Here is a 56,427-nt window from a genome sequence, read left to right on the forward strand (position 1 = left end):
GCATCGGGCCATCCCGCTCGCCGCGGCGGTCGCGGTCGGGTGCACCGCCGCCCTGTGGGCGGTCGTCGAGAAGTGGTGGCGGCCGTTCCCCGATCCGATCGAGACCGAGATCTACGTCTGGATCGGCCTGGGCATCTTCGCGCTGGCGCTGCTGGTGGCGCGCCTGCTGCTCGACCGACGGGTGTGGCGGGCTGCGGTCTCCGTGCTCGCGGTCGTGGCCGTGGTTGCGGCGGCGGGCGCGCAGATCAACCTGGTCTTCGCCGCGTACCCGACGGTGCGCGATGTCCTCGGCCTCCCGAATCCGAACGAGATCGCCTTCGCAGAGGTGCCGCCGCCCGTGCCCGACCCGATCACCGGTGTCCCGCTCGATTCGGTGTGGCGGCCGCCGGCCGACCTGCCAACCGAGGGCAGGGTGACCACCGTGCCGATCCCCGGCGTCGCGTCGAGCTTCGGGGCGCGGGACGCGCAGATCTATCTCCCACCCGCCTACTTCGCCGACCCCCGGCCCGAGCTGCCGGTTCTCGTCCTGCTGGCCGGGCAGCCGGGTTCCCCGGTCGACTGGTTCAACGGCGGAAAGCTCGCGCAGACGATGGATGCCTTCGCCGCCCAGCACGGCGGCCTGGCTCCGGTGGTGGTCGTCGCCGATGCCACGGGGTCGCAGTTCGGCAACCCCCTCTGCCTCGACTCGAAGCTCGGCAACGTCGCGACCTACCTCGCCGAGGATGTGCCCGATTGGGTGAAGTCGCACCTACAGGTGAACCGTGCCCCGCGGGCCTGGGCGATCGGTGGGCTGTCCTACGGCGGCACCTGCTCGCTGCAGATGGCCACCAATCGTCCGGACGTGTATCCGACGTTCCTCGACCTGTCCGGGCAGGAGGAGCCGACGCTCGGGGACCGGGCCCGCACGGTCGACGAGGCGTTCGGCGGTGATGCAGCGAAGTTCGCGGCGGTGAACCCGATGGACCTGATGGCGGCGCGGAAGTTCCCGGGCTCGGCCGGGGTGATTGTCGCCGGCAGCGACGACGCCGAGTACCGGCCGGGGGCCCAGCGGGTGTATCAGGCGGCCAAGGCCGCGGGGATGGACGTGCAGTACGTGGAACTGCCAGGGGGACACAGCTTTGCTGTGTGGTCGGCCGGGCTCGAACGCGAGCTCGGCTGGTTGGCGACGAGGATGGGGCTGATTTCATGACTCAGGCGACGGCGACTGCGGCCACCAGGCAGACCCGAAGGCTCCTTGAGCTGGCCAGGTTCGGGGTGACCGGCGCGCCGGTGAGTATCGGACTGCTGGTCCTGATCTGGGTCCTCGGCGCGGCGACCGGCAGCCTGCCGTCCGGCCCGTCGCGGTACGCAAGCCGTCATTTCGCGGTGGGGATCGGGGCCTTCGAGGACGGCCGGGTGTGGACGGCGCTCACCGCCGGACTCTGGGCGCCTGGCCTGGCCGGGTATCTGGTTGCGACAGCGCTGGTCCTGCTGGTGGCCGCACCGATCGAGCACCGGATCGGATCGGGCCGCTTCGCGGTGGCGGCGGCCAGCACCCAGGTGCTGGGCGCGCTCCTGGGGATCGGGGTGGCCGCGCTGGTGAATCTGGTCGACGACTGGTGGGGCTTCTGGTTGCACATCGGTGCCGCGGTCGGCCCGACGACGTGGATCGTCGGCGTGGCGATGGTGGCGAGCTCACGGATGGACACGCTGTGGCGGCGCCGGACCCGGGTGGGGCTGCTCGCGCTGCTGATCACCCTTGCGCTTTTCGGCGGGCATCTCCAGGACATCATCCGGCTCGCCGCGGCGGTGGTCGGGCTGGTCCTCGGCCCCTGGATCGTCGGCCGGTCGGCACGCGGGGCGCGGCTCGCGGGGACCCGCCGCGAGGGCAGGGTGCTCGTCGCGATCGTGGTCGCGGCCGGCGCGCTCGGTCCGGCACTGGCGGCCCTCTCGGCCGACGCGATCGGGCCGCTGGCCGTGCTGCGCGATCTGTTCTTTGGGGTGCCGTGGACGCCGGACGAGGTACGGGAGATTTGTGCGGACTCGCCGAGCGGCGAGGAGTGCAGGCACGGGCTGCTGGGACTGCGACTCGGTGGGGTCGGGCCGACGGTGCAGAGTCTGATGCCCTCGGTCTTCCTGTTGGTGCTCGCGGACGGCCTGCGCAGGGGCAGGCGGTTCGCGTGGATCGCGGCGGTGGTCGTGCACGCGATCCTGCTCGCGCTGTGCGTGGCGGACTACGTCCGGTTCATGAGGACGGTCGGTGAGGAATCGCTGTTCTACGGCCTCGACTCGCCGAATCTGTACGGGACCATCACGCCGTTCCTGACGCCGCTCGCGATCCTCGTGGTGCTGCTGCTGACCCGACGGTTCTTCGATGTCGCCGCGCCGAAGGGCACGTATCGCCGGATGTGGTCGATCCTGCTCGCCGTCGCCGCGGGGCTCGGCATCGTGTATGTCCTCGGTGGGCTGCTGGCGCGCCACGGTTTCGACCGGGATCCGGGGTTGGTCGGGTTGCTCGCCGACTACCCGCAGCGCCTGATCCCACCGGTCTACCTGGAGTGGCTTTACCCGCGTCTGCTGCCCGACAGTGCCGTCACGACGGTGCTCTTCGAGTGGACCGGGGTGGTGTTCTGGGTGGTCGCCTGCGTGGCGGTGCTGGCCACGTTCCTCAAGCCGGCCTACGGGGCCGAGACCGAGGACACGGAACGGGCCAGGAAGCTGTTGTGCGCCACCGGTGGCAGCCCGCTGTCCTGGATGACGACCTGGCGCGGCAACAAGTTCTGGTTCAGTCCGGACGGGACGAGCTACGTCGCCTACCGGGTGATCGGGGGAGTCGCGCTGACCACGGGGGACCCCGTCGGCCCGCCGGACCGGTTGCGGGTCAACGTGACCGACTTCGCGGAGTTCGCATCCGGCAGCGGGTGGATTCCGTGCTTCTACTCGGTGACAGGAGAGCTGCGTGAGGTGACCGACTCGATGGGGTGGTCGGGCATCCAGGTCGCGGAGGAGACGGTGCTCCGGCTCGACGACCTCGCGTTCACCGGCAAGAAGTTCCAGGACGTGCGCACCGCGGTGAACCGGGCCAAGAAGGACGGGATCAGCGCCGAGTGGATCTCGTTCCCCGATGCCCCACTGGCGATCACCGATCAGATCACCGCCATCTCGGAGGAGTGGGTGGCGGACAAGGGCATGCCGGAGATGGGTTTCACGCTCGGCGGCCTCGAGGAGATCGACGATCCACAGGTTCGGTGCCTGGTCGCAGTGGATTCCGAGCGCACCGTGCACGGGGTCACCTCGTGGATGCCCGTCTACCGGGACGGCCGGGTGGTCGGCTGGACCCTCGACTTCATGCGTCGACGCTCCGAGGGCTTCCGGCCGGCGATGGAGTTCCTGATCGCCTCCGCGGCGATGCTCCTCAAGGAGGAGGGCGCCGAGTTCGTCAGCCTGTCCGGCGCGCCGCTGGCGAAGGTCTCCTCGCCGGAGGCCGCTGCCGACACCGAGGAGGACCTCGAGCGATCCACCCTGTCGACCGTGCTGGACCGTCTCCTCGACGTGCTCGGCAAGACGCTGGAGCCGGTGTACGGGTTCCGGTCCCTGCTGGCCTTCAAGTCGAAGTTCCAGCCCGAGTACGTGCCGATGCACATGACGTTCGCCGATCCCGCGGCGCTGCCGAGCATCGGCAACGCCATCGGGCGGGCCTACCTGCCGGAGGTCTCGATCGGCCAGGGAGTTCGCCTGGTGCGCACGATGATCGGCGGGGGCAACCGCTAGCGACTGCTTGCAGGTCGCTCGAAAGCGCCCACCGCTAGCGACTGCTTGCAGGTCGCTCGAAAGTGCCTGCCGCTAGCGACTGCTTGCAGGTCGCTCGAAAACAACCGACCTCAGGCCGAGCCCACGCCCACCGCGTCGGCCTCGGCCACCGGTCCACCGATCGACCCGTACACGTGCCGGGTCCCGATGGGCACGATCAGCGGTCGGTCCGAGACGGGGTCCTCGATGACGCGAGCCTCGAGCCCGAACACCTTCAACAGCAGCTCCTCCGAGATGACCTCGCTCGGGGTGCCGGACGCGACGACCGCGCCCTCGGACATGACGATCAGGCGGTCGCTGTAGCGGATGGCGAGGTTCAGGTCGTGCAGCACCATCACCACCGTGCGTCCGAGCTCCTCGTGCATCCGGTCCACCAGGTCGAGGACCTCGACCGAATGCGCCAGGTCCAGGTACGTGGTCGGCTCGTCGAGCAGCAGGATGTCGGTGCCCTGGGCGAGCGCCATCGAGATCCAGGCGCGCTGGCGCTGACCGCCGGAGAGCTGGTCGACCGGCCGGTCCGCGAGCTCGGAAACCCCGGTCAGGGCCAGCGCCCTGGCCACCTCGCCCTCGTCGTCGGCGGACCACTGCCGGATCCAGGACTGGTGCGGGTGCCGTCCGCGGGCGACGAGGTCGGCCACGGTCAATCCCTCGGGCGCGACGGGTGCCTGCGGCAGCATCCCGAGGGTGCGCGCGACGTCCTTGGTCTTGAGACTGGAGATGGCCTTGCCGTCGAGCAGCACCTGGCCGGACTTCGGCTTGAGCAGTCGGCCGAGCGAGCGGAGCAGGGTGGACTTGCCGCAGCCGTTCGGCCCGATCACCGTCGTCACCACGCCGGTCGGGATCTCGAGGTCGAGCCCGTCGACGATGATGCGGTCGCCGTAGCCGACCGTGAGGGCCTCGGCCGCGAGCCGGGGCACGGTGTGCTCGGTGGTGAGCTCGCTCATCAGACCGACACCTTTCGATTGTTGCGGACGAGCAAGTACAGCAGGAACGGTCCGCCGAGGGCGGAGGTCACGATGCCGACGGGGAGCTCGACGGGAAGGATGGTGCGTGCGATGACGTCGCTGCCGATCACAAGAACGGCTCCGACCAGGCCGGAGGCCAGGATCGGCGGCCCCGCGGTCCGCAGCATCCGGAGTGCGAGCTGCGGCGCGCACAGTGCGACGAACCCGATCGGGCCGACGGCTGCTGTCGCGATGGAGGCGAGGGCCACCGCGGCAAGCAGCAGGGTGGCCTGACCGGCCTGGAGTCGGACGCCGAGCGCGCGCGCGTTGTCGTCGCCGAGACGCAGCGCGCCCAGGGTGAACGAGGAGATCAGCGCGATCGTGCCGACCACCGCGACGCCGATCGCGACCGGCCAGACCTGCGCCCAGTCGCTCCCGTTGAGGGAGCCGTTGAGCCAGACCTGCGCGCGTGCGACGTCGTTGATGTCGGCGGAGATCAGCATCCACTGGATCGCGGCGATCAGCATGGCGTTGAACCCGATGCCGATCAGCACCACCCGGTAGCCCTGGACTCCGCCGCGCCACGCGAGCGCGTAGATGATGACGGCGGTCGCGATGCCGCCGATCAACGCCGCGATCGGGATGCCGAGCACCGCGAGCAGTCCCACGAAGCTGCCGCCGCCCGCCAGCACGATGAGGGCCACGGCGGCCGCGCTGGCCCCTGCGGTGATGCCCAACAGGTCCGGGCTGGCCAGGGGATTGCGCAGGATGGACTGGGTGATCGCGCCGGAGATGCCCAGCGCGAGCCCGGTGAGCAGTGCGGTGAGGGCGCGAGGCAGGCGCAGGTCCATCACGATGAACCGCTCGACCTTGGTGCCGCCGCCGAAGAGGATCTCGGCGACGGTCGGCACCGAGATCGCGAAGTCGCCGCGGCCGATGTTGATGCACAGCAGCAGGAACGCGGCGAGCAGCAGGCCTGCGGTGATCGCAACCATGCTGGTGCGGCGGACCAGCGAGACCGGCCCGACCCGGAACCCCGGGCGCGACGGCACGGTGGTGGGGAGTTCGACCTTGTCGTCGATAAGGCTCACAGCGACACCAGCTTTCTGCGCCGGACGAGCGCGACGAAGAACGGTGCGCCGAAGAGCGCCAACACGATGCCCACCTGGAGTTCGCCGGGGCGGACCACGACGCGGCCGATCACGTCAGCGAGCAGGACCATGATCGCGCCGATGATGCCGGCGTAGGGCACCAGCCAGCGATAGTCCGGGCCGGTGATCGACCGGGCGACATGGGGTACCACCAGTCCGACGAAGGCGATCGGGCCACAGGCTGCGGTGGCGGCTCCGGTGAGCAGGGTGATCGCGATGATGCCGATCGTCCGGCTCAACACGATGTTGGTGCCGAGGCCCCGGGCGACGTCGTCGCCGAGGCTGAGCACGTTCAGGCTCGGGGTGCTCGCCATCGCGATCAGCGCGCCGATCACCAGGAACGGCAGCACCTGCCAGAGCACCTCGGGTCCGCGACCGGCGATGGAGCCGACGACCCAGAACCGGTAGCCGTCGAGGCTGGTCTGGTCGAGCAGGATGACGGTGTTCGTCATGGCGCTGAGGAACATCGCCACCGCGGCACCGGCGAGCGCGAGGCTCAACGGGCTCGATCTGCCGTTGCCGATCGACGAGATACCGAACACGACGATGCTCGCGGCGAGGGATCCGGCGAAGGCGAACCACAGGTACTCGTTCGGTCCGGCCAGCCCGAACAGGTAGATCGAGAGCACCACGAAGAACGCGGCGCCGCCGTTGAGTCCGAGCAGGCCGGCGTCGGCGAGCGGGTTGCGGGTGTGGCCCTGGATCAGCGCGCCCGCGATGCCGAGTGCGATGCCGACGGCGATCCCGAGGGCGGTGCGCGGCACCCGCAGGGTCCGTACCACCAGGTCGGTGTCGAGGCCGGTCGGGGTGAACAGCGCGTGGAAGATCTCGGCGAAGGTCATCGGCCGGGCGCCGACGGCGACGCTGGCGAGGGCGGCCGCGGCGAGCAGCAGCACGAGGAGTGCGAGTCCGAGCAGTCGGCGCTTGCGGATCGCGGCCATCGAGGTGTCGCGGCGGATCGGGGCGAAGCCCTCCGCGACCGCGGTCTTGAGCCGGACGACCTCGGCGCCGGTGCGGGGGAGCAGGGCCCGGCGGGTGCCCAGTGGCCGGCCGGACTTGGCATCCCGGGTCACCAGGCCCAGCCAGCCCTTGCCGATGCTCTGGCCCGTGGCGCCCTCCCTGCTGCCGCGGTTCCAGACGAGCAGGGCGGCGGCGGTGATCAGCGCGACGCCGCCGAAGACCGCGCGATCCATCTGGCCGCCGCCGTTGTCGTCGCGCAAGGAGTCGACGATGAACCAGCCGATGACAAGGGGAAGGGCGACCACGCCGAGGTCCGCGAGGGCGGCGAGCAGCCGGCGTTGCAGCGGTGCGGGCCCGCTCGGGATCTCCAGCGAACCGTAGATCTCGGTCGGGTGGGTCCCCCGGGTCTCAGTCGGCCCGGGGCCAGCGGCGACCGAACCGGGTGTGGGGGTGGACGTCACGGTCGGGGGCTCCTGATCGGCGAGGCGCAAGCTTGCGAGATTAGGTTACGGAACCCTATCCCCGCCCGGGGGTTCGGCTCCCGCTCGCCCGCAAGTGATGGTTAGGCTAACCTACATTCGCGGTCGACCCGCAAGCGGTCGTCCTGTGCTGAAGGGGCGACCCGCAAGCGGTCGTCCTGTCGAGTTGTCCGAATGTCGCCGACCCAGGAGTGAGCAGTGTCATCCATCGCAGCGCCCCCGTTCGCAGTGTCATCGACCGCCGTTTCGGTGAAACCGGTGGGGAACGACCCGGCCGCCGCGCTCGACGACTCCTGTCTCCGGCTTCGGAGCATCTATCCGGAGTATCCGCGGGTGTACGCCGTCGCGCTGATGGCCGACCAGGGCAAGCGTCGCTGGTGGTCCGCCGTCGAGGGGATTCACGGCGACCGCCTCGAGCGGATGGTCGAGCGGGCGCTGGCGGACCTCTGCGATCCGGAGGCGGCCGCCGCCTCGGTGGCGACCGCGCTCATCCATGCGGTGATCGGCCGGGTGGCGTCGCTGGTGGTGCTGGAGGGGCGGGCCTGGGATCCGGGCCTGGAGAACCTGTGGTTGCACATGGACAGCGACGGCTGCATCGACTGGGCAGGTGTGAGTGATCCGGTCCTCCGGGTGCTGCCCGGTGACCGCTGGGCCGGGACGCGCGCCGCGGTGACGTTGCCGTGCGAGGGTGCCCTGCTGGTGTGGACCGCGCACCGCTGCCACACCGCGCTGGTCGCGTTCTTCGATGCGCTCGACCTGATCGTGCCGCTCGATCGATCGCGCCTGTGGGCCATGGTCGGTGAGGCGATCCTCGGCGCCGCCACGCTGGTCCCGATCCTCGGCGGGGTGGGTGAGTCCGCGGCGATGCGCAGGGGGCAGGGCCTTCTCGACGCCTTCGAGGGTGCCGGGGTGCCGGTCCGGGCACGTGCCGACCGGTCGGCGCTTCGCCGCGGCGTCGTAGCGGCGCTTGCAAGTTAGGCCAGGCTTGCCTATAGTCATTTCCGGAACGTGAATGATCGGACCGCGCCGGAGTCCTGAGGGCTGCAGAGACTCCCGGTCCTTCCCCGCGACGGGCCCCACATCTTCGGGTGTGGGGCCCGTCGGCATTTCGGGCGAAAGGTACATTCACTCGACCGGCCGCAACCATGGAGTGTGAAGATGAGCAACGTGTCCTCGATGAGCGATCTGTCCGGAATGGACCCCGCGGCCGCAACCCCGTTCCTCAACAAGGGATTCGGTGAGGTGCTCGGGCTCGAGTACACCGAACTCAGTGGCGACCGGGTCCGTGCCAAGTGGACGGTCCGTCCCGAGCTGTACCAGCCGGCGGGCATCATGAACGGTGGCGTGCACTGCGCCGTCGTGGAGACGCTCGCCAGCATCGCGGGCAGCATCTGGCTGGGTGACCGGGGGCATGTGGTCGGCGTCAACAACAACACCGACTTCCTGCGGGCCACCCGCGACGGCGTGCTCTTCGCCGAGGCGACGCCGGTGCACCGCGGCCGCACGCAGCAGCTGTGGCAGGTCGCCGTGGTGGACGAGCGGGACCGCCTGGTCGCCAAGGGGCAGGTGCGGCTCGCGAACGTCACCGACACGGACCGTCTCGGGAGCTAGTAGCCCGGCGCTTCGCGTCAGCGGAGGAACTCCGCCGCCCGGTCCGCCAGGTCGAGCACAGGCTGCGGCAGTATCCCGAGCATCAGCGTGACGACGGCGCACAGGCAGATCGCGGCCGCGGTCGCGGTGCTGGGCACGACGACCGTCGTCGCCTCGGATTCCGGCGTCGGGTCGGAGAAGTACATCAGCACGATGACCCGCACGTAGAAGAACGCGGCGATCGCGCTGCTGATCACGCCGACGATGACGAGGGGTACGGCCCCGCCCTCGGCGGCGGCCCGGAACACCGCGAACTTTCCGACGAACCCACTGGTCAACGGGATTCCCGCGAAGGAGAGCAGGAACAGGGCGAAGACCGCGGCGAACAGCGGTGAACGCCGGCCGAGGCCGGCCCAGCAGGCCATGTCGGTGGCTTCCTGGTGCCCGTCCCGGACCAACATCACGCAGGCGAAGGCGCCGAGCGTGCTGAAGCCATAGGCGAGCAGATAGAACATCGTCGCCGAGAGTCCCGCGTCGTTCCCGGCGATCAGGCCGGTGAGGATGAATCCGGTGTGGGCGATTGCCGAATACGCGAGCATGCGTTTGACGTCGGTCTGGGTGATCGCAAGCACGGCACCGATCAGCATGGTCGCGATGGCGACGGCCCACAGCATCGGGCGCCAGTCCGCCCGCAGGTCCGGCAGCGCGACGTAGAAGATGCGGAGCATGGCGCCGAACGCGGCGACCTTGACGGCAGCCGCCATGAACGCGGTGATCGGGGTGGGGGCGCCCTGATACACATCGGGCACCCACGAATGGAACGGCACCGCACCGACTTTGAACAGCAGGCCCACGCTCAGCAGCCCGGCACCGAGCAGCGCCAGCACCGGCCGCTGCTCGCCGCCGTCGGCGATCGCGTCGGCGATGCCCGCGAGCCGCACCGTGCCCGCGTAGCCGTACAGCAACGCCACGCCGTAGAGAAAGAACGCCGAGGAGAACGCGCCGAGCAGGAAGTACTTCAGCGCTGCCTCCTGGGAGAGCAGGCGCCGGTGCCGGGCCAGTCCGCAGAGCAGGTACAGGGGCAGCGACAGCACCTCGAGCGCGACGAACATGGTGAGCAGGTCACCCGCCGCGGGGAACAGCAACATCCCACCGATCGCGAAGAGCGTGAGCGGGAACACCTCGGTCTGCATCACCCCCGCCTTGGTCGCCTCCAGCTCGTCGACGCTGCCGGGCACCGCGGCCGCCTGCGGAGCGAAGGCATCGATGCCGCCGACCCCGGCCGCCGGATTCGGGACCGAGGCGCGCGCCGACCGTCCGGCCCCGACCGCGGACCGCAGTCCACTGCGTTCGGCGATCAGCAACACCGCGAGGATCGAGACCAGCAGGATCGTGCCCTGCAGAAACAGGGTGGGGCCGTCGACGACGACCGCGCCCATCACGGCGGTGCCGTGATCTCCCCTCAGCAGCACGACCGCGACGAACGCAGCGCCGAGACCGCCGAGACTGAGCACCAGGTGGCTGGTGAGGCGGCCCCGGGTCGGCGCGAACGCCTCGACGATCACCGCCACGACAGCAACCCCGAACACGATCAACATCGGTGCGAGCCTGCCGTATTCGATGTCCGGCGCGGGCAGTGCCGCCTGGGCGAGGGCTGCGTGGGACCTCATCGGGGCGCACCTCCGTGGTTGTCCTGATCGGCGACGAGGCCGGTGAGGGCCGGGCCGGTCGGTGCGGGGTCATGCTGACCGATCGTGGTCATGATCTGACTGACCGCGGGGTTGACGATGTCGAGGACCGGTTTCGGGTAGAAGCCGAGGACGAGGAGCAGCGCGATCAGCGGGGCCACGACCGCGAGTTCGCGGGGCACCAGGTCGCGGATGCGCTTGTTGTCCTCGGTCACCGGACCGGTCATCACGCGTTGGTACAGCCACAGCACGTAGATCGCGGCGAGAACCAGCGCGCTGGTCGCGATCAGGGCGGCGGCCGGGTAGCGGGTGAAAGTGCCGACCAGGACCAGGAACTCGCTCACGAACGGGGCCAGCCCGGGCAGGGACAGGGTGGCGAGGCCCGCGACGAGGAAGGTGCCTGCCATCACAGGGGCTACCTTCTGCACGCCGCCGTACGCGGCGATGGCCCTGGTGCCGCGGCGGGAGACCAGGAATCCGGCCACCAGGAACAGGGCCGCGGTCGAGATGCCGTGGTTGACCATGTACAGCGTCGAGCCCGCCTGTCCCTGACTGGTCATCGCGAAGATGCCGAGAATGATGAACCCGAAGTGCGAGATCGACGTGTACGCGATCAGCCGCATCACGTCGGTCTGGCCGATCGCCAGCAGCGCGCCGTAGACGATGCCGATCACCGCCAGCGTTACGACGAGCGGCGCGAAGTACGCGGAGGACTCGGGGAACAGCTGCAGGCAGTAGCGGAGCATCGCGAAGGTGCCGACCTTGTCGACGACGGCCATCATGAGCACGGCGGTGGCCGGGGTGGCGGCGGTGGCCGCGCCCGGCAGCCAGGTGTGGAACGGCCACAGCGGTGCCTTCACCGCGAAGGCGAACATGAAGCCGAGGAACAGCGCGTTGAGAACGCCGGGATCGACGCCGAGCCCGCCCGTGGAGGCGGCCGCGACGATCTCGCGGAAGTCGAAGGTCCCTCCCGGTAGCTGGCTGCCCTCGCGCACGGTCACCACATACAGACCGATCACCGCGGCAAGCATGATCAGGCCGCCGAACAGGTTGTACAGCAGGAACTTCACCGCCGCGCGGGACCGGTGCACGCCTGCCCGCCTGGTCACCGCGACGGCCTCGGTCCCGCCGAATCCGCCGATGAGGAAATACATCGGGAGCAGCATCGCCTCGAAGAACACGTAAAACAGCAGGATGTCGAGGGCGGTGAACGACACCAGCACCATCGACTCGACCACCAGGATGAGCGCCACGTAGAAGTGGATCCTGCGCCTGCCGATCGGCTCCGGCTCGGGGACGTCGTTCCAGCCCGCCAGCAGCAGCAGCGGCACCAGCACGGTCGTCAGCAGCACCATCATCAGCGCGATGCCGTCGACCCCGAGGGTGTACCGGGTGCCGAAGGCCGGGATCCAGGCGTGTGACTCGACGTACTGGTACTGCGAGCCCGCCGGATCGAAACCGATCGCGACCGACACGGCCAGCGCGAGCACCACGAGCGCGGTGCCGAGCGCGAAGGACCGGGCGAGCCGGTGCTTGTCTGCGGGCAGCGCCAGGACGGCGGCGGCGCCGACGAGCGGTGCCACCCAGATCGCGGTCAACCAGGGCATGCTCATCGCAGACCCACCAGCACCATCGTCGCGGCCACCGCGCCCGCGCCCGCGAACATGTACAGGGCGTAGGTCCGGACAAACCCGGTCTGCAGCCGTCGGATTCGCGCCGAGGCGCCACCGATCGCCGCGGCCAACCCGCTCACCGCGCCGTCGATGCCCCTGCCGTCGAAGTACCCGAGCCACCGCGTCAGATGTTGGCCAGGACGCATGAACACCGCCTCGTTGACTGCGTCGCCGTACAGATCCCTGCGAGCCGCGACGGTGAGTGGGGAGACCGCGGCGGGCGCGACCTCGGGGATCTTCTGCCCCGCGTATTGCCGATAGGCCACCGCGACACCGGCCAGCACCACGACCAGGGTGGTCACGGTGATCACCCACACGGGGACGGCGAGATCGGGGTGGTGGGCGCCGACCACCGGTTCGAGCCAATGCTGGAGCGCCCCACCGAAGGCCAGGATCGCGCCGGAGGTGACCGAACCGATCGCGATGAGGATCATCGGCCACGTCATCACGCCCGGCGACTCGTGCGGGTGGGCGACTGTGCCTTCTGGGCGCTCCGCAGGCTCCGCTCGCCATCGGGGCGTGCCGAAGAACGTCAGCAGCATCACCCGGGTCATGTAGAAGGCGGTGATGCCGGCCCCGAGCAGGGCGGCGGACCCGGCGGCGACGCCCTCGAGGCCGCCCGCGCCGAACGCCGCCTCGATGATCTTGTCCTTCGAGAAGTAGCCGGAGAACGGGGGGATACCGAGGATCGCCAGATAGCCGAATCCGAACGTGACGAAGGTGATCGGCATGAATGCCCGCAATCCGCCGTAGCGGCGCATGTCGGTCTCGTCGTTCATGCCGTGCATCACCGACCCGGCGCCGAGGAACAGTCCCGCCTTGAAGAAGCCGTGGGTGAGGAGGTGCATGATCGCGAATGCGTAGCCCGCGGGGCCGAGGCCCGCGGCGAGCACCATGTAGCCGATCTGGCTCATCGTCGACGCCGCCAGCGCCTTCTTGATGTCGTCCTTGGCGCAGCCGATTATCGCGCCGAACAGCAGGGTGACCGCGCCGACCACCACGACGGCGAGCTGCGCGCCCGGTGCCAGATCGAAGATCACATTGGACCGGACTATGAGATAGACGCCCGCCGTGACCATGGTGGCGGCGTGGATCAGCGCCGACACCGGCGTCGGGCCCTCCATCGCGTCGCCGAGCCAGGACTGCAGCGGCACCTGGGCCGACTTGCCGCACGCCGCGAGCAGCAGCGCCAATCCGATTGCCGTGACAGCGGATTCGCTTGCCCCGTCCGCGGCGGCGAAGACGCCACTGAAATTGATCGAACCGAACGTCGCGAACATCATCATGATCGCGACGACCAGGCCGATGTCGCCGACGCGGTTGACCACGAAGGCCTTCTTTGCCGCGGTCGCCGCCGACGGCTTGAACTGCCAGAAGCCGATCAGCAGGTAGGAGGCCAGGCCGACGCCCTCCCACCCGACATACAGACCGAGGTAGTTGTCGGCGAGCACCAGGAACAGCATCGCCGCCAGGAACAGGTTGAGGTAGGCGAAGAAACGGCGCTTGGCCACATCGTCTTTCATGTAGCCGACCGAATAGATGTGGATCAGTGAGCCCACTCCGGTGATGAGCAGCACGAAGCAGATCGACAGCTGGTCCAGCAGGAGCCCGAAGTCCACCTGCAGTCCGGCGGCGGGCAGCCAACTGAAGAGGTCCTCGGACAGGGCACGATCGGCGGTGTCGCGGCCCAGCATCTGGGCGAAGAACACGACACCGACCGCGAAAGACGCCAACGCCATCCCGCATGCGAACAGATGGCCCCATTTGTCGGTTCGCCTGCCGCCGAGCAGCAGCACCGTGGCGCCGAGCAGCGGCAGGGCGGGCAGCAGCCAGATCCCCCCGGTCACGTCAGTACCTAAGGAGGTTCGCGCCGTCGACCGAGGCCGAACGTCGGGTGCGGAAGATGGTCATGATGATCGCCAGGCCGACAACGACTTCGGCAGCGGCGACCACCATGGTGAAGAACGCGAAGACCTGGCCGTCGAGGTTGTGGTGCATCCGGGCGAACGTCACGAACGCCAGGTTGCTCGCGTTCAGCATCAGTTCGATGCACATGAACACGACGATGGCGTTGCGGCGGACGAGGACGCCTGCCGCACCGATGGTGAACAGCAGGGCGGACAGGTACAGGTAGTTCTCGGGGTTCACCGCGTGCCCTCCTCTCCTGGTGTATCCGATTCGGGTGCCGAGATGTCTCGCTGCTGGAGGATGCGGCTGACCGACGACGGGGCGAACGACCCGTCCGGTAGCAGCGCTGGCATGTCGACCGCGTTGCTGCGGGCGTAGACGCCGGGACTCGGCAACGGGGTCACCCGATCGCCGCCCGTGGCCCCCTCGCCCCACCGGCGAACCCGGTCACGCGAGAGCTCCCGCTGATCCGCACGCGGCCACAACCGCTCGCGGTGAGCCAGCACCATGGCGCCGATGGTCGCGGTGATCAGCAGCGCGCCGGTCAGTTCGAACGCCCATACGTAGCGGATGAAGATGAGTTCCGCGAGGGCCTCGACGTTGCCCGCAGGCAGTTCGCCCGGCTCGGCGATGCCGCCGCCCAGGTAGACAGACGCGGTGCCGATGGCCGCGATCAGCAGCACCCCGAAACCGAGCCCCGCCACGATCGCGGCGACCCGTTGGCCGCGAAGCGTTTCCACCAGCGAGTCGGAGGAGTCGACGCCGATGAGCATCAGGACGAACAGGAACAGCATCATCACCGCGCCGGTGTAGACGACGACCTGCACGACGCCGAGAAAGAGTGCGTCCTGGGCGATGTAGAACACCGCGAGAATGATCATGGTCAGCGCAAGGAAGATCGCCGAATAGACGGCCTTGGTCGCGCATACGACGCCAAGGGCGCCGATCACGGCCACCACGGCGAGGACCCAGAACTGGACCGCCTCGCCCGTGGACGTGCGGGCGAGGGGCTCGGCGGCGAAGTGCGCCGCGGCGGAAACCGCGTTCACGGGTGCGACCCTCCTTCCGCGCCTTTGCCGTCGGGGGGCTCCGCGGGCTCCGTGCCTGTGTCGTCGGGGCGCTTCGCGGGCTCCGCGCCCGTGTCGTCCGCGTCCGGCACCACGGTGCCGAGGTAGTAGTCCTTGTCCGTGCTCCCCGGCTGCATCGGGTGTGGCGGCGGGGTCATGCCGGGATCGAGCGGCGCCAGCAGGCGATCCTTCTCATAGATCAATCCCGCCCGGTTGTCGTCGACCATCTCGTAGTCGTCGGTCATGGTCAGCGCCCGGGTCGGGCACGCCTCGATGCACAGTCCGCATCCGATGCACCGCAGGTAGTTGATCTGGTACACGCGGCCGTATCGCTCACCGGGCGAATAGCGTTCGGCCTCGGTGTTGTCCGCGCCCTCCACATAGATGGCGTCGGCGGGGCAGGCCCAGGCGCACAGCTCACACCCGATGCACTTCTCCAGCCCGTCCGGGTAGCGGTTGAGCTGATGCCTGCCGTGGAAGCCGGGGGCGGTCGGCGTCTTCTCTTCCGGATAGAACTCGGTGTTGGGCTTCGCGAACATCGTTCGGAAGGTCACGCCGAATCCCGCTAGGGGAGTCAGGAACCGACCCTTCTGGCCGCTTCGTGGGCTACGTTCCTGTGCCATCGTTGCCCTCCTGGGTGGTGGCGCCCGTGGATACCGGGGTGCGGCGGAACGCGGGCAGGCTCTGGCCGGGTAGCGGCGGAACAGGGAAACCGCCTGCCATCGGGTCGAACGGCTCCTCGGCCGGGGGTGCGGTCGGGCCCCCTGTCGCCGGCGGCACCGGCTCGGCCGCGTGCTTCGGTGCGGACCGGATCCGTCGCCACACCAATCCGAGCGCGACCAGTGCGACGACTGTCCCCGCGCCGAAGAGGAAGACCTGCAGGGAGCCGTACCCCTCGTTCCGCAGGGTCCGCATCGCGGCGACCACCAGGACCCAGACCAGTGCGGCGGGGATCAAGACCTTCCAGCCGAGGTTCATGAACTGGTCGTAACGCAGCCGGGGCAGCGTCCCGCGCAACCAGATGAACACGAACAGGAAGCCCCAGACCTTGGCCGTGAACCACAGCAGGGGAAGCCATCCGGAATTCGCGCCGTCCCACATGTTCAGTGGCCACGGGGCGTGCCAGCCGCCGAGGAACAGCGTGGTGGCGAGTGCCGAGACGGTCGCCATGTTGATGTACTCGGCGAGCATGAACATCGCGAAGCGGAGCGAGGAGTACTCGGTGTGGAAGCCGCCGACCAGCTCGCCCTCGGCCTCCGGGAGGTCGAACGGCGCGCGGTTGGTCTCGCCGACCATCGAGGTGGCGTAGATGAGGAACGAGGGCAGGAGCAGGAAGACGTACCAGGTGCCCTCTTGCGCGGCGACGATGCCGGAGGTGGCCATGGTGCCCGCCCACAGGAAGACCGCGGCGAACGCCAATCCCATCGCGACCTCGTACGAGATGACCTGTGCCGTCGAGCGCAACCCGCCCAGCAGCGGGTAGGTGGAGCCCGACGCCCACCCGGCGAGCACGATGCCGTACACGCCGACCGAGGTGACCGCGAGGATGTACAGGACGGCGACCGGCAGATCGGTGAGTTGCAGCGGAGTCCGGTGGCCGAGGATCGACACCTCGGGACCGAACGGGATCACGGCGAAGGCCATGAAGGCAGGCACCACCGCGATGATCGGAGCCAGCAGGTAGACCGGCCTGTCCACGCCGCTCGGGACGATGCCCTCCTTGAGCGCCAGCTTGATGCCGTCGGCCAGGCTCTGCAGCGTTCCCTTCGGACCGACCCGGTTGGGACCCACCCGCATCTGCATCCAGGCCAGCACCTTGCGTTCGGCGAGGATCGCCAGCAACGGGGTCAGGACGAGGAAGACGAAGACCGCCAGGGCCTTGCCGAGCACGAGCCACCACGGATCGTGGCCGAACGCCGACAGGTCTGTATATCCCGTGTCCACTACCGCTCCGTTCCGGTTGTCGCGGAATGGATGCGGACGAGGCCGCCGGGGAGGGTGGCGAGCTCACGGAACACCGCGGACCCGGGGGAGTTCAGCGGCAGCCACACCACCCGGTCCGGCAGGTCCGTGACGGCCAACGGCAGGGTGATCGATCCCCTGTCGGTGCTCACGGTCACCGGATCCCCTTCGGCGGAGTCGATCTCGGCGGCGGTGGCGGCCGACAGACGCAGGACCGGTGTGCGCGCGGTGCCCGCGAGGTGCGGCTCCCCGTCCTGCATGCGGCCGGAGTCCAGCAGCATTCGCCAGCCGGCCAGGACCGCCTCGCCGGGGCCAGGCCGCGTCGGCTCCGCGACTGCGATGTCCGGCGGGGCGGGGGACGCACCGTCCCACGGGCCGAGCCGCGCGAGTTCGGCGCGCGCGGCCGCGGCGTCGGGAAGGCCGAGCGGCGTGCCCATCCGATCGGCGATCGCGTCCAGCACCCGCTGGTCGGGCATGGCGCCGGTGCCCGGAAGCGCGGCGCCGAACACGCGGGGGCGGCCCTCCCAGTTGAGGAAGGTGCCCGGCTTCTCCGTCACCGGGGCGACGGGGAACACCACGTCGGCGCGTTCGGTGACCTCACTGTGGCGCAGCTCCAGGCTAACCACGAAACCGGCCGCCTCGATGGCGGCAAGGGCAGCCCGCGGGTCGGCCAGGTCGCCCGGCTCGACCCCGCCGACCACCAGCGCCCCGAGCCGGCCGTCGCGCGCGGCGGCGAGGATGTCCGCGGAGTCGCGCCCCCGCATCGCAGGCAGATCCGTGAGGCCCCACGCCTGTGCCACCTGCCTGCGGGCGGCGTCATCGGCGACCGGCCTGCCGCCGGGCAGCAGTTGGGGGAGGGCGCCCGCCTCCAGTGCGCCCCTGTCGCCGGCCCGGCGGGGTACCCACACCAGCCGGGCCCCTGTCCGGTCGGCGAGCCGGATCGCGGCGGACAGCGCGCCCGGGAGGGCCGCAAGGCGCTCGCCGACCATGATCACGGCGCCCGCCGCCCGCAGCAGCTCCGACTCCCACAGCGAGTCGAGCGCCGCCGCCTCGGCGCCAGGAGCGGTCCGCAGCAGCCGCCCCGACATCTTCTCCAGGCCGCGGCTGGCGTACGGCGCGATCGACTGCACCACGAGCGCGCCCAGCCGCGCGGCCTTCCGCAGTCGCAGGTAGACGATCGGTGACTCCTCCTCGGGCTCGAACCCGACGAGCAGCACGGTCGGCGCGTTCTCCAGGTCGCGGTATGTCACGGCAGTGTTGTTTCGAGCGACCTGCAAGCAATCGCTACGGCCGCGGTTGTTTCGAGCGACCTGCAACCAGTCGCTACGGCCGCGGTTGTTTCGGGCGACCTGCAACCAGTCGCTACGGCCGGCGACCCAGGCGGCCAGGAAGTCGGCCTCTTCCGCGGAGTGCGGCCTGCTGCGGAAGTCGATGTCATTGGTGCCGAGCACCATCCGCGCGAACTTCGCGTAGGCGTAGGCGTCCTCCAGGGTGGACCGCCCGCCCACCAGTACGCCGGTACCCGTAGCGACTGCAGAGCTCAAACCGCGCGCAGCCCTGGCCAGTGCCTCCGGCCAGGAGGCGGGCGCCAGCGTGCCGTCGTCGGCGCGGACCATCGGTGTGGTGATGCGATCGGGGGCGCTGGCGTAGGTGAACGCCCACCTGCCCTTGTCGCAGTTCCACTCCTCGTTCACCGCCGGGTCGTCGCCCGCCATCCGGCGTAACACGGTGCCGCGCCGGTGATCGGTGCGCAGGTCACAACCGCTGGCGCAGTGTTCGCAGGCGCTCGGGGTGGACACCAGGTCGAACGGACGGGCGCGGAACCGGTAGGCGGCACCGGTCAGCGCGCCGACCGGGCAGATCTGCACGGTGTTGCCCGAGAAGTAGGACTCGAACGGTTCCTTGGCGTAGATGCCTACCTGCTGCAGCGCGCCCCGCTCCAACAACTCGATGAACGGGTCGCCCGCGACCTGCTGGGAGAAGCGGGTGCACCGGGCGCACAGCACGCACCGCTCCCGGTCGAGCAGGACCTCCGACGACAGCGGAATCGGTTTGGGGAAGGTGCGTTTGACCCCGCCGAACCGCGATTCGGTCCGGCCGTTGGACATCGCCTGGTTCTGCAGCGGGCACTCGCCGCCCTTGTCGCAGACGGGGCAGTCCAGCGGATGGTTGATCAGCAGCAGCTCCATCACGCCCCGTTGCGCCTTGTCCGCGACGGGCGAGGTGAGCTGGGTGTGGACCGTCATACCTTCCGTGACGGTGGTGGTGCACGACGCGAGGGGCTTGCGCTGGCCCTCCACGTCGACCAGGCACTGGCGGCAGGCGCCGACCGGGTCGAGCAGCGGATGGTCACAGAACCGGGGGATCTGGATGCCGACCATCTCCGCGGCACGGATCACCAGCGTCCCCTTGGGAACCGCGATCGGGACGCCGTCGATGGTGGCCGACACGAGTTCCTCGGGGACGGGCAGTTCCGCCGCGTCGCTGTTCGCGTTCGCCGTCATCAGATGTGTCCTCTGGGATCGAGAGTGGACCGGTCCGGATCGAACGGGCACCGGCCGAGCTCGAAGTGCGCCAGGTACTCGTCACGAAAGTGCTTGATGGAGGACATGATCGGGCTGGCAGCGCCGTCGCCGAGGGCGCAGAAGGACTTCCCGAGGATGCTGTCGGAGATGTCGAGCAGTTTCTCCAGGTCCGCCTCGGTACCGTCGCCTGCCTCCAGGCGTTCGAGGATCTGGACCAGCCAGTAGGTGCCCTCGCGGCAGGGGGTGCACTTGCCGCAGGACTCGTGCTCGTAGAACTCGGTCCAGCGCAACACCGCTCGGACCACGCAGGTGGTCTCGTCGAATATCTGCAGGGCCTTGGTGCCGAGCATCGAGCCCGCCGCCGCGACGTGTTCGTAGTCCAGCGGGACGTCGAGGTGATCGGCGGTGAACAGGGGAGTCGACGATCCTCCCGGGGTCCAGAACTTGAGCGAATGTCCGGCCCGCACGCCGCCCGAGTACTCGAGCAGCTCGCGCAGGGTGATGCCGAGCGGCGCCTCGTACTGTCCTGGCCTGGCGACGTGGCCGGAGAGGGAGTACAGGGTGAAGCCGGGCGATTCCATGCTGCCCATGGAGCGGAACCACTGCGGCCCGCGCAGGATGATCGGCGGGACGCTGGCGATCGATTCGACGTTGTTGACCACGGTCGGGCTCGCGTACAGGCCGGCCACCGCAGGGAACGGCGGGCGCAGGCGGGGTTGCCCGCGGCGGCCCTCGAGCGAATCGAGCAGTGCCGTCTCCTCGCCGCAGATGTAGGCCCCCGCGCCCGCGTGCACCACCAGCTCCAGGTCGTAGCCGGAGCCGAGGATGTCCGGGCCGAGATACCCCGCGTCGTAGGCCTCGGCCACGGCGGCCTGCAGACGACGCAGCACCGGCACCACCTCACCCCGCAGGTAGATGAAGGCGCGGCTGGCGCGGATGGCGTACGCCGCGATGATCACGCCCTCGACCAGCGCGTGCGGCGTGGCCAGGATGAGCGGCATGTCCTTGCAGGTGCCGGGCTCGGACTCGTCCGCGTTCACGACCAGGAAGTGCGGCTTGGCCGCGGGCCCGCTCCGCTCCTGTGGGATGAACCCCCATTTGGTGCCGGTGGGGAATCCGGCACCCCCGCGCCCGCGCAGACCGGAGTCCTTCACGGTCCCGATCACCTGATCGGGACCCATGCGCAGGGCCTTGTCCAGTGCCCGGTAGCCGTCGTGCCTGCGGTAGGTCTCCAGCGTCCAGGACCTGGGGTCGTCCCAGTACCGGCTAAGGACCGGGGACAACGAGGTGGGCGAGGCCGACGGCTCCGGAGTCGCGTCGGCCAGCGGCTGGTCCGTCTCGTCGGGGGAGGCGGCGGGCTCGGGCGGCGGAGCGGCGACCGGCGCCTCCATCCCCAGTTCGCGGGCGATTCGCAGGCCGACCACGGTGGGATCGCCCGCGCCGCCGCCCGCCTCGAGAGCGCCGGGCCGGGTGTCCGGGAACCCGGCGAGGATCCGGGCTGTCTCACGGAAGGTGCACAGCGGGGCGCCCCTGGTCGGGGTGACCTCGTCGCCTGCCGCAAGGCCGTCGACCAGCTCCCTCGCCGAATCAGGGGTCTGGTTGTCGAAGAACTCCCAGTTGACCATCACGACAGGGGCGAAGTCACACGCCGCGTTGCACTCGATGCGTTCGAGCGTGATCTTGCCGTCGTCGGTGGTGTCGCCGTTGCCGACGCCGAGATGATCCTCGAGGGCGGCGGCGATCGCATCGCCACCCATGACCGCACAGAGCGTGTTGGTGCAGACCCCGACGTGGAAGTCGCCGGTCGGATTGCGGCGGTACATCGAGTAGAAGGTCGCCACTGCGGTGACCTCGGCCCCGGTGAGGCCGAGTCGCGTTGCGCAGAACTCGATTCCGGCCGGGGTGAGGTAGCCGTCCTCGGCCTGGACCAGGTGCAACAGTGGCAGCAGCGCCGAGCGCGCCTCCTGCGCCGTGCTCGTCTCGCCGTAGCGCGCGATGATCTCCGCCGCATCCGCCGCCAATCGGGCGTGGACGTCGGGAGGGTAGTCCTCGCGGGCACCGGGGCGGACCAGCTGACCCTTCTCGTCCGGACGCGGCCCGAGCTCGAGGAAGATCGGTCCGGTGGCACCGGGGGGCCCGCTCACGGAAACGTTGGTCGCGCGCTCGTCGCCTCGTCCCTGCAACATCAGCGATCAGCTCCGCCCATGACCGGATCGATGCTGGCGACCGAGGCGATGACGTCGGATACCATCCCGCCCTCGCACATGGCCGCCACCGCTTGGAGATTGGTGAAGGAGGGGTCCCGGTAGTGGACCCGGAACGGGCGGGTGCCGCCGTCGCTGACCATGTGAACGCCCAGCTCGCCTCGGGGCGACTCGACCGCGGTGTAGACCTGTCCCGGCGGCACCCGGAGCCCCTCGGTGACGAGCTTGAAGTGGTGGATCAGCGATTCCATGGAGGTCCCCATGATCTTGCCGATGTGTTCGGGGGAGTTGCCGAGTCCGTCGCTGCCGAGGGCGAGATCGGCAGGCCAGGCGATCTTCTCGTCCGCCACCATGACGGGGCCGGGGCGCAGTCGGTCGAGGCACTGTTCGACGATCTTCAACGACTCCGCCATCTCGTCGACCCGGATCCGGTAGCGCCCGTAGCAGTCGCTGGTGGTTTCGGTGATGACGTCGAATTCGTAGTCCTCGTAGCCGCAGTAGGGCGCGCTCCTGCGCAGGTCGTGGGGCAGGCCGGTGGCCCGCAGGACCGGACCGGTGATGCCAAGTGCCATGCAGCCGGTCAGGTCGAGATAGCCGATCCCCTCGGTGCGGGCCTTCCAGATCGCGTTGTCGCTGAGCAGCAACTCGATGTCCCGCAGTCGTTTCGGCATGATCACGAGAAGTTCGCGAACCTTCCGGTCCGCGCCGGGCGGCAGGTCCCGGACGAGGCCGCCGGGACGGATGTATGCGTGGTTCATCCGCAGGCCGGTGATCGCCTCGAAGACATCGAGGATCAACTCGCGCTCGCGGAACCCGAAGAGCATCGGGGTGATCGCGCCCAGCTCCATCCCGCCGGTGGCCAGCGCCACCAGATGGGAGGAGACCCGGTTGAGCTCCATGAGCATCACCCGGATGACGTTGGCCCGCTCCGGGATCTGGTCGGTGATGTCGAGGAGCTTCTCCACCCCGAGGCAGTACGCGGTCTCGTTGAAGAACGGTGACAGGTAGTCCATCCGAGTGACGAAGGTGACGCCCTGCACCCAGTTGCGGTACTCGAGGTTCTTCTCGATCCCGGTGTGCAGGTAGCCGATTCCGCAGCGCGCCTCGGTGACCGTCTCGCCCTCGATCTCGAGGATGAGGCGGAGGACCCCGTGCGTGGACGGGTGCTGCGGGCCCATGTTCACGACGATGCGCTCGGCGCCCGCCGTCCCGGCCGTGGATGAGACGACCTCGTCCCAGTCCTGACCCGTCACGGTGAGGTTCTGTCCGGTCTCGTTCATCAGTTGTACGCCCTCCGCTCGTCCGGCGGCGGCACCTGCGCGCCCTTGTACTCGACGGGGATGCCGCCGAGCGGGTAGTCCTTGCGCTGCGGGTGACCCTCCCAGTCGTCGGGCATCTCGATCCGGGTCAGCGACGGATGGCCGTCGAAGACGATGCCGAAGAAGTCGTAGGTCTCCCGTTCGTGCCAGTCGTTCGTCGGGTACACCCCGTACAGCGACGGAACGTGCGGATCGCCGTCGGGTACAGATACTTCGAGCCGGATGAGGCGGCCGAGGGTGATCGACCGGAGTGGGTAGACCGCGTGCAGTTCCCGGCCGGTGTCCTGCGGATAGTGCGCGCCGTTCACGCCGAGGCACAGCTCGAATCGGAGATCGGGTTCGTCGCGCAGGATCCGCGCGACCAGCGGTAGGTGTGACCGCCGGACGTGGAAGGTCAGCTCGTCCCGGAAGACGACGACCTTCTCGATCGCGTCCGCGAACGGTGTGCCGGCGTCGGTGAGCGCCGCCTCCAGGGCGTCCGCGACCTCGTCGAAGTAGCCGCCGTACGGACGAGGCGCGGTGTCGGGCGCGGTGACCGGGCGAATCAGCCGACCGTAGCCGGAGGTGTCGCCGGTGCCGCGCACCCCGAACATGCCGCGGCGCACACCGATCAGCTCCTCGTCATCGGGGTGCGCAGACGGCACCGCGCCCTCCGGGCCCGCCGTCGCCTCCGCGTCGATCCGCCGGACATCCTCGTCGCGGTCGCTTTTCTCGTGGGTCACCGGAGCAGACCCCCGGGGCTGCCGAGATCGAACGTCGGGGTGGAGGCCAGCGCGGCCTGCTCGGCGGCGCGCACCGCCTCCTCGCGGTTGGCACCCAACGGCATCTGCTGGATCTTCTCGTGCAGCGTGATGATCGCGTTCAGCAGCATCTCCGGCCGCGGCGGGCACCCGGGCAGGTAGATGTCCACGGGAACGACGTGGTCGACGCCCTGCACGATCGCGTAGTTGTTGAACATGCCGCCCGAGGACGCGCACACCCCCATCGCCAGCACCCACTTGGGTTCGACCATCTGGTCGTAGATCTGGCGCAGGACCGGGGCCATCTTCTGACTGACCCGGCCTGCGACGATCATCAGATCCGCCTGCCGCGGCGAGGCGCGGAATGCCTCCATCCCGAAGCGTGCGAGGTCGTAGCGCCCCGACGTGGTGGCCATCATCTCGATCGCGCAGCAGGCGAGGCCGAAGCTCGCCGGCCAGAGGGAGCCCTTCCTTGCGAAGCCCGCCAGCCCCTCGAGCGTGCTCAGCAGGAAGCCGCTCGGCAGTTTCTCCTCGAGACCCATCTCGCTACTCTTCTCGGTTCGGATTCAGCGTGAGATCGATTCCGGCACTCCATGAACGGGCGCTCAATCCCAGCTCAGGCCACCTCGGCGCCACTCGTACACGTAGGCAACGGCAACGTTGACGATGAACAGCGCCATCGCGCCGAAACCGAAGATGCCGAGTGCGTCGAAATGCACGGCCCAGGGATAGAGGAACACGATCTCGATGTCGAAGATGATGAAGAGCATCGCCGTCAGGTAGTACTTCACGGGGATGCGCTGGCCGGTGGCCCTTCCCGCCGGCTGCTGCACCGGGTCGATGCCGCATTCGTATGCCTCGAGCTTGGCCCGGTTGTACCGCTTCGGGCCGACGATCGACGCCACGATCACCGAGAAGATCGCGAATCCCGTTGCGATCGCTCCGAGTACGAGGATCGGCACATAGACGTTCATGCCGGGTGAGCTCCCCTCTGTGCGAGCCTGGCCGCCCGGTTCCGGACGGTCGTTCCAGCACGCGCGCGGGACCGATGCGGCAGTCGATCTCGGACCGACCCGTCGGTCCGACTTGCCAGGCTCGCCCCATGCAAACGCTCCTCAGGTCCGAAGCACTTCCCGCGCGATCACTCCGGCCGAACGAGCCGCACTATCCCGACTCGGGTCGATGTGAGCTACATCTCACCCTACCGGTCTGGGGAGTTCGCGCCCGCTGGTTCGCGGGCGTGTCCGGCGGCGAACCGCGGAGCTACGCGGCGGCGCGCAGCAGCGTGACGACGGCGTCGGCGAGGCGGATCGGGTCGATCGGCCGCGGCACCGAGGCCTCGGCCCGCGACCAGGTGGCGAGCCAGGCATCGTCGGGCCTGCCGGTCAGCACAAGGATCGGCGGGCAGTCGCGGATCTCGTCCTTCAACTGCTTGGCGATACCCATCCCGCCGACGGGGGTCGCCTCCCCGTCCAGGACGGCCAGGTCGATGCCGCCCGCGTCCAGGCGCTCGATCACGACGGGTCCGGTCGCCACCTCGACGTACTCCAGCTCCGGCAGATCAGGATCGGGCCGCGTTCCGACCGCGCTGATGACCTGGGCACGGGTGTTCGCGTTGTCGCTGTACACGAGCACGCGCAACACGACTGGCGGGCTGGTGCGGTCCGTCGCCTCGGTCACAGGCTCGATGCTACTGGCGATCCGCTCTCGCGGGCCGTCGCTGCGTCGAGAGAGGCGTGTTGCCTGCATGTTTCGGTCTTCTTACAGCCGTATCAACCGGCCGGGGAGGATGCGATCGCTCCCGGTCCTCGTGGCACCATTGCCCCTCCGGGCACCCGCCCGGCACATGACAAGGAGGACGGATGCGCCTGTCGCCCCATGAGCAGGAACGGTTGCTGCTCAGCTACGCCGCCGAACTCGCAAGGCGTCGCAGGGGCAGGGGTCTGCTCCTCAACCATCCCGAGGCGGTGGCCATCATCACCGACCACCTGCTCGAGGGCGCGCGGGACGGCCGCACCGTCGCCGAGCTGATGGCATCCGGTCGCGAGGTGCTCGGCCGCGAGGACGTGATGGAGGGCGTGCCCGAGATGCTCGCCGACGTCCAGGTGGAGGCCACCTTCCCGGACGGCACCAAGCTCGTGACCGTCCACCATCCGATCGCGTAGGAGCAGAAGATGATCCCCGGTGAAATCCTCTGCGCCGACGGCGAGATCGAGCTGAATCCTGGTGCGCCGAGGACCGATCTCGAGGTGCTCAACGTCGGCGACCGGCCGATCCAGGTCGGCAGTCACGTGCACTTCCCGCAGGCGAATGCGGCGCTGCGGTTCGATCGCGCGACCGCGCACGGGCTCCGTCTCGACATCCCCGCGGGTACCGCCGTTCGCTTCGAGCCCGGGCTGAGTCAGCGCGTGAGCCTGGTCCCGATCGGTGGCACACGTGAAGTGCACGGCCTGAATCTGACCGCGCCAGGAAAGTTGGACCGCTGATGAGCTCTTTGAGCAGGCCCCGCTATGCCGCCCTGTTCGGGCCCACCGCCGGCGACCGGATCCGGTTGGCCGACACCGACCTGCTCATCGAGATCACCGAGGACCGCTCCGGGGGGCCGGGGCTGGCGGGCGAGGAAGCCGTCTTCGGCGGTGGCAAGGTGCTCCGTGAATCCATGGGGCAGGGCCGTGCGACCCGCGCCGAAGGGGCACCCGACACCGTCATCACCGGGGTGGTGGTCCTCGACCACTGGGGAATCATCAAGGCGGACGTCGGGATCCGGGACGGCCGGATAGTCGCGCTCGGCAAGGCAGGCAACCCGGACACCATGACGGGGGTGCACCCCGACCTGGTGGTCGGACCCTCCACCGAGATCATCGCGGGTAACGGACGGATCCTGACCGCGGGCGCGATCGACTGCCACGTGCACTTCATCTGCCCGCAGATCATGGAGGAAGCGCTCGGTGGCGGGATCACCACGCTGATCGGCGGCGGCACCGGCCCGGCCGAGGGGTCGAAGGCCACCACCGTGACGCCCGGCGCCTGGCACCTGTCGCGGATGCTGGAGGCGCTCGACGGGTGGCCGATGAACATCGCGCTGCTCGGTAAGGGCAACACCGTCAATGCGGAATCCATGTGGGAGCAGTTGCGTGGCGGTGCTTCCGGATTCAAGCTGCACGAGGACTGGGGCTCGACCCCGGCGGCGATCGATGCCTGCCTGTCCGTCGCCGATGCGGCAGGCGTCCAGGTCGCGCTCCACTCGGACACGCTGAACGAGGCCGGCTTCGTCGAGGACACCCTCGCGGCCATCGCTGGCCGCGGGATCCACGCCTACCACACCGAGGGCGCGGGCGGCGGGCACGCGCCCGACATCATCACCGTTGCCGCGCAGGGGCACGTGCTGCCCAGTTCGACGAACCCGACCCGCCCGCACACGGTGAACACCCTCGACGAGCACCTGGACATGCTCATGGTGTGCCACCACCTCGACCCGTCCATCCCCGAGGACCTGGCCTTCGCGGAGAGCCGGATCCGGCCGTCGACCATCGCGGCGGAGGACCTGCTGCACGACATGGGCGCCATCTCGATGATCGGCAGCGACGCGCAGGCGATGGGCCGGATCGGCGAGGTGGTGCTGCGCACGTGGCAGTCGGCGCACGTGATGAAGCGCCGGATCGGGGCCCTGTCAGGCGACGGCGCCGCGGACAACAACCGGGCCAGGCGCTACGTGGCGAAGTACACGATCTGCCCCGCGATCGCGCACGGACTGGACGCCGAGATCGGATCGGTGGAGGTGGGCAAGCTCGCCGACCTGGTGCTCTGGGAGCCCGCGTTCTTCGGGGTCCGTCCCCACGCCGTGATCAAGGGTGGCGCGATCGCCTGGGCCGCGATGGGCGACGCCAACGCCTCGATCCCGACCCCGCAGCCGGTGCTGCCGAGGCCGATGTTCGGCGCCGCCCCGAAGGTGGCCGCCGCGACGTCGGTGCACTTCGTGGCGCCGCAGGCGATCGAGGACGGGCTGGCCGACCGGCTGAACGTGGACCGCAGACTGGTGCCGGTGCTCGATGTGCGCACGCGGGGCAAGGCGGACATGCCGCTCAACGACGCACGGCCCCATATCGAGGTGGACCCCGACACGTTCACCGTGCGGATTGACGGGCAGGTGTGGCGCGAGCAGCCCGCCACCGAACTGCCGATGGCCCAGCGGTACTTCCTGTTCTGATGGTGGTGCGTACGCGATGACCTCGAGACTGGCGAACCTGCTCGCGCTTGCCGACTCCCGGCTGCCCACCGGCGGGCACGTGCACTCCGGCGGAGTGGAGGAGGCCATCGCCTGCGGGCTGGTGCGGGACCTCGCGACGCTCGACGCCTACCTGCGCAGGCGGATCCGCAGCACCGGGCTGGTCGCCGGGTCGATCGCAGCGGCGGTGTGCGCAGGTGCGCTCGCCCCGGGTGAGGCCGATGCGGAGACCGACGCGCGGACCCCGTCCCCTGCGGGGCGTGCCGCGTCCCGGGCCCAGGGCCGGGGGCTGCTGCGGCTGTCCAAACACGTGTGGCCCGAGCACGACTGGTCGGTTCTCGGCGCCCGCCCGCATCTGGCGGTGGCCTCCGGCGAGGCCGCGCGGGTCTGCGGGATGAGCGACACCGAGGCCGCGATGGTCCTCGTCTACACGACGATGACGGGGTCCGCGATCGCCGCGCAGCGCCTGCTCGCCCTCGATCCTGCGGACGTGGCGGCCTGCACCTTCGCGCTCTCCGAGCTGTGTGACCGGACGGCGGATCTCGCGGCCACCGGCCTCGCCGACCTGTCCGACCCCGTGCTCGACGTGGTCGCACAGGCGCACCTGGACCGCGAACGCCCTTTGTTCGCCTCGTGAACTCCTCGACACCCCGAATGCCCGAGAACCGCACCACCCGAAGGAGATCGACATGCCCCCTCATCTGATCGACGGCGAACCGCATCAGCACACGCACGACCGGCCCAAGCGGGTTCGGGTGCCGGGCGAGCCGCTGCGGGTGGGTATCGGCGGCCCGGTCGGATCCGGCAAGACCGCGCTGGTGGCCGCGCTCTGTCGCGAGCTGCGCGACGAACTCTCGCTCGCGGTGCTCACCAACGACATCTACACCACCGAGGACGCGGACTTCCTGCGCAGGCATGCCGTGCTGCCCGACGAGCGGATCACCGCGGTGCAGACGGGCGGCTGCCCGCACACCGCGATCCGCGACGACATCACCGCGAATCTCGACGCCATCGACGACCTGATCGAGGCGAACCCGCCCCTCGACCTGATCCTGGTCGAGTCCGGTGGTGACAACCTCACCGCCACCTTCTCCTCGGGGCTGATCGACGTGCAGATCTTCGTGGTCGACGTGGCTGGCGGCGACAAGGTGCCGCGTAAGGGCGGACCAGGCGTGACGTTCTCGGACCTGCTCGTCGTCAACAAGACCGATCTCGCCCCGCTGGTCGGCGCGGACCTGACCGTGATGGAGACCGATGCGGCCCGGGTCCGCGAGGGCAGGCCGACGGCGTTGATCTCGCTGACCGCGGACCCGGCGGCGACCCCAGTGCTCGCCTGGGTGCGCGAGCAGCTGGCCGCGGCGGTCTGACCGGGTGCACACCGCGCTCACCATCGTCGCCGAGCGGGGCCGCACCCCGCGGATCCGGGCGAGCGGCGGACTGGCCGCCCGGATCACCGGGCCCGACACCGTGCACCTGATCTCCTCGGCGGCCACGCCGCTCGGCGGTGACCACCTCGAGATCACGCTGCGCGTCGGACCGGGCGCGAGCCTGACGGTGCGCACCGTCGCCGCGGCGCTCGCGCTGCCGGGCGCAGGCGAACTGGTCTCCACCGCGCGCTGGGACCTCCGGGTGGATCGGGACGCGGAGCTGCTGCTCGACCCCGAGCCCATGGTGGTCGCGGCGGACGCGGAGCACCGGACCCTCACCCGGCTCGAGCTGACGTCCTCGTCGCGGGTGACGGTGCGCGAGCGGGCACAGATCGGGCGCACCGGGGAGCACGGCGGCCGATGGTCGGGCGCGCTGCACGCGGATCTGGACGGGATGCCGCTGCTGCGGCACCGACTGGAGCTGGGCGCGGGGACGGTGGGGCACGACCTGCTGGACGCGCCGATGGCGGTCGAGAGCGAGCTGGTGTTCCCCGACGAGCGGGCCGCGGTGGTCGAGAGGTATCCCGCGGGTGGGTCGTGGGTGCGGATGCCCCTGGCGGCGGGCGGCAGTCTCGGGACCCGGCTGGGCCGCGCGTTGGCTACGGTGAACTCATGACCGATATTCCGCCCGCGTTCGACCCGGAACAGGTCGCGCAGGCCCGCGCCGCCGTCGCGGCGGTGCCGGACCTACCGGAGTGGGTGCGCCGCTTCGAACTGCTCGGCGACCCCACCCGGCTCCGGATCCTGCTCGGGCTGCACCGCGCCCCCGGCATCTACGTCTCGGATCTCGCGGCGGCGCTGGACATGAGCACCACGGCGGTCTCGCACGCGCTTCGGCTGCTGCGCAACCAGGGCTGGGTCGCGGTGCGCCGGGACGGCAAGAAGATGAGCTATTCGTTGGACGACGAGGTCGTGCACCGGATGCTGCACGACCTCGGCGCCACCCACGCGCACAACGGCTAGCCTGCCTTCTCCCGCTCCTCGCCCGTCGAGACGGCCAGCGGATCGCCGATCAGGCCTGCGTCTTTCGCTCGCTCGTAGTCCTGCAACAGGTCGATCGCGTTGCGCGCGAACACCTGCTGTTCCGTCGACGCCATCTGCGCGCGGCCGCGGCCGAGGAAGCTGACGGTCCAGGACAGGATCGTGGAGAACTTGCTGCGGAAGCCGACCAGGTACATGAGGTGGATCACCAGCCACGCGACCCAGCCGATGAAGCCGCTGATCTCCAGCTTGCCGACCTTCGCGACGGCGCTGAAACGGGAGATGGTCGCCATCGACCCCTTGTCGAAGTACTTGAAGGGGTGCCGCGTCTCGGGGGACTCGCCGGCGACGGTGGCCTTGATCTGCTTGGCGGCGTACTTGCCGCCCTGCATCGCGACCTGCGCCAGTCCTGGCAGGTTGTCGAGCGACATCATGTCGCCGATGACGTAGACGTTGGGGTACCCGGGCAGCGACAGGTCGGGGTTGACGTGGACGCGGCCCGCGCGGTCGACCTCGGCTCCGGACTGGGCCGCGAGCTGCTTGCCGAGCGGGCTGGCCTGCACGCCCGCGGACCACACCTTGCACTGCGAGTCGATGCGGCGCTCGGTGCCGTCCTTCTCCTTGACGACCAGCCCGTCGACGTCGACGTCGGTGACCATCGCGTTGAGCTGGATCTCGACGCCGAGCTTCTCGAGCCGAGCCGCCGCCTTCTCGCTGAGCTTGCCCCCGTAGACGGGGAGCACCGCGGGGGCGCCGTCGAGCAGGATCACCCGGGACTCGCGGGAGTCGATGCTCCGGAAGGCGCCGTTGAGGGTCCGATGGGCCAACTCGGCGATCTGGCCCGCCAGTTCGACGCCGGTGGGGCCGGCACCGACGACGACGAAGGTGAGCAGCCGGGCGCGCTCCTCCGGGTCCTGGGAGAGCTCGGCCTGCTCGAAGGCGCCGAGGATGCGGCCGCGCAGTTCGAGAGCGTCGTCGATGGTCTTCATGCCGGGCGCGAACTCGGCGAACTGGTCGTTGCCGAAGTAGGACTGACCGGCGCCCGCGGCGACGATCAGGCTGTCGAACTCGGTGACCGTCTCTCGTTCGAGCAGCCGCGAGGTGACGGTCTTGGCCTCGAGGTCGATCTCGAGCACGTCGCCGAGCAACACCTGGGTGTTCTTCTGCTTACGCAGGACCAGGCGGGTCGCGGGGGCGATGTCGCCGACCGAGAGGATGCCGGTCGCCACCTGGTAGAGCAGCGGCTGGAAGAGGTGGTGGGTGGTGCGAGCGATGAGGGTGACGTCGACGTCGGCGCGTTTGAGTGCCTGCGCACTGAACAGGCCGCCGAAACCGGAACCGATGACCACGACGCGATGGCGGTGCGATTCCACCGTCTGGATGCTCATTGACGCTCCTCCGCAGATCTCCGATGACGAATCTCACGGTAGTCCCAGGCCCACCTCCCGTCCCGGCAAGTCAGGTCCACGCCCACCCGTGTCGCGCCCGCGGCACGGTGTGGGATCGGTCACCGTGGCGACGCGGATCACGGAGACCCGCATGTCGCAGTGAGGAAGTCTTGTGATTGTCTTTACTTTCCATCCCTGCAGATAAATGAGGAGGGCGGCCGCTGTGAGTGGGCATGTCCGTGAGCGCGTCGACAAGTACTTCGAGGAAGTTGTCCGACGCAACGCCGGTGAGCCGGAGTTCCACCAGGCCGTCGCCGAGGTTTTCGAATCGCTCACAGTGGTGCTGGAGCGGCACCCGAACTACGCCGACGGCGCGCTGATCGAGCGGCTGTGCGAGCCGGAGCGTCAGATCATCTTCCGAGTGCCGTGGACCGACGACAACGGCAACGTGCATGTCAACCGCGGATTCCGGGTGCAGTACAACAGCGTGCTCGGACCGTACAAGGGCGGCCTCCGCTTCCACCCGAGCGTCAACCTCGGCATCGTGAAGTTCCTCGGCTTCGAGCAGATCTTCAAGAACGCGCTGACCGGACTGCCGATCGGCGGCGGCAAGGGCGGCTCCGACTTCGATCCCAAGGGTCGCTCCGACGCGGAGATCATGCGGTTCTGCCAGTCGTTCATGACCGAGCTGCACCGGCACATCGGTGAGTACACCGACGTGCCCGCGGGCGACATCGGCGTCGGTGGCCGCGAGATCGGCTACCTGTTCGGTCAGTACAAGCGGCTGACGAACTCCTACGAGTCCGGCGTGCTCACCGGCAAGGGTCTGACCTGGGGTGGCTCGCAGGTGCGCAAGGAGGCGACCGGTTACGGCGCCGCCTACTTCGTCGCCGAGATGCTCAAGACGGCCGGAACCAGCATGGACGGCAAGCGGGTCGTGGTCTCCGGTTCCGGCAACGTGGCGATCTACGCGATCGAGAAGGTGCACCAGCTCGGCGGCACCGTGGTGGCGTGCTCGGATTCGGCCGGCTACATCGTGGACGAGTCCGGCATCGACCTGGAGCTGCTCAAGGAGATCAAGGAGGTCCGGCGCGGCCGGATCTGCGATTACGTCGACACCGTTCCGTCCGCCACATATGTTGCGGGCGGATCGATCTGGGACGTGCCCTGTGAGGTCGCCATCCCGTCCGCCACCCAGAACGAGCTCGACGAGAAGGGCGCACTGACCCTGGTCGAGAACGGCGTCAAGGTCGTCGCCGAGGGCGCGAACATGCCCACCACTCCCGAGGCGCTCAAGGTGCTGCGCGGCGCGAGCGTCGCGTTCGCGCCCGGCAAGGCCGCGAACGCGGGCGGCGTGGCGACCTCGGCGTTGGAGATGCAGCAGAACGCCTCTCGCGACTCCTGGCATTTCGATTACACCGACGAGCGGCTCTCGAAGATCATGTCGGACATCCACGGCCGCTGTGTCGCGACCGCGGAGGAGTACGGCAAGCCGGGCGACTACGTCCTCGGCGCGAACATCGGCGGTTTCGTCAAGGTGGCGGACGCGATGCTCGCGATGGGCGTCATCTGACGACCTCGGCGAGCGCCGCGGCGGTCGGCGCGTCGGCGGGGTAGAAGGTCTCGATCGCCAGCTCGGCGACCGTGACGTCCATCGGCGTGCCGAACACCGTGGTGGTGCTGAGAAAAGCCAGTTCGCCTCCCGGCGTGGCGAATCGGAGCGGCACCACCAGGGCATTCGGGTCGTGGTCGGTCGGCGACTCGGCGCCGGGGTAGGCCGACAGTTCGTCGGCCAACGCGGCGAGGAACGGGTCCCCGGTGGTGGCGATCTGGTGGTCGAGCCGGTGCAGCAGGTGGCTGCGCCACTGGCCGAGATTGACGATCCGGGGTGCCATGCCCTCCGGATGCAGGCTCAATCGCAGCACGTTGACGGGCGGTTCGAGCAGGTGGAGCGCGCATCCCTCGGTGAACATCGCGACCGCGGCGTTGCCGTCGATCATGTTCCAGTGCCGGTCGACGACGACGGCAGGGGCGGGCAGGTGCGCACCGAGGATCGCCGCGATCGCGTCGGCCACCGCGGCCATCGGCAGGTCGGAGAGCTGGTGCTCGGGGTAGGCCGGGGCATAGCCGCCGGCCAACAGCAGTGAATTCCGATCCCGCAGAGGAATTTCGAGCTGTTCGCTGAGCTTGAGCAGCATCGCCTTGGTCGGCCTCGACCGGCCGGTCTCGAGGAAGCTCACGTGACGGGCCGAGACCTCTGCCCGGGAGGCGAGGTCCAGCTGACTGAGCCTGCGCCGCTCACGCCAACGTCGGAGCAGCGTGCCGACCGGCTGCTGGGCCTCGATGAGGGTGGTCATGAGGCAACCCTAGGTCGGCCCGGGAAGCGCCGCCATTACCTCGGAGGTAATCGACGCGGCGCACCAGGGCGGTCAGAGTTGTGTTCCGACGGAGGCCGAGGCGGCCACCGCGACATCCGACAGGAGCGACGACATGACCTTCGAAAACCTTGCGGCCCAGTACATCGCGGTGTGGAACGAGACCGATGCGGACCGGCGTCGCGCCGCTGTCGACGCGCTGTGGGCGGCCGACGGCCGGTACGTGGACCCGATGGCCGCGGCCATCGGCCGGGCCGAGATCGACGCCACCATCGGTGCCGTGCAGCAGCAGTTCGCCGGGATGAGCTTCCGGCTCAACGGCCCGGTCGACGGCCATCACGACCAGGCGAGGTTCGGCTGGCAGCTCGGGCCCGCAGGTGCGGAGGACCTGATCGAGGGGTTCGACGTGATCGAGCGCGACGCGGACGGACGGTTGATCCATGTACTCGGCTTCCTCGACAAGGTGCCATCCGCCTAGGGGTACGTTCCCACACACCTTCTGCCGTCCGCACACCCCCTTTGTGCAAGCAATGGGGGTGTGCCGGCGTCAACGGGTGTGCGTCCGAAACCGCCGGTCCGGGGCTTCAAATGAACAACTGAGCAGGCGTACGCTGAGTGACGGCATCGGCTCGGTTCTCGCGCCCATCGAGGAACGTCATGACCGTGACATCCCGCTTCGCACGCACGGGACTGGCGGGCGCATGGCGCGACCTCGACCGCGGCGAGCGACGCAGCCTCGTCGGCATGGCGGTCACGGTGCTCGCCCTCAACGTCCTCGGCTGGGGTGTGCTGTTCGCCTTCGTCGTTCCCGGGCATTACACGGTGCACGGCTCCGCGTTCGGCGTCGGGCTCGGTGTCACCGCGTACACGCTCGGCATGCGCCACGCCTTCGACGCCGATCACATCGCGGCCATCGACAACACCACGAGGAAGCTCGTCGCGGAGAACAAGAAGCCGATGTCGGTCGGATTCTGGTTCTCACTCGGGCATTCCACGATCGTCTTCGTGCTCGTGGCCCTGCTCGCGGTCGGAGTGCGGGAGCTCGCCGCGAGCCTGTCCGACGACGACTCCGATCTCACGCGATGGACGGGGGTGTTCGGCACCCTGGTCTCGGGGTCGTTTCTGCTGCTCATCGGCCTGCTCAACCTGATGTCGTTGATCGCGATCTACCGGGTGTTCCGCGAGATGAGGAGGGGCGCCTACGACGAGGCTCGGCTGGAACGGGAACTGGACAATCGGGGAGCCCTCAACAGGGTGCTGAAGCCGGTGGTCGCCGCGGTCCGTGCACCGTGGCACATGTATCCGGTTGGGCTGCTCTTCGGGATGGGCTTCGACACGGTCACCGAGGTGGGGCTGCTCGTCATCGCGGGGGGTGCGGCCGCGACCGGGCTGCCCTGGTACTCGATCCTGGTGTTGCCGATCCTGTTCTGCGCGGGCATGACGTTGTTCGATTCGATCGACGGCTCGTTCATGAACTTCGCGTACGGCTGGGCGCTGGCCCGGCCGCTGCGCAAGATCTACTACAACCTCGTGGTCACGGGGCTGTCGGTGGTGGTGGCGATGCTCATCGGCGCGCAGGAGATCATCTCGATCCTCACCGCGAAGTTCGATGTCACCGACGGACTGCTCGGGTGGATCGGCGGACTCGATCTCGGGGCGATGGGGTTCATCATCGTCGGGCTGTTCATCGGCACCTGGCTGACCGCCGTGCTGGTGTGGCAGTACGGCGGCGTTCAGGCGCGCTGGGAGTCCGGGCTCGCGGCGGCGATGCGGCCCGAGCGAACGGCGTCGCCGCTGCCGGAGAAGGCGGCGTCACCCGAGTGACGAACCGTTGTGCCCTCGGTGGCCGCGTCCTAGGGTGAGTTCCACCGAGGCCGGAGCGAGGCCGTGATGCACGAGATGTCGATCACCCAGAGCGTCGTCGACGCGGTGTGCGAGCGTGCGGCGGGCAGGCGGGTGCGGCGGGTCACGATCGAGGTGGGGACGCTCTGCGCGGTGGTCCCCGATTCGATGCAGTTCTGTTTCGAGCTGGCGACCGAGGGCACGGTGATGGAGGGTGCCAGCCTGGAGATCGATCAGCCGCCGGGTAGGGCGCACTGTCGCGGATGCGGGGCGGATTTCGAGCTGACCGATCTGGTTGTGCTGTGTCGCTGTGGGAGCGCGGACGTGGAGATCCTCTCGGGTCGCGAACTGCGGATCATGTCGATGGAAGTGAGCTGAGCTATGTGTGCAACATGCGGATGCGGCGACCACGCGGGTGCGGTGATCACGGTGCCTCAGGACCATGCCGGTCACGACCCTGCCCACTCACACGATCATGCTCATCCACACGACCCTGCCCACTCGCATGATCATGCTCACCCGCACGACCACGGTGACGATCATCCGCATGAACACCTGCCGCAGACCGAGACGATCTCGCTCGAACAGAAGGTGCTCGCGAAGAACGACCTGCTCGCGCAGGAGGTTCGGGAGTGGCTGGCCGCCCGCGACATCCTCGCCTTCAACATGACCAGTTCGCCGGGCGCGGGCAAGACGACGTTGCTCGAGCGAACCATCCGTGAACTGGGCGGCGGGCGCCCGATCTCCGTCATCGAGGGTGACCAGGAGACGTTGCTCGACGCCGAACGGATCAAGGCCACCGGATGCTCGGTGGTGCAGGTCAACACCGGTGCCGGCTGTCACCTCGACGCCGAGATGATGCGGCATGCCCTCGACACGCTCGACCCGCCGTCCGGCTCGTTGCTGTTCGTGGAGAACGTCGGCAACCTCGTCTGCCCCGCACTCTTCGATCTCGGCGAGCGCAGCAAGGTGGTCGTGATCTCGGTGACCGAGGGGTCGGACAAGCCGCTCAAGTACCCGCACATGTTCGCGGCCGCGGGGGTGGTGATCATCAACAAGACCGATCTGTTGCCGTATGTCGACTTCGATCTCGGGGCGTGTGCGCGACACGCGCGGTCGGTGAACCCGGACGTCCAGATCGTGCCGGTGTCGGCCAAGTCGGGCGAGGGCGTAATCGATTGGTACACATGGGTTGCCGCGCAGTAGGGGCGCCGTGACGAACCTGCGACCGTTGACAGCGTCCTTCCTGCGGGTGTAGACCGTGAGAAGCGTCATACAAGTGGGCCGAGGGTCGACTCCGATGACGTAGGGGCACAGCCCTGCCCCGGAGAGCGGCACTGATGCCAACGGAGGCGGCAGTCAAAGCCGAAGAAACGTTGATCCACGTGCTGTGGATCAACGCGGGTCTCAGTTGTGATGGCGATTCGGTGGCACTGACTGCTGCCACCCAGCCCAGCATCGAGGAGATCGCCCTCGGTGCCCTTCCGGGCCTGCCCAAGATCGCCGTCCACTGGCCCCTGATCGATTTCGAGTGCGGATCGGCCGGCGGTGCCGACGATTTCCTCGAGTGGTTCTGGAAGGCCGATCGCGGCGAACTCGAACCGTTCGTGCTGGTGGTCGAGGGATCGATCCCGAACGAGAAGCTGCACGACGAGGGTTACTGGTGCGGCTTCGGGAGTGACCCGGCCACCGGACAACCCGTGACGACGAGCGAGTGGCTCGACCGTCTCGCACCGAAGGCGACCGCGATCGTCGCGGCCGGAACCTGCGCGACGTACGGTGGAATCCACGCGATGGCGGGCAATCCCACCGGCGCGATGGGTGTGCCCGACTACCTCGGCTGGGAATGGAAGTCCAAGGCCGGGATCCCGATCGTCTGTGTGCCCGGCTGCCCGATCCAGCCGGACAACCTGTCCGAGACGCTGACGTATCTGCTGTACATGGCGACCGATCAGGCCCCGATGATCCCGCTCGACGAGGCGTTGCGCCCGCAGTGGCTCTTCGGTGCCACGGTGCACGAGGGTTGCGACCGCGGTGGCTACTACGAGCAGGGTGAGTTCGCGACCGAGTACGGATCGCCGACATGCCTGGTGAAGCTCGGGTGCTGGGGCCCGGTGGTCAAGTGCAACGTCCCCAAGCGCGGCTGGATGAACGGGCTCGGCGGATGCCCGAACGTCGGCGGTATCTGCATCGGGTGCACCATGCCCGGTTTCCCCGACAAGTTCATGCCGTTCATGGACGAGCCGCCCGGCGGCCTGGTCTCGAGCACGGCGTCGGGGCTCTATGGCTCCGTCATCCGGCGCCTGCGTCACGTGACAGGACGAACGGTGGACAAGGAACCGCGTTGGCGCAATCCGGGTTCCACGCTCGAAACGGGAGCAGTACGTACCTGGTAGCTCGACCTGTCGAGAGGCAATTCGATGACAGAGATCATCCCCGAGCCGTCGCACAAGCAGACGGACCCCGGCGGCCTCGTGGAGATGGCCTGGGATCCGATCACCCGCATCGTGGGCAGCCTCGGCATCTACACCAAGATCGACTTCGACAACCGCGAGGTGGTGGAGTGCCACAGCACCTCGTCCATCTTTCGCGGCTACTCGTTGTTCATGAAGGGCAAGGATCCCCGCGACGCGCACTTCATCACGAGCCGCATCTGCGGCATCTGCGGTGACAACCACGCGACGTGTTCCTGCTACACGCAGAACATGGCCTATGGCGTGAAGCCACCGCACCTCGGGGAGTGGATCGTCAACCTCGGTGAGGCCGCCGAGTACATGTTCGACCACAACATCTTTCAGGAGAACCTCGTCGCGGTGGACTACTGCGAGAAGATGGTGTCGGAGACGAACCCCGGTGTGCTCGCCAAGGCCGAGAACACCAAGGCGCCGGGGGCAGGCGAGCACGGGTACCGCACGATCGCGGACATCATGCGCTCGCTGAACCCGTTCACCGGCGAGTTCTATCGTGAGGCGCTCCAGGTCAGCCGGTCGACCCGAGAGATGTTCTGCCTCATGGAGGGTCGGCACGTCCACCCGTCCACGCTGTACCCGGGCGGGGTCGGGACGGTGGCCACCATCCAGCTGATGACGGACTACATGACCCGCTTGATGCGATACGTGGAGTTCATGAAGAAGGTCGTGCCCATGCACGACGACCTGTTCGACTTCTTCTACGAGGCGCTGCCTGGCTACGAGAAGGTGGGGCTGCGCCGGACATTGCTCGGTTGCTGGGGCTCGTTCCAGGATCCCGAGCACTGCAACTTCGAGTACAAGGACATGACGAACTGGGGACGGAAGATGTTCGTCACCCCAGGGGTCGTCGTCGACGGCAAGCTGGTCACCACCGATCTCGTCGACATCAACCTGGGCATCCGGATCCTGCTGGGCTCGTCGTATTACGACGACTGGACCGACCAGGAGACCTTCGTCAAGCAGGACCCGCTGGGCAATCCGGTCGACCGGCGGCACCCGTGGAACCAGCACACCAACCCGCAGCCGCAGAAGCGCGACCTCGAGGACAAGTACAGCTGGGTGATGTCGCCCAGGTGGTTCGACGGCACCGACCACCTGGCACTGGACACCGGCGGTGGGGCGCTGGCCCGCCTGTGGTCGACGGCGCTGGCCGGGCTCGTCGACATCGGGTACGTCAAGGCCACCGGCCGCAGCGTGCAGATCAACCTCCCGAAAACCGCGCTCAAGGGCCCGGTTTCGCTGGAGTGGAAGATCCCGGAGTACGGCAGCAACACCATCGAACGCAACCGCGCGCGCACCTACTTCCAGGCGTACGCGGCCGCGTGCGCACTGCACTTCGCGGAGAAGGCCCTCGAGGAGATCCGGGCCGGGCGCACCAAGACCTGGGAGAAGTTCGACGTCCCCGACGAGGGCATCGGCTGCGGGTTCACCGAGGCGGTTCGTGGCGTGCTCTCCCACCACATGGTGATCAGGGACGGGAAGATCGCGAACTACCACCCCTATCCGCCGACCCCGTGGAACGCCAGCCCCCGCGACAGCCTCGGCACGCCGGGGCCGTACGAGGACGCGGTGCAGGGACAGCCGATCTTCGAGGAGAACGATCGCGATCACTTCAAGGGGATCGACATCATGCGGACCGTCCGCAGCTTCGACCCCTGTCTGCCCTGTGGCGTGCACATGTACCTCGGCGCAGGCAAGACCCTGGAGAAGCTGCACTCGCCGACGCAGTACTCGACCGGAGAGTGACGGTGAACGGCCCGGCGGCAGGTGACGAGGAAGCACGGTGGCGCGCGGCGGGTGACCGGATAGAGACGCTTCTCGAGGCCAGCTCGGCCGGCGGGACCGCGGCGCGCGAGCGTGCCGAACAGCTGGTGCGCGAGGTTGTCGACCTCTACGGCGAGGGGCTGGAGCGGGTCGTGCAGATCCTCGGCGACCACGTGGAGGGCGGGGCCGAGTGGCTCGCCGCCGACGACCTGGTGGCGAGCCTGCTGCTGGTGCACGGCCTGCACCCGCACGACGTGCAGACCCGGGTGCGTGCCGCGCTCGACAGCGTGCGGCCCTATCTCGGCTCGCACGGCGGGGACGTGGAGTTGATGGGCATCGCGTTCCCGGGCGAACGCGGGCCCGCCGACGGCGCCGGGGTGGTGCGCCTGCAGTTGACCGGCAGCTGCCGGAGTTGCCCTTCCTCGTCGGTGACGCTGGAACTGGCCGTGCAGGACGCGGTGCTCGCCGCGGCGCCGGAGATCGCCTCGATCGAGGTGGTCGCCGCGCAGCCAGACTCGGAGCCTGGGCTGATCGCCGCCGAATCGCTGTTCTCGCACGTGCACGCCACGGACGGCCCCGCAGGAACGTGGTGTCCGGCGCCGGAACTGGAGCAGCTCGCGCCCGGCGAGGTGGGTGGGTTCGTGGTCGGGGGTCTGCCGATCCTGGTCTGCCGAATCGGCGCCGACCTGCTGGCGTACCGGGACCGCTGCCCGGTGTGCACGCACTCGCTGGCGGGCGCCGCCCTGGCGCGGCGCGCAGGCCATCCGGTGGGCGATGCCGTCCTGCGGTGTCCGACCTGCCGCGCCCATTACGACGTCGTGCATGCGGGCGCCGGGCTCGACGACGGCGACCTGCACCTCGAGCCGCTGCCGGTGCTGGTCCGGGACGGCGTGCGCTCGGTCGCGGTGCCGGTGGGGGTGAGCGGATGAGCACTCCCTTCTCGGCGCTCAAACGCATCACGGCGACCCGCCCGGCTCCGCAGCCGGGCGAGCGCTGTGAGATGTGCGCGGAGGCGATCGACGAACGCCATCAGCACGTGGTCAACGTGGAGGGACGAGCGTTGATGTGCGTCTGCCGCGGTTGCTACCTGCTGTTCACCGACCAGGAGGCCGCGCTGCGGTACCGCGCCGTCCCGGATCGCTATCTCGCGTTCCCCGGATTCGAGCTCGGCCCCGGCCATTGGGACGAACTCGAGATCCCGGTGGGACTGGCCTTCTTCTTCCGTAACTCGGTCCTCGGTCGGATGGTCGCGTTCTACCCCGGTCCGGCTGGGGCCACCGAGTCGGAGCTGCCGCTCGACGCGTGGAACGCCGTGCGCGCGGCGAATCCGGAGCTGGACACGGCGGCCGACGACGTCGAGGCGGTGTTGATCCGGATGCCGGAGGAGGGGCGCGGCCAGGCGCAGTGTTTCCTGGTCCCGATCGACGCGTGCTACGAGTTCGTCGGTCGACTGCGCATGCTGTGGCGCGGCTTCGACGGCGGTCAGGAGGCGCGCGGGTACATCGACGACTTCTTCGCGGGGGTCGCGGCCCGCGCCGGTCGGTCACACGCCGGCGGTGCCCGCCAGGAACTCAGTGGCGGTGAGGCGCCGTGAGCGAGGTGTCGTTCGCCGTCCTCGATGTCGCCCCGGAGCCGTATGCGGTGGCCCCGATCCTCTCCGCGCGGGTGGCGGTGAGCGCCGACTCGCCGGTGCACGCCATCGCGCTGCGCTGCCAGGTGCGCATCGAGCCGCACCGACGGCGATACACCGACGCCGAGGCCGCGGGGCTGACGGACCTGTTCGGCAGCCGGGAGCGGTGGTCCTCGACGCAGCGGTCGTTCGTGTGGCTGCAGTGCGCGGCGTTGGTGCAAGGTTTCGCCGAGACCTGCGAGGCGACCCTGCCGATGCCGTGCACCTACGACTTCGAGGTGGCGGCGGCGAAGTACCTGCACGCCCTCCGGGAGGGGACCGTCCCGCTGGTGTTCCTGTTCAGCGGCACGGTGTTCACGAAGGGCGCAGGGGGATTCGGGGTCCAGCAGATCCCGTGGGATCGCGAGGACCGCTACGACCTCCCGGTCTCGGTGTGGCGGGACCTGATCCGGATGCACTTCCCGAACACCGGCTGGGTGCGCCTCAGCAAGGACACCATCGAGGCGCTGGCCGAGTACAAGTCCGCGCTGGGCCTGGTCGGCCTCGACGAGGCCGTCACGGAGCTGCTCGCGCAGACGCGGGAGCAGGCCCGGTGACCACCGCCGATGTCGGAACCCGGGTCCGCGCCGTAGCCGACGCGGTGTTGTACGAGGGCTACCTGCTCTATCCGTACCGGGCGAGCTCGCGAAAGAACCAGTCGCGCTGGCAGTTCGGTGTGCTCGGTCCACCAGGCGCGGCGGCCGCGGGCGTCGGCGAGGAGCCGTCGTTGTCCGCGCAATGCGTGCTGGCGCGCGGCGCGGCGGAGGGGGAACACGCGGCACGGGTCACCGTGACGCTGCGCTTCCTGCAGCTGCAGGCCCGCCGCGTGCAGGAGCCGTCGGGTGCGGGCGGATACCGCGCGGTGGACGAGCTGGTGGTGGGGGCGCGGTCGTGGCTCAGCTGGGACGAGGCCGTCGAGCGGGAGATCGAACTCCCCGCGGTGGCGGTGTCGGAACTCGCGGCGGCCAGGGACTTTCCGGTTGATGTGGCGGGCGGCACGGACACCGAGGAGCTGCTCGCGCCGGACGGATCCACCGCGGGACGGATAGTCCGGTCCCGGCTCCCGATCGCCGCCACGGTGACTCTGGGCGCCGCGGAGGACGACCGCTTCACCCGGCTGACGGTGGAGGTGCGCAACACCGGGCCGGACACGGTCGACAAGGATCTCGCCATCGCGAGGTCGCTGATCGGCGCGCATGCGATCGTGACCGTCCGCGGCGGGTCGTTCGTCTCCCTGCTCGAACCGCCGGATGCGGCGGCGGGCCCCGTGGCCCGGGTCGTCCATCACCGCTGCTTCCCGGTGCTGGCAGGCACGCGCGGCGCGACGGACACGGTGTTGATCTCGCCGATCATCCTGTACGACTATCCGGAGGTCGCCGCGCAGAGCGGCGGCGCGCTCTTCGACTCCACCGAGATCGACGAGATCCTCACCTTGAGGGTGATGGCGATGACCGACGAGGAGAAGTCGCAGGCGCGCGCCACCGATCCGCTGGCCGCGCAGATCGTCGACCGCTGCGATGCGATGACGCCGGAGGCGATGCAGCGGCTGCACGGCGTCTTCCGTGATCCGCGGCTCGATCAGGGATTGATACCCGAAGTGCCCGAGGGGGTTCCCTGGTGGGATCCGGCGGCCGACGGGAGTGTGCGGCCGGACGTGGACGCGGTGTCGGTGAACGGTGTCCGGGTCGCGAAGGGCAGCGCGGTGCGGCTGCACCCGTCCCGCCGTGCCGACGCGCAGGACCTCTTCTTCGACGGCAGGACGGCCAGGGTCGCGTCGGTGCACGCCGACGTCGACGGCAACACCCACGTCGGCGTGGTCATCGATGACGATCCAGCCGCGGACCTGCACGACTGGTACGGGCGTTACCTCTACTTCGCCCCGGACGAGCTGGAACCGCTCGGCGGCGATGAATCGGGCAGGAAGGAGAACTAGCGATGGAAACAGTGGGGCAGATCGCGACGGTGCTCGTGGTGGCGCTGGTCGCCGTAGGCGTGATCGTCGGCGTGCGTTCGGTTCCCGACGTCAGGCGCTACCTACGCATGCGTCACATGTGACGGCGACGGCAGCGCGCGGAGAGATCGGTGAGCGGACGACGGCGGGTGCTGGTCGCCGGAATCGGGAACATCTTTCTCGGTGACGACGGGTTCGGCCCCGAGGTGCTGAGACGGCTGGCCGAGCGCGGGCGCCCGAGCGACCCGCTGCCGACCCCGGATGGGGTCCGGCTGGTGGACTACGGCATTCGGGGCGTTCACCTGGCCTACGACCTACTGGACGGCTGGGATGCCCTCGTCCTGGTGGACGCGCTGCCGGATCGCGGCGCGCCGGGCATCATCCGGGTCTTCGAGGTCGATCCGGACCGCGGCGGCGTGGGCGGTGGGCTCGATGCCCACGGCATGGACCCGGCGTCGGTCTTCGCGAGCCTGGACGCGCTCGGCGGCACCGCGCCCCGGACGGTCGTGGTCGGCTGCGAGGTGCGCTCCGTCGCGGACGGCATCGGATTGTCGCCGGAGGTGGCCTCGGTCGTGGACGACGCGGTCGCGGCAGTGCTCGAGTTGGTCGAGGATCCGCCGCGTTGGGCGCCTGCGGCCGCCGCGGATCCGGGTGAGGAGGGCTGAGCGGATGTGCTTGGGGATACCGGGTCAGGTGGTGCGCATGCTCGACGGCTACGGCGATCAGTTGGCGCTGGTCGACGTCGCGGGTGAGCACCGCAAGATCAACGTGGGGATGCTGCCCGACGACGTGTTCGAGCCGGGGGACTGGATCATCATCCACATGGGGTTCGCGGTCGAGAAGACCGATGCGGCGGGGGCGCAGAGTGCCCTGGCCGGGCTCGAGTTGATGGGGCGGCCCCGGGAACCGAACGAACAGTCGACGTGAGGGTCGCGGGCGTACCCAGGAGGATCTATACTAGTAATCTAGATAGATCAGCCAGGCGTCCCGGGAGGCAGACATGTCGAACAGTGCAGCACGCGCCCGCGGGGTCCCGGAGCGTCACCGCGACCATTCGCGCAGGCTGACCGCCGTCGGCGGTTCGGTCAGCGACCACGACCTCATCGAGCTCATCCGATCCGAACTGGCCAGCCGTCCCACCCTGAGCCTGGTCGCGGGTCGGGTCTCCCACCTGCTGCTGGCCGGCCAGGTCGACGGCGACGATCCGATCCTCGACCTCATCGACCCGGGCAACGTCCTCGACGAGAAGACGGTGATGCGCGATGCCGTCGAGTACATCCTGTCCTTCCCGCACCTCTCCGCGGGCGAGGTCGCCGTCAAATACCGCAAGACCTGGGCCAACCCGAGCGACGCACTGCGCAAGCGGGCCGGACAGATCATCGGCCTCAAGCAGGGCAGGCGATACCGCTACCCGGAGTTCCAGTTCTCGCTGCCCGAGGACGCGATCGAACTGATCCGCAGGAGCAACGCCGCGCTCGGAGCCGAGGACGACCCGTGGGGCGTGGCGTCCTGGTGGCTCTCGCCCAATCCCGCCGCCGCGGGCCGCACCTCGCCGGTGGACCTGCTCGAAGCGGGCGACCTCGACCAGGTCGCCGCCCTGGTCCGGGCCGAGGTCGAGGACGACATTGCCTAACCGGGTACCCCCACCCGCGGTGACCGCAGAGGTGGCGTCGATCCCTGCCGGAACGAAGCTGTGGCGCATCCATTCCTGCGCCCCGGATCGACACGTGCTGTCCCTGAACCGGACCCCGGCTCATCCCGTCCACGGCGGCCGGTTCGACTCCCCGGACGGCTCGTTCCACTACAGCTACTTCGGTGACGACATCTCGGTGTGCATCGCCGAGACCTACTGCCGCTCACTCCCGCTCGACGACAACGTGCCCCGGATCCTGCGCAGGAAGAAGCTCGACGGGCGGGTGCTGTCGCAGGTGCAGGTGACCACCGAGTTCCCGGTTGCGCTGCTGCACGGCCGTCACCTGGCCGCCATCGGTCAGGACACGTGGCTCACGAAATGCGATCCCGTCGACTATCCGCGGACCCAGCAGTGGGCGGCGGCGGTGGTGAACGGTTCCGAGGTGCGAGGCATCAAGTACCGGGCCCGCAACGACGAGGACCGGTTCTCGGTGGTCATGACCATTCGCGCGGACGCGGACCCGCCGGTCGCGCTGACCGACCTGATGTCCGTGGTGCGCGACCCGATTCCGCTCGACGACGCAGCGGGCCTGGAGCTGGTGCGCTCGCACCTCGCGGTCTACAACGCCACGCTGCGCTGATCGCCGAGTCGAGGAGCACGGCTGAACCCCGGGTTCCGCGAGCGGGGGTTGGCTAGGGTGCCAGCGTGACCTACTCGTGGGTGTTCCTCGCGGTCGCCGTCGTGCTGGTGCTGACGCCGGGCGCGGATTTCGCGCTGATCGTGCGCAACAGCGTTTCCGGCGGGCGCAGGTATGGGATCGCCACCACGTTCGGGGTCAGCTCCGCCGCGGCAGTCCAAGGTCTGCTCGTCTCGTTCGGCATCGCGAGCGTCATCATCCGTGTGCACCCGATCTTCCTCGCGATCAAGTGGTTCGGAATCGCCTACCTCGCCTGGATCGGGTGTTCGATGCTGCTCAGCGCGGCCCGAGGTCACTACGCCGCCACCTCGGCCGAAACCGGGCCTGCCCGATGGACCGGGTACCGGCAGGGATTCCTCTGCAACGCCACCAACCCGAAGATCTTCGTCTTCTACCTGTCACTGCTGCCGCAGTTCGTGCAGCCGGACGCGCCCTGGTGGGTCTGGCTGTTGCACGCCTGGACCCTGCCATTTCTCGGAACCCTGTGGTGCTTGCTCGTCGTCGCGTTCGTGGGTTCACTGCGCCAACGTTTCGAACGACCCGCGGTTCGACGAACGATCGACACCGCCGCAGGCGTCGTCATGCTCGGCTTCTGCTCCAGGCTCGCTCGCGAAGCCTGATTCCAGCACCGTGTTTCGTTGATCTTCGTGCACCGCGGCACTCAGTCCGCGGCCTCGGTCCGTTCGAGACGGCGATTGGTGTGCGCGAGCTGCCACCCGGTCCAGTACCGCAGGCGGTCGGCGTCCTCAGGGGTCAGCCTGTCGCAGACGAAGTCCCAGTGCACCGCAACCGTGTCGCCCCGGCGGAGATCGGGGACGAAAGCGCCTCCCGCCACCCGATGGCGGACCGGCCGATCCTGCTCGTCGCCGAGCGCGAGCGCGCCGTCGTAGGTGAGCCGCCGCGCGCGGACCACGACGTCCTCGGCCCGCACCTCGATCACCGTCCCGCAGGTGATCCGGCAGGAGTCGAGCACCTGGAGGGGTTGCGGCACACCGGAGCCGAGCAGCCGGGACCACGGATAGACGCCGAAGACGTGGAAGCCGTGCGTCGGCGCGGCCTCGGCGAGCAGGTCCTCTGTCGGATCGTTCGAGCTGAGGTGCTTCCAGTAGTGCCCGGCCGACGGTGCCAGCCGGGCCAGTAGCTCCCGGCCGAAGCCTTCGCGGTCGATCTCGTCGGTCAGCTCGTTGCCGGTCCAGTAGGCACGCACCACCGACGCGTCCAACGGGTCGGTGCGCCCCGACATCTCGGCGATGACCTGTTGGTACGGCCAGGCGCCGCTGAACCTGGCTGCCAGCGCAGGCACGTCCGCGACGGGCCCGTCGGCACCCATCCCGTCGCCGCACGCGACGGCCTCCAGGGCGCGCGCGTCCGCGGGGCCGCAGTAGCCGAGCGCGTTGGGGGCGTAGGCGTATTGCGCGAACAGCCGGTGACCGGGCGGGCTCGGCACTCAACCCTCCGTGTTCTTGCCGACCAGCATCGCGGTCTCGCGATGCAGTCGGCCGAAGTTGTAGTACGCCGCGCAGGCGCCCTCGGGCGAGACCATGCAGGTCCCGATCGGGGTCTCCGGCGTGCACGCGGTCCCGAAGACCTTGCACTCCCATGGCTTGATGACGCCCTTGAGCACCTCGCCGCACTGGCACGCCTTCGGATCGGCGACCCGTACGCCCGGCATCGAGAACTTCTCCTCGGCATCGAACTCGGCGTAGTCGCGGTGCACCTTCAGCGCGCTCTGCGAGATGAAACCGAGCCCGCGCCATTCGAAATGCGGCCGCAGCTCGAAGGTCTCGGCCATCAGTTTCAGTGCCTGGGTGTTGCCCTCGGTCCTGACCACGCGGGTGTACTGGTTCTCCACCTCGCACCTGCCCTCCCGGTGCTGCTGCAACAGCATGTGCACGGAGGCGAGGATGTCTAGCGGTTCGAACCCGGCCACCACCATCGGTTTGCCGTACACCTCCGGCACGAAGCGGTACGGCCTGGTGCCGACGACGGTCGACACGTGACCGGGGCCGAGGAAGCCGTCGAGCCGTAGGTCGGGGGATTCGAGAATCGCCTTGATCGGCGGGACGATCGTGACGTGGTTGCAGAACACGGTGAAGTTGTCGACGCCGAGTTGCCGGGCGCGCACCAGCGTCACCGCGGTGGACGGTGCGGTGGTCTCGAAGCCGACCGCGAAGAACACCACCTCCCGGTCGGGGTTGTCCACGGCGATCTTGAGCGCGTCGAGCGGCGAGTACACGAAGCGGACGTCGGCGCCCCTTGCCTTCGCCTCGATCAGGTTGCCCCGCGAACCGGGCACCCGCATCATGTCGCCGAAGGTCGTGAAGATGACCCCCGGCTGTTCCGCGAGCGACATCGCGTCGTCGACCCTGCCCATCGGGATGACACACACCGGACAGCCGGGGCCGTGCACCAGTTCCACGGTCGGTGGCAGCAGGTGTTCGATGCCGTGGCGGTAGATAGTGTGGGTGTGGCCGCCGCACACCTCCATGAACTTGAACTCGTCGGTGCCCGCGAGGTCGGTGATGGACCTCACGAGTGCGCGGGCTGCGGCCGGATCACGGAATTCGTCTACGAATTTCATCGTGCGTTCCTCGCTGACGGAAGATGCCCGAGATCAGGCGATTTCGGACGAGTTGTACGCGTCGATCTCGTTGGTGTAGTCGGCGCCCATCTTCTGGACCTGGTCCAGCGTCACCTGCGCCTCGGCCTCGTCGATCTTCGACATCGCGAACCCGACGTGCACCAGGACCCAGTCGCCCACGACCAGGCCCTCATCGGCCAGTAGGCGGATGCTGATGACCCGACGGATCCCGTTGACGTCGACCTTGGCCAGGTGCTGCTGGGCGTCGACGATGTCGACCACCTGCCCCGGTATGCCCAAGCACATAGCCGTCCTCCTTTCAGGAGTTCCTGCTGCTCAACAGATTCGCGGCAACGGGTCGCCCACGAGCATGTCGACGATCCGGCTGCCCCCGAACGCGGTCCGCAGCGCCACGATGCCCTGCGGCTCGGCCATCACCTCACCGATGACGGCCGCCTGCGCGCCGCCGGGCTGCGCACGCAGCGCGTCGACCGCGGCGTCCGACTCGGCGCGCGGCACGATCGCGATGAACTTGCCCTCGTTGGCCACGTAGAGCGGGTCGATCCCCAACATGTCGCACGCGCCGAGCACCTGCGGCTGGACGGGGAGCGACTGCTCGTCGAGGATCACCGCGAGGCCGGAGACCTGCGCGAGCTCATTGCAGACCGTGCCGACTCCGCCGCGGGTGGCATCGCGCATCCACCGGGTCGAGGGCGCGGCCTCGAGCAGCGCCTCGACGAGCGAGTTCACCGGCGCTGTGTCCGAGTCGATGTCGGCCTCGATGGCGAGCTCGCCGCGGGCGAGCATCACCGCCATGCCGTGCTCGCCGATGGTGCCCGACACCAGGACGCGGTCGCCGGGCTGGACCCGGTCGGCGGACAGCACCCGCCCTGCGGGGATGACACCGACGCCCGCCGTGCAGATGTACATCCCGTCCGCCGCGCCCTTGCCGACCACCTTGGTGTCCCCGGTGACGATCTCGATTCCGGCGGCCTGGCCGGAATCGCGCATGTCGGTGACGATCTCGCGCAGCGCGGAGATCTCGAAGCCCTCCTCGATGACGAAGGCTGCCGAGAGCCATTGCGGGCGGGCGCCCGAGACCGCCAGGTCGTTGACGGTGCCGTGCACGGCCAGGTTCCCGATGGACCCGCCGGGAAACCGCAGCGGTTGCACCACATACGAGTCGGTCGAGAACGCGAGCCGCTCGCCCGACGGGAGGGGTAACACCGCGGCGTCGCCGAGCTGCTCGAGTTCCGGGTTGCGGAACGACTCGACGAAAACGGAATCGACCAGGGCCGCCGAGGATTTACCGCCCGCACCGTGGGCCAGGGTCACCACCGATTCGAGCAGGCGGGGACGGCGTTTGCGGAACTCGTCGATGCGGTCGAGCACCCGGCTTTCACGTTCGGCCGCGGTCGAGGGTCGGTCGCCGACCTGTGAGCTGCTCATCTGGGACCGCCTGTCGTCTCTCGCGGGCCCGGTGCGGGTTTCGCGAGGTTGTCCTGCACCGAGGACCACAGCCGGTATCCGACCAGCGCGTGGCTCTCCTGGATGCGATGGATGCTCTGAGACCGGATGGTGAAGCAGAAGTCCAGGTCGCTGCTGGTCGACATCCGGCCGCCGTCGTGGCCGGCGAACCCGACCGTCAGGAGGCCGCGCGTGCGGGCCTCGGCCAACGCCGTCATCAGATCGTCGGAGTTGCCGGAGGTGGACAGCGCGATGGCGATGTCGACCGGCTTGGCGTGGGCGATGATCTGGCGCGAGAAGATCAGCTCGAAGCCGACGTCGTTGCCCAGCGCGGTGACCACGGCCTGATCGGCCGCGAGCGACCAGGCCGCGACCGGCCGACCGCGGGCGGGCCGGCTGAACAGCGAGGCGAGGGTGGCCGCGTCGGTGGAACTGCCGCCGTTCCCGAACGTGTACAGCCGCGCGCCCGCGCGGAATCGCTCGGCCATCCTGACGCCAGCCGAGGTGATCCCATCACCCCACTCGTCGAGCGAGACCCGCTGCAGCCGTGCGCTCTCGGCGGCCTTGCCGCGCGCCGACGCCGCCAGGTCGGTCAGCAACGCGTCGGCGTCGTTCTCCTCCGCGTCGATGAAGGGGTAGAGGAAGTTGGTGCTCTCCTTCTCGCTCATCGCGACACCTCGGCGTTGTCGATGCGGGTGATCGCCGCGCCGCCGTGCACGAGGATCAGGTCGTTCACCTCGACCTCTCCGAGCACGGTGACGTCGACGGACTCCTCGCCGGAACCGGTGCGGACCAGCGCGGTGTCCAGCGCGGAGTCCGGGGGCAGCACCACCTCGGCGAGCCTGCCCTCGTCGCTGCACGTGACGCACCCGTCGTCGGCACACGCGTCCTCGTCCGGGGTCAGCAGGCCGGGATGTTCGAAGCAGACGTGAGTCAGCTCCCACAGCAGGTGGTACATCAGCACGAACCTGCCCGTCGCCGGGATCATCGGGTCGTCGGAGGCCACCCACAGCGTGTGATCGGCGCTGCCCGCGGGTGGGCGCGGGCCGGAGCCGATCCAGATCGTGTCGGCGCCCCATGCCGGCGCGCGCCGCATCGCGTCGCGCACCTGGGGCTGGTCGGCGGATGCCACCGCGATGATCACGTCGCCGGGCCGGGTGGCGACGCGGCACTGTGCGACCGGGTCGGGTTCGACAAGCGCGACCGACGGCAGTGCCCGCTTGCCCATGATCACCGGGTGCACGAACTCGACCGCGACGTGATGGGCGTGCGGCTCCCACTGCGGCGAGATGACCAACAGCGTGGCGCCCGCGTTGAACCTCCTGGCGAGTGACAGTGCCGCGGCCGCGAGGTCCGCGGAGAGATCGTCGTCGATCAGGGGGGCGTCCGAGTGCGCCGTCGTGGTCATCGCCGTGCTCCGATCTCCGGTTGGTCGACTCGGGTGCCGCGCCGGTCGGCGCGCTCGAGGAACGCTAGGCCGAGCACCGCCTGGCCGAGCGAGAGCCCGCCGTCGTTCGCGGGTACCCGCCGATGGGTGAGGACTTCGACGCCGTTGTCCTGCAATCGCGTTCGCAGCAGGTTCAGCAGGAGCCGGTTCTGGAAGACGCCTCCGGTAAGCCCGACGGTTCCGGTGCCGGTCCGGTCGGCGATACGCAGGGCCAGCGTCGCGGTCGCGGTCGCGAGCGCCTGGTGGAATCCGAGCGCCAGCGAGGCCGCCGACTCGCCCCGGCGCAGGCCGGACACGAGACCGGCCAACAGCCCGTCGAGGCGCAGCTGCTCACCGTCGATCGCCATCGTCAGCGGCGCGGGTCTCTCGGCCTGCCGGGCGAGCGCCTCCAGTTCGATGGCCGCCTGCGCCTCGTAGCTCACCCGGTGGCAGACGCCGAGCATCGAGGAGACGCCGTCGAACAGGCGGCCGACGCTGGTCGTGCGGACGGCGCCTGCCCCGCAGGAGAGTTGCGAGGCGACGAGCCTGCGCTCCGCGGCCCCGAGCGCCCGGGTGCACGGCAGGTCGTCGATCTCGCGGATCCCGGCCTCGTGCAGCAGCGACAGCGCGACGCGGGCGGGGTTACGGACCGCGGCGTCGCCGCCGGGCAGCCAGAACGACTGCAGGTGGCCCGACCGCTCGGCGGTCAGGATGTCCGGGCCGACCAGCAGGAGCTCGCCGCCCCACACCGTCGCGTCGCACCCGTATCCGGTGCCGTCGAAGGCGACGCCGAGGACCATGGAGCCGAGGCGGCCGTGCTCGGCGAGCAGGGAGGCGACGTGCGCGTGGTGATGCTGCACCGTGCGCAGCTCGATCTCGTTCGCCTCGCCGTACCGCGTCGCCCACTGCCTGGTCGAGTAGCCCGGGTGATCGTCCGCGACGATCAGCGCGGGCGCGGCTCGGTGCATGGTGGTCAGCTGGCGCACCGAGGTCTCGAACGCGCGCCTGCTCTCCAGGGTGCCCATGTCGCCGAGATGCGCCGAGCAGAACGCGAGATCCTCGCGGGTCAGGCAGAAGGTGTTCTTGACCTCGGCCCCCACGGCCAGCACCACCGGACCCGGGGACGGAAGCAGGATCGGGAGCGGCGCATACCCTCGTGACCGGCGGATCGGGACCTCCCGGTCCTCGGATACCGCCAGGACCGAGTCCTCGCACGGCACGGCGATGTCGCGGTCGTGCATCAGGAAGAGGTCGGCGATCCCGGCGAGTCGCGCGCGGGCGTCGTCGTTGTCGAAGCAGAGCGGCTCGCCGCTGGTGTTCCCGGAGGTCATCACGAGGATGCGGGGATGCTCATCCGGGGGCGACCCGGGAACCGGTGAGAAGAGCAGATGGTGCAGCGGGGTGTAGGGCAGCATCACCCCGAGCTCGTCGAGGCCGGGCGCCACCTGGTCCGCGACGCCGCCGGATCCGCGCGTGCGCAGGAGCACGATCGGTCGCGCGGGGTGGCCGAGCAGGCGTTTCTCGGCGTCGGACACCTCGGCGATCAGTTCCGCCGTCGCGGTGTCCGCGGCCATCACCGCGAACGGCTTGGCGGGACGGCGTTTCCGGATCCTCAACCGCCGTACCGCGGACGGCTGGGTCGCATCGCACACCAGATGGAACCCGCCGAGCCCCTTGATCGCGACGATCAGGCCGTCGCCGAGCGCCCGATGGACGCGACGGAGCGCCTCGTCGTCCCCGACGGTTCGGATGCCGCCACGCTCCAGGAAGATTCGGGGGCCGCAGTCATGGCAGCTGATCGGCTGGGCGTGGTAGCGGCGATCCTCCTCGGTCCCGTACTCGCGGCGGCAGCGAGGGCACATCTCGAACGGGGCCAGTGTGGTCGCGGGTCGGTCGTAGGGCAGATCGTTGATCACCGTCAGGCGCGGCCCACAGTTGGTGCAGTTGATGAACGGATGCCGGTAGCGGCGGTCGGTGGGGTCGCGCAACTCCCGCAGGCAGTCCGCGCAGGTCGCCACGTCCGGCGAGATGAGCGTCCGCGCGCCGGGGACGTGCCTGCTCTCGGCGATACGGAAGGACCGCTCGCCATGCGGGGCAAGGGATTCTGCGGCGATGTCCACGATCACGGCGATCGGTGGCGCATCGGCCCGGATCCGGCGCTCGAATTCGGCGAGGGCCGCGGCGGAGCCCTCCGCCTCGATGAACACGCAGGCATCGTCGTTGCCGCAGTGGCCACCTATCGCCAGGTCCGCCGCCAGCCTGGCGATGAAGGGACGGAAACCCACCCCCTGGACGATTCCGCGGACGACGATCCGGCGCCGTTCGATACGGCCTTCCGCCCGCTGTGCTGGCTGTAAGTGGGTTGTCATACCCGACTCCACATCGCAGACGGTTCACCCCGGGTCCGGGGTGCTGGGTGACGACCGGCCTTCATCGGATCCTTCTCCTCGCGCTCCTGACCCGCAAGGGGCGTTGCCGCGGCGTCCGCCGCAGGTCACGGTCTGACCTGCGCCGGAACACGCCACCGAATCCGCGGTCGGGCGGTAGCGTGAGCACCTGAACGAAACGGAGTCGGTATGCCCGATTCGGCGCGTCATTCGACACTCGCGGTGCGTGTCCTGCTCGTCATGGTCACCGTGGTGCTGGCCGCGGCCTTCGGCGCGCCCGCACTGGCCACGCCCGCCGCCCAGGCCGCCCCGGAGTCGCCCGCGTGCGCGTGGCGGTTCATGTCGAACGAGACCGTCCTCAATGTCGCGTTCCCGGACGCCAACGCGACCTACTGGGTGCTGCCGTACGCGTTGGGTGGCGACGATCGGATAGAGCTGAGCGGGGACTATCCCGCCGCGCGGTACTTCTCGCTCAACACCTACGGCACCGACCTGAACACGGTCGACACGCTGCGAGACGACCAGATCGTCCCGGATCAGGGCAGCGGAAACCCGTTCGAGGATCCCTCGTCGACCGGGTCGCCGGAGTCGGAGCGTCGGTGGCACGCCACCGTGGTGCCAGGCGAGGCGGACCATGCGCTGAACCAGATCCGGGCGCTGCCCACCGGAGCCGCGACCCAGGCGGTGCCGATGGGCTTCCTGATCATCCGGGTGTACGTCCCCGACGACGCCGCCTCGCTGCCGGGAGGAGTGCCGCTCCCCGCCGTCGCGCTGGTGCTGAACAACGGCGCCACCACGATCCCGATCGCGACCTGCCCGACGGCATTCGACCCGGCGGACGCCACCAGTGGACCGCTGGGGCAGGCGATGGAGGCGGCCTTCGACCGACTGATCGCGGGCGCGGCGTCGGGGGCGTTCCCCGGGAACGTTCCCGAGGCGACCTTCGTGAACCCGGCCAGCACCTCCGGGCTGTTCCCCAACGGCGACAACAAGTACATCGGCGCCGGACTGACCTATCAGCCGGGCCGGATCGTGGTCGTGCGGGGACGGGCGCCGACTTACCCGGACACCCGGGCGGGAGTGCCGGTGACCGAGCCGGGACAGCAGGTGCGGTATTGGTCGATGTGCCAGAACGACCAGGTCTCGCCGTATCCGGTGGTCGCCTGCGCGGCCGACTTCCAGACCAACCTCGACGCGAACGGCTACTACACGTACGTGGTGGCGGCGCCGGGGGACGTGCCTGCCTCCGCCGCGTCAGACCCCACGGTGACGGTGCTGCCATGGGGTTCGACCGAGGTTCCGAAGAAGGTGCTGTTCCTGCGGCACATGCTGCCCGGTCCGGCCTTCTACCCGCAGTCGGTACAGGCGTCTCAGGCCGCGAACTCCGATCCCGCGGTGACCATGGGGGAGTACTACCCGCGAGCGACCTACTGCGCGCGGGCGGACTTCGAGGCGGGCGGCTACCGGGCCTGCCTGGACGGGAACGGCTGAGTCCGGTCCGCCGGGCGGCCGGTCAGCCCGCACAGCGTCGCCACCTGTCCGATGGTCAGCGCGCCGCCGTCGCCCGTCGCCAGCGAGAATCGTCCGTCGGCGCGGACTCGCACCGCGACGGCCGCCTCGCGGCGCGCCGGGTCGCCCGCCCGGTCCAGCAGGTACTCGTCGCCGCCCGCAGGGGTCGGCGTCACCGCGCGGACCACACCGCGTGCGAATGCCTCTTCGATGAGACCGTCGATCATGACGCTGACTCCTCACGTGTCGGGCGCTGTGCCCGGCCGCGAGTATTAGGTACGCCTTACCTTATTGTCAAGCGGTCCGTCCCGGTCAGAGGACCTCGCCGATGTGGAACCCTCGCCAACGCGATTCACCCGAGGGTGGGCGATTGCTCGCCCTGGGGTGATGGTGGTCCGGGGGGTGGGGATCGGAGTATTGATGGTGAACCCAGCAACGGGGAGACCCACCACACAAGGACAGTCATGACATCACTGAGTACGCGGATGACGGGCCCGGCGAAATCCTCGGGACACGACACTCAGATGAGTACCGCGGAGATCAAAGCGCACCTCGACGCGATGTTCGTGCCGTCGAGGCCGGGCGCGCGGCGTCGCGGTTCCGGGTTGCACAAGCTGAGCGGATCGGCCGCCGCC

The 56,427-nt window shown here is 69.3% G+C and carries 56 protein-coding genes (1 of these 56 only partly in view); 29 read left to right on the plus strand and 27 right to left on the minus strand.

Going from position 1 to position 56,427, the window contains the following annotated elements:
• Both ACWFRB_RS03635 and ACWFRB_RS03640 read left to right on the plus strand, forming a co-directional pair.
• Positions 1-1,189, plus strand: partial view of an alpha/beta hydrolase gene (locus ACWFRB_RS03635; RefSeq protein WP_452638898.1) — the 3' portion only. 122 nt of this gene lie to the left of the window's left edge; the window shows 1,189 of its 1,311 coding nt (coding positions 123-1,311); its start codon lies beyond the left edge, outside the window; the stop codon is at positions 1,187-1,189.
• The gene (locus ACWFRB_RS03640) at positions 1,186-3,750 is read left to right on the plus strand and encodes a bifunctional lysylphosphatidylglycerol flippase/synthetase MprF (protein ID WP_452638899.1); all 2,565 of its coding nucleotides are present in this window, start codon (positions 1,186-1,188) and stop codon (positions 3,748-3,750) included. Before ACWFRB_RS03635 ends, ACWFRB_RS03640 begins: the two co-directional genes overlap by 4 nt.
• A 110-nt stretch (positions 3,751-3,860) precedes the next feature.
• On the opposite strand, the gene ACWFRB_RS03645 is transcribed toward ACWFRB_RS03640, so the two are convergent.
• Genes ACWFRB_RS03645 through ACWFRB_RS03655 form a run of 3 tightly spaced genes read right to left on the minus strand, consistent with a single transcriptional unit; the run spans position 3,861 to position 7,227 of the window.
• Positions 3,861-4,733, minus strand: a complete 873-nt coding sequence (locus ACWFRB_RS03645; protein WP_452638901.1) for an ABC transporter ATP-binding protein — start codon at positions 4,731-4,733, stop codon at positions 3,861-3,863.
• Entirely contained in the window at positions 4,733-5,824 is a 1,092-nt protein-coding gene (locus ACWFRB_RS03650) for a FecCD family ABC transporter permease (protein ID WP_452638903.1), read from the minus strand. The genes ACWFRB_RS03645 and ACWFRB_RS03650 overlap by 1 nt, the downstream gene beginning before the upstream one ends.
• Positions 5,821-7,227, minus strand: a complete 1,407-nt coding sequence (locus tag ACWFRB_RS03655; protein ID WP_452639020.1) for an iron chelate uptake ABC transporter family permease subunit — start codon at positions 7,225-7,227, stop codon at positions 5,821-5,823. Before ACWFRB_RS03655 ends, ACWFRB_RS03650 begins: the two co-directional genes overlap by 4 nt.
• A gap of 345 nt (positions 7,228-7,572) precedes the next feature.
• On the opposite strand from ACWFRB_RS03655, the gene ACWFRB_RS03660 reads away from it, so the two are divergent.
• Together ACWFRB_RS03660 and ACWFRB_RS03665 are read left to right on the plus strand one after the other, a co-directional pair.
• The gene (locus ACWFRB_RS03660) at positions 7,573-8,301 is read left to right on the plus strand and encodes a hypothetical protein (RefSeq protein ID WP_452638905.1); all 729 of its coding nucleotides are present in this window, start codon (positions 7,573-7,575) and stop codon (positions 8,299-8,301) included.
• Positions 8,302-8,499: 198 nt separating this feature from the next.
• Positions 8,500-8,934 carry a PaaI family thioesterase gene (locus tag ACWFRB_RS03665; protein ID WP_452639021.1) on the plus strand — a complete coding sequence of 145 codons (435 nt, stop codon included), beginning with the start codon at positions 8,500-8,502 and terminating at the stop codon, positions 8,932-8,934.
• 17 nt (positions 8,935-8,951) lie between these two features.
• On the opposite strand, the gene nuoN is transcribed toward ACWFRB_RS03665, so the two are convergent.
• From nuoN to ACWFRB_RS03735, 14 genes are all read right to left on the minus strand, one after another.
• Entirely contained in the window at positions 8,952-10,583 is a 1,632-nt protein-coding gene (nuoN, locus tag ACWFRB_RS03670; protein WP_452638907.1) for an NADH-quinone oxidoreductase subunit NuoN, read from the minus strand.
• Positions 10,580-12,214, minus strand: a complete 1,635-nt coding sequence (locus tag ACWFRB_RS03675) for an NADH-quinone oxidoreductase subunit M (protein ID WP_452638909.1) — start codon at positions 12,212-12,214, stop codon at positions 10,580-10,582. The genes nuoN and ACWFRB_RS03675 overlap by 4 nt, the downstream gene beginning before the upstream one ends.
• Positions 12,211-14,121 (minus strand): NADH-quinone oxidoreductase subunit L, encoded by a 1,911-nt coding sequence (gene nuoL, locus ACWFRB_RS03680; RefSeq protein ID WP_452638911.1) that lies wholly within the window; start codon positions 14,119-14,121, stop codon positions 12,211-12,213. The genes ACWFRB_RS03675 and nuoL overlap by 4 nt, the downstream gene beginning before the upstream one ends.
• A 1-nt stretch (position 14,122) precedes the next feature.
• Entirely contained in the window at positions 14,123-14,422 is a 300-nt protein-coding gene (gene nuoK / locus ACWFRB_RS03685; protein ID WP_452638913.1) for an NADH-quinone oxidoreductase subunit NuoK, read from the minus strand.
• A complete protein-coding gene (locus ACWFRB_RS03690) occupies positions 14,419-15,231 on the minus strand; it encodes an NADH-quinone oxidoreductase subunit J (protein WP_452638915.1) in 813 nt (270 codons plus the stop codon). Before ACWFRB_RS03690 ends, nuoK begins: the two co-directional genes overlap by 4 nt.
• Positions 15,228-15,872: an NADH-quinone oxidoreductase subunit NuoI gene (gene nuoI / locus ACWFRB_RS03695; protein WP_452638917.1), complete on the minus strand. Its 645-nt coding sequence runs from the start codon at positions 15,870-15,872 to the stop codon at positions 15,228-15,230. The genes ACWFRB_RS03690 and nuoI overlap by 4 nt, the downstream gene beginning before the upstream one ends.
• On the minus strand, positions 15,856-17,193 hold the full coding sequence (gene nuoH / locus ACWFRB_RS03700) for an NADH-quinone oxidoreductase subunit NuoH (RefSeq protein ID WP_452638918.1): 1,338 nt from the start codon (positions 17,191-17,193) through the stop codon (positions 15,856-15,858). The genes nuoI and nuoH overlap by 17 nt, the downstream gene beginning before the upstream one ends.
• Positions 17,193-19,715, minus strand: coding sequence for an NADH-quinone oxidoreductase subunit NuoG (nuoG, locus tag ACWFRB_RS03705; protein WP_452638919.1), 2,523 nt, complete (start codon positions 19,713-19,715; stop codon positions 17,193-17,195). The genes nuoH and nuoG overlap by 1 nt, the downstream gene beginning before the upstream one ends.
• Positions 19,715-21,880 carry an NADH-quinone oxidoreductase subunit NuoF gene (nuoF, locus tag ACWFRB_RS03710; protein WP_452638921.1) on the minus strand — a complete coding sequence of 722 codons (2,166 nt, stop codon included), beginning with the start codon at positions 21,878-21,880 and terminating at the stop codon, positions 19,715-19,717. Before nuoF ends, nuoG begins: the two co-directional genes overlap by 1 nt.
• A gap of 41 nt (positions 21,881-21,921) precedes the next feature.
• A complete protein-coding gene (gene nuoD / locus ACWFRB_RS03715) occupies positions 21,922-23,220 on the minus strand; it encodes an NADH dehydrogenase (quinone) subunit D (protein ID WP_452638923.1) in 1,299 nt (432 codons plus the stop codon).
• A complete protein-coding gene (locus tag ACWFRB_RS03720; protein ID WP_452639022.1) occupies positions 23,220-23,903 on the minus strand; it encodes an NADH-quinone oxidoreductase subunit C in 684 nt (227 codons plus the stop codon). The genes nuoD and ACWFRB_RS03720 overlap by 1 nt, the downstream gene beginning before the upstream one ends.
• 74 nt (positions 23,904-23,977) lie before the next feature.
• Positions 23,978-24,541 (minus strand): NuoB/complex I 20 kDa subunit family protein, encoded by a 564-nt coding sequence (locus tag ACWFRB_RS03725; RefSeq protein ID WP_452638924.1) that lies wholly within the window; start codon positions 24,539-24,541, stop codon positions 23,978-23,980.
• A 63-nt stretch (positions 24,542-24,604) separates the two neighbouring features.
• Positions 24,605-24,973: an NADH-quinone oxidoreductase subunit A gene (locus ACWFRB_RS03730; protein ID WP_452638926.1), complete on the minus strand. Its 369-nt coding sequence runs from the start codon at positions 24,971-24,973 to the stop codon at positions 24,605-24,607.
• 289 nt (positions 24,974-25,262) lie between these two features.
• The gene (locus ACWFRB_RS03735; protein WP_452638928.1) at positions 25,263-25,679 is read right to left on the minus strand and encodes an Rv3143 family two-component system response regulator; all 417 of its coding nucleotides are present in this window, start codon (positions 25,677-25,679) and stop codon (positions 25,263-25,265) included.
• A 182-nt stretch (positions 25,680-25,861) separates the two neighbouring features.
• Here ACWFRB_RS03735 and ACWFRB_RS03740 point away from each other — a divergent pair, with 182 nt between their 5' ends.
• From ACWFRB_RS03740 to ACWFRB_RS03770, 7 genes are read left to right on the plus strand one after another with little or no spacing between them, the layout of a single operon-like run.
• Positions 25,862-26,164: an urease subunit gamma gene (locus tag ACWFRB_RS03740; protein WP_027501480.1), complete on the plus strand. Its 303-nt coding sequence runs from the start codon at positions 25,862-25,864 to the stop codon at positions 26,162-26,164.
• A gap of 9 nt (positions 26,165-26,173) precedes the next feature.
• Entirely contained in the window at positions 26,174-26,485 is a 312-nt protein-coding gene (locus ACWFRB_RS03745; protein ID WP_452638930.1) for an urease subunit beta, read from the plus strand.
• Positions 26,485-28,206 (plus strand): urease subunit alpha, encoded by a 1,722-nt coding sequence (locus ACWFRB_RS03750; RefSeq protein ID WP_452638932.1) that lies wholly within the window; start codon positions 26,485-26,487, stop codon positions 28,204-28,206. Before ACWFRB_RS03745 ends, ACWFRB_RS03750 begins: the two co-directional genes overlap by 1 nt.
• 16 nt (positions 28,207-28,222) lie before the next feature.
• The gene (locus ACWFRB_RS03755; RefSeq protein ID WP_452638933.1) at positions 28,223-28,861 is read left to right on the plus strand and encodes an urease accessory protein UreF; all 639 of its coding nucleotides are present in this window, start codon (positions 28,223-28,225) and stop codon (positions 28,859-28,861) included.
• A 52-nt stretch (positions 28,862-28,913) separates the two neighbouring features.
• On the plus strand, positions 28,914-29,591 hold the full coding sequence (gene ureG, locus ACWFRB_RS03760) for an urease accessory protein UreG (RefSeq protein WP_077041737.1): 678 nt from the start codon (positions 28,914-28,916) through the stop codon (positions 29,589-29,591).
• Positions 29,592-29,595: 4 nt separating this feature from the next.
• Positions 29,596-30,267, plus strand: coding sequence for an urease accessory protein UreD (locus tag ACWFRB_RS03765; protein WP_452638934.1), 672 nt, complete (start codon positions 29,596-29,598; stop codon positions 30,265-30,267).
• Positions 30,264-30,614 carry an ArsR/SmtB family transcription factor gene (locus tag ACWFRB_RS03770; protein WP_452638936.1) on the plus strand — a complete coding sequence of 117 codons (351 nt, stop codon included), beginning with the start codon at positions 30,264-30,266 and terminating at the stop codon, positions 30,612-30,614. Before ACWFRB_RS03765 ends, ACWFRB_RS03770 begins: the two co-directional genes overlap by 4 nt.
• On the opposite strand, the gene ACWFRB_RS03775 is transcribed toward ACWFRB_RS03770, so the two are convergent.
• Positions 30,611-32,020 (minus strand): NAD(P)/FAD-dependent oxidoreductase, encoded by a 1,410-nt coding sequence (locus ACWFRB_RS03775; RefSeq protein ID WP_452638937.1) that lies wholly within the window; start codon positions 32,018-32,020, stop codon positions 30,611-30,613. The two genes, ACWFRB_RS03770 and ACWFRB_RS03775, sit on opposite strands and share 4 nt — an antisense overlap.
• 205 nt (positions 32,021-32,225) lie before the next feature.
• Here ACWFRB_RS03775 and gdhA point away from each other — a divergent pair, with 205 nt between their 5' ends.
• Positions 32,226-33,593, plus strand: coding sequence for an NADP-specific glutamate dehydrogenase (gene gdhA, locus ACWFRB_RS03780; RefSeq protein ID WP_452638938.1), 1,368 nt, complete (start codon positions 32,226-32,228; stop codon positions 33,591-33,593).
• Here the strand turns inward: gdhA and ACWFRB_RS03785 are convergent.
• Positions 33,586-34,377: a helix-turn-helix domain-containing protein gene (locus ACWFRB_RS03785; protein ID WP_452638939.1), complete on the minus strand. Its 792-nt coding sequence runs from the start codon at positions 34,375-34,377 to the stop codon at positions 33,586-33,588. The genes gdhA and ACWFRB_RS03785 overlap by 8 nt on opposite strands.
• Before the next feature lie 133 nt (positions 34,378-34,510).
• Between ACWFRB_RS03785 and ACWFRB_RS03790 the strand changes: the two genes are divergently transcribed.
• The 16 genes from ACWFRB_RS03790 to ACWFRB_RS03865 all read left to right on the plus strand — a co-directional run bounded on the left by ACWFRB_RS03790 (position 34,511) and on the right by ACWFRB_RS03865 (position 47,042).
• Positions 34,511-34,873, plus strand: coding sequence for a nuclear transport factor 2 family protein (locus tag ACWFRB_RS03790; protein WP_452638940.1), 363 nt, complete (start codon positions 34,511-34,513; stop codon positions 34,871-34,873).
• 179 nt (positions 34,874-35,052) lie between these two features.
• Positions 35,053-36,219, plus strand: a complete 1,167-nt coding sequence (locus ACWFRB_RS03795) for a HoxN/HupN/NixA family nickel/cobalt transporter (protein WP_452638941.1) — start codon at positions 35,053-35,055, stop codon at positions 36,217-36,219.
• 66 nt (positions 36,220-36,285) lie between these two features.
• A complete protein-coding gene (locus ACWFRB_RS03800) occupies positions 36,286-36,615 on the plus strand; it encodes a hydrogenase maturation nickel metallochaperone HypA/HybF (RefSeq protein WP_027501469.1) in 330 nt (109 codons plus the stop codon).
• A 3-nt stretch (positions 36,616-36,618) separates the two neighbouring features.
• Positions 36,619-37,443, plus strand: coding sequence for a hydrogenase nickel incorporation protein HypB (hypB, locus tag ACWFRB_RS03805; RefSeq protein ID WP_452638942.1), 825 nt, complete (start codon positions 36,619-36,621; stop codon positions 37,441-37,443).
• Positions 37,444-37,577: 134 nt separating this feature from the next.
• Complete coding sequence (locus ACWFRB_RS03810) at positions 37,578-38,633, plus strand: NADH-quinone oxidoreductase subunit B family protein (RefSeq protein WP_452638943.1); 1,056 nt, start codon at positions 37,578-37,580, stop codon at positions 38,631-38,633.
• A gap of 24 nt (positions 38,634-38,657) precedes the next feature.
• A complete protein-coding gene (locus tag ACWFRB_RS03815) occupies positions 38,658-40,454 on the plus strand; it encodes a nickel-dependent hydrogenase large subunit (RefSeq protein ID WP_452638945.1) in 1,797 nt (598 codons plus the stop codon).
• 59 nt (positions 40,455-40,513) lie between these two features.
• The gene (locus tag ACWFRB_RS03820; protein ID WP_452639024.1) at positions 40,514-41,401 is read left to right on the plus strand and encodes a NifU family protein; all 888 of its coding nucleotides are present in this window, start codon (positions 40,514-40,516) and stop codon (positions 41,399-41,401) included.
• Positions 41,398-42,066 carry a DUF5947 family protein gene (locus ACWFRB_RS03825; RefSeq protein WP_452638946.1) on the plus strand — a complete coding sequence of 223 codons (669 nt, stop codon included), beginning with the start codon at positions 41,398-41,400 and terminating at the stop codon, positions 42,064-42,066. The genes ACWFRB_RS03820 and ACWFRB_RS03825 overlap by 4 nt, the downstream gene beginning before the upstream one ends.
• Positions 42,063-42,698, plus strand: coding sequence for a DUF6084 family protein (locus tag ACWFRB_RS03830; protein ID WP_452638948.1), 636 nt, complete (start codon positions 42,063-42,065; stop codon positions 42,696-42,698). Before ACWFRB_RS03825 ends, ACWFRB_RS03830 begins: the two co-directional genes overlap by 4 nt.
• Positions 42,695-44,074 carry a hypothetical protein gene (locus tag ACWFRB_RS03835; RefSeq protein WP_452638949.1) on the plus strand — a complete coding sequence of 460 codons (1,380 nt, stop codon included), beginning with the start codon at positions 42,695-42,697 and terminating at the stop codon, positions 44,072-44,074. The genes ACWFRB_RS03830 and ACWFRB_RS03835 overlap by 4 nt, the downstream gene beginning before the upstream one ends.
• Before the next feature lie 2 nt (positions 44,075-44,076).
• On the plus strand, positions 44,077-44,196 hold the full coding sequence (locus tag ACWFRB_RS03840) for a DUF6893 family small protein (RefSeq protein ID WP_452638951.1): 120 nt from the start codon (positions 44,077-44,079) through the stop codon (positions 44,194-44,196).
• A 27-nt stretch (positions 44,197-44,223) separates the two neighbouring features.
• Positions 44,224-44,757 carry a hydrogenase maturation protease gene (locus ACWFRB_RS03845; RefSeq protein WP_452638952.1) on the plus strand — a complete coding sequence of 178 codons (534 nt, stop codon included), beginning with the start codon at positions 44,224-44,226 and terminating at the stop codon, positions 44,755-44,757.
• A gap of 4 nt (positions 44,758-44,761) precedes the next feature.
• Positions 44,762-45,019 (plus strand): HypC/HybG/HupF family hydrogenase formation chaperone, encoded by a 258-nt coding sequence (locus ACWFRB_RS03850; protein WP_452638953.1) that lies wholly within the window; start codon positions 44,762-44,764, stop codon positions 45,017-45,019.
• Positions 45,020-45,092: 73 nt separating this feature from the next.
• The gene (locus ACWFRB_RS03855) at positions 45,093-45,725 is read left to right on the plus strand and encodes a hypothetical protein (protein WP_452638954.1); all 633 of its coding nucleotides are present in this window, start codon (positions 45,093-45,095) and stop codon (positions 45,723-45,725) included.
• A gap of 19 nt (positions 45,726-45,744) precedes the next feature.
• Positions 45,745-46,365, plus strand: coding sequence for an RES family NAD+ phosphorylase (locus ACWFRB_RS03860; protein WP_452638956.1), 621 nt, complete (start codon positions 45,745-45,747; stop codon positions 46,363-46,365).
• A 65-nt stretch (positions 46,366-46,430) separates the two neighbouring features.
• Positions 46,431-47,042: a LysE family translocator gene (locus tag ACWFRB_RS03865; RefSeq protein ID WP_452638958.1), complete on the plus strand. Its 612-nt coding sequence runs from the start codon at positions 46,431-46,433 to the stop codon at positions 47,040-47,042.
• A gap of 41 nt (positions 47,043-47,083) precedes the next feature.
• Here ACWFRB_RS03865 and ACWFRB_RS03870 read toward each other — a convergent pair whose 3' ends face one another.
• From ACWFRB_RS03870 to hypF, 7 genes are read right to left on the minus strand one after another with little or no spacing between them, the layout of a single operon-like run.
• Positions 47,084-47,869 (minus strand): DUF6390 family protein, encoded by a 786-nt coding sequence (locus tag ACWFRB_RS03870; RefSeq protein WP_452638959.1) that lies wholly within the window; start codon positions 47,867-47,869, stop codon positions 47,084-47,086.
• The gene (hypD, locus tag ACWFRB_RS03875) at positions 47,870-49,003 is read right to left on the minus strand and encodes a hydrogenase formation protein HypD (protein WP_452638961.1); all 1,134 of its coding nucleotides are present in this window, start codon (positions 49,001-49,003) and stop codon (positions 47,870-47,872) included.
• A gap of 33 nt (positions 49,004-49,036) precedes the next feature.
• On the minus strand, positions 49,037-49,309 hold the full coding sequence (locus tag ACWFRB_RS03880; protein ID WP_452638963.1) for a HypC/HybG/HupF family hydrogenase formation chaperone: 273 nt from the start codon (positions 49,307-49,309) through the stop codon (positions 49,037-49,039).
• A gap of 30 nt (positions 49,310-49,339) precedes the next feature.
• The gene (gene hypE / locus ACWFRB_RS03885; RefSeq protein ID WP_452638964.1) at positions 49,340-50,452 is read right to left on the minus strand and encodes a hydrogenase expression/formation protein HypE; all 1,113 of its coding nucleotides are present in this window, start codon (positions 50,450-50,452) and stop codon (positions 49,340-49,342) included.
• On the minus strand, positions 50,449-51,138 hold the full coding sequence (locus ACWFRB_RS03890; RefSeq protein WP_452638966.1) for a D-sedoheptulose-7-phosphate isomerase: 690 nt from the start codon (positions 51,136-51,138) through the stop codon (positions 50,449-50,451). The genes hypE and ACWFRB_RS03890 overlap by 4 nt, the downstream gene beginning before the upstream one ends.
• Positions 51,135-51,878 (minus strand): HypC/HybG/HupF family hydrogenase formation chaperone, encoded by a 744-nt coding sequence (locus ACWFRB_RS03895; protein ID WP_452638968.1) that lies wholly within the window; start codon positions 51,876-51,878, stop codon positions 51,135-51,137. The genes ACWFRB_RS03890 and ACWFRB_RS03895 overlap by 4 nt, the downstream gene beginning before the upstream one ends.
• Positions 51,875-54,265, minus strand: a complete 2,391-nt coding sequence (gene hypF, locus ACWFRB_RS03900) for a carbamoyltransferase HypF (RefSeq protein ID WP_452638970.1) — start codon at positions 54,263-54,265, stop codon at positions 51,875-51,877. The genes ACWFRB_RS03895 and hypF overlap by 4 nt, the downstream gene beginning before the upstream one ends.
• 207 nt (positions 54,266-54,472) lie before the next feature.
• On the opposite strand from hypF, the gene ACWFRB_RS03905 reads away from it, so the two are divergent.
• A complete protein-coding gene (locus ACWFRB_RS03905; RefSeq protein ID WP_452638972.1) occupies positions 54,473-55,774 on the plus strand; it encodes a hypothetical protein in 1,302 nt (433 codons plus the stop codon).
• Here the strand turns inward: ACWFRB_RS03905 and ACWFRB_RS03910 are convergent.
• Entirely contained in the window at positions 55,744-56,019 is a 276-nt protein-coding gene (locus ACWFRB_RS03910; protein WP_452638974.1) for a hypothetical protein, read from the minus strand. The genes ACWFRB_RS03905 and ACWFRB_RS03910 overlap by 31 nt on opposite strands.
• Positions 56,020-56,427: the final 408 nt, after the last annotated feature.

The organism is Rhodococcus sp. NPDC055112 (assembly GCF_053607505.1).

Coding starts and splice junctions, on each gene's coding strand:
- ACWFRB_RS03640 (WP_452638899.1), top strand. CDS start 1,186: ATGACTCAGGCGACGGCGACTGCGGCCACCAGGCAGACCCGAAGGCTC.
- ACWFRB_RS03645 (WP_452638901.1), bottom strand. CDS start 4,733: ATGAGCGAGCTCACCACCGAGCACACCGTGCCCCGGCTCGCGGCCGAG.
- ACWFRB_RS03665 (WP_452639021.1), top strand. CDS start 8,500: ATGAGCGATCTGTCCGGAATGGACCCCGCGGCCGCAACCCCGTTCCTC.
- nuoN (WP_452638907.1), bottom strand. CDS start 10,583: ATGAGGTCCCACGCAGCCCTCGCCCAGGCGGCACTGCCCGCGCCGGAC.
- ACWFRB_RS03675 (WP_452638909.1), bottom strand. CDS start 12,214: ATGAGCATGCCCTGGTTGACCGCGATCTGGGTGGCACCGCTCGTCGGC.
- nuoI (WP_452638917.1), bottom strand. CDS start 15,872: ATGGCACAGGAACGTAGCCCACGAAGCGGCCAGAAGGGTCGGTTCCTG.
- nuoG (WP_452638919.1), bottom strand. CDS start 19,715: ATGACGGCGAACGCGAACAGCGACGCGGCGGAACTGCCCGTCCCCGAG.
- nuoD (WP_452638923.1), bottom strand. CDS start 23,220: ATGAACGAGACCGGACAGAACCTCACCGTGACGGGTCAGGACTGGGAC.
- ACWFRB_RS03725 (WP_452638924.1), bottom strand. CDS start 24,541: ATGGGTCTCGAGGAGAAACTGCCGAGCGGCTTCCTGCTGAGCACGCTC.
- ACWFRB_RS03730 (WP_452638926.1), bottom strand. CDS start 24,973: ATGAACGTCTATGTGCCGATCCTCGTACTCGGAGCGATCGCAACGGGA.
- ACWFRB_RS03740 (WP_027501480.1), top strand. CDS start 25,862: ATGCGCCTGTCGCCCCATGAGCAGGAACGGTTGCTGCTCAGCTACGCC.
- ACWFRB_RS03745 (WP_452638930.1), top strand. CDS start 26,174: ATGATCCCCGGTGAAATCCTCTGCGCCGACGGCGAGATCGAGCTGAAT.
- ACWFRB_RS03750 (WP_452638932.1), top strand. CDS start 26,485: ATGAGCTCTTTGAGCAGGCCCCGCTATGCCGCCCTGTTCGGGCCCACC.
- ACWFRB_RS03755 (WP_452638933.1), top strand. CDS start 28,223: ATGACCTCGAGACTGGCGAACCTGCTCGCGCTTGCCGACTCCCGGCTG.
- ureG (WP_077041737.1), top strand. CDS start 28,914: ATGCCCCCTCATCTGATCGACGGCGAACCGCATCAGCACACGCACGAC.
- ACWFRB_RS03770 (WP_452638936.1), top strand. CDS start 30,264: ATGACCGATATTCCGCCCGCGTTCGACCCGGAACAGGTCGCGCAGGCC.
- ACWFRB_RS03775 (WP_452638937.1), bottom strand. CDS start 32,020: ATGAGCATCCAGACGGTGGAATCGCACCGCCATCGCGTCGTGGTCATC.
- gdhA (WP_452638938.1), top strand. CDS start 32,226: ATGAGGAGGGCGGCCGCTGTGAGTGGGCATGTCCGTGAGCGCGTCGAC.
- ACWFRB_RS03785 (WP_452638939.1), bottom strand. CDS start 34,377: ATGACCACCCTCATCGAGGCCCAGCAGCCGGTCGGCACGCTGCTCCGA.
- ACWFRB_RS03790 (WP_452638940.1), top strand. CDS start 34,511: ATGACCTTCGAAAACCTTGCGGCCCAGTACATCGCGGTGTGGAACGAG.
- ACWFRB_RS03795 (WP_452638941.1), top strand. CDS start 35,053: ATGACCGTGACATCCCGCTTCGCACGCACGGGACTGGCGGGCGCATGG.
- ACWFRB_RS03800 (WP_027501469.1), top strand. CDS start 36,286: ATGCACGAGATGTCGATCACCCAGAGCGTCGTCGACGCGGTGTGCGAG.
- hypB (WP_452638942.1), top strand. CDS start 36,619: ATGTGTGCAACATGCGGATGCGGCGACCACGCGGGTGCGGTGATCACG.
- ACWFRB_RS03810 (WP_452638943.1), top strand. CDS start 37,578: ATGCCAACGGAGGCGGCAGTCAAAGCCGAAGAAACGTTGATCCACGTG.
- ACWFRB_RS03815 (WP_452638945.1), top strand. CDS start 38,658: ATGACAGAGATCATCCCCGAGCCGTCGCACAAGCAGACGGACCCCGGC.
- ACWFRB_RS03825 (WP_452638946.1), top strand. CDS start 41,398: ATGAGCACTCCCTTCTCGGCGCTCAAACGCATCACGGCGACCCGCCCG.
- ACWFRB_RS03840 (WP_452638951.1), top strand. CDS start 44,077: ATGGAAACAGTGGGGCAGATCGCGACGGTGCTCGTGGTGGCGCTGGTC.
- ACWFRB_RS03850 (WP_452638953.1), top strand. CDS start 44,762: ATGTGCTTGGGGATACCGGGTCAGGTGGTGCGCATGCTCGACGGCTAC.
- ACWFRB_RS03855 (WP_452638954.1), top strand. CDS start 45,093: ATGTCGAACAGTGCAGCACGCGCCCGCGGGGTCCCGGAGCGTCACCGC.
- hypD (WP_452638961.1), bottom strand. CDS start 49,003: ATGAAATTCGTAGACGAATTCCGTGATCCGGCCGCAGCCCGCGCACTC.
- ACWFRB_RS03880 (WP_452638963.1), bottom strand. CDS start 49,309: ATGTGCTTGGGCATACCGGGGCAGGTGGTCGACATCGTCGACGCCCAG.
- hypE (WP_452638964.1), bottom strand. CDS start 50,452: ATGAGCAGCTCACAGGTCGGCGACCGACCCTCGACCGCGGCCGAACGT.
- ACWFRB_RS03890 (WP_452638966.1), bottom strand. CDS start 51,138: ATGAGCGAGAAGGAGAGCACCAACTTCCTCTACCCCTTCATCGACGCG.
- ACWFRB_RS03895 (WP_452638968.1), bottom strand. CDS start 51,878: ATGACCACGACGGCGCACTCGGACGCCCCCCTGATCGACGACGATCTC.
- hypF (WP_452638970.1), bottom strand. CDS start 54,265: ATGACAACCCACTTACAGCCAGCACAGCGGGCGGAAGGCCGTATCGAA.
- ACWFRB_RS03905 (WP_452638972.1), top strand. CDS start 54,473: ATGCCCGATTCGGCGCGTCATTCGACACTCGCGGTGCGTGTCCTGCTC.
- ACWFRB_RS03910 (WP_452638974.1), bottom strand. CDS start 56,019: ATGATCGACGGTCTCATCGAAGAGGCATTCGCACGCGGTGTGGTCCGC.